Source organism: Flavobacterium plantiphilum (assembly GCF_046000495.1).
Classification (GTDB): Bacteria; Bacteroidota; Bacteroidia; order Flavobacteriales; family Flavobacteriaceae; genus Flavobacterium; species Flavobacterium plantiphilum.
Genome location: NZ_JBELQA010000003.1, coordinates 332,211 through 389,881 on the forward strand (window position 1 = coordinate 332,211; position 57,671 = coordinate 389,881).

Below are 57,671 nucleotides of genomic sequence, written 5' to 3' on the forward strand. Positions count from 1 at the left end.
TGGTAGTTCCAAGGCCTAATTCAGCTACTATTTCTGCTGATAAAATGAATGTAGTATATAGAGGGGTTTCTAATCCAATCTCTATTTCGTTTGCAGGTATTTCAGATAAAGATGTGAATGCTTCAGCTCCGGGTTTGTCTAAAGTTGGAAACGGAAAATACGTGATGAATCCGCAAGGAGGAAACGAAGTGGTAATTAACGTTTCTGGTAAAATGTCAGACGGAAAAGTGGCTTCTGACAAAAAAGTATTCAGAATCAAAGGAATCCCTGGTCCAACAGGTACCATCAGAGGAGAAACAGGTGTGGTAAAAGGGCCTAAATCGAATCTTGAAATTGCTACTATTGGAGCTAAATTAGAAGATTTTGATTTTGATGTAAATCTGGATGTTGTTGGATTTAATTTAAAAATTACCGGTCAGCCTACAGTGGTTGTTCAGGGTAATAAATTAAATGCGCAATGCAAAGCAGTTCTCTCTAAAGCGGGAAGAGGCGATCAGGTTACTATTTCTGAAATAAAAACAAAACTGGTAGGTGCAGGTAATTATTTATTGCCAAGAACAGCTCCGGTTATTTTTGAAATTCAATAAACGTTTTACCAATAGCGGTACGCGTCAATTCTTATTAATGACACTATGATGAATATGAGAAATTTTTTGATAATTGCAATCTCTTTGTTGGGAGGAATAGCTACTTATGCTCAGTCTAATTTACTGAATGCTAAGATTCCGGAGGAAATTGGTCTTAAGACTCCTGCACAACTTATTTCAGATAATGATAAGCCTCTGACTTATGGTTATGTTCATGATAGAGATGTATTAATGGGTAAAATGGTATGGGAAATTATTGATTTGAGTGAGAAAATTAATTTCCCTCTTTATTTCCCTGTGGATACCGCTAATATTGGTTCAAACAGACGTTCGCTATATGATGTTTTAACGCGGGCAATTAAAGAAGAAATGATAACTGAAGTGTATTCTGATAGTTATTTTAATACAAAAAAGACCTATAAAGATATTCAGGCTTCATTAAGCAGAATAGATACTACGGATGCCGGTCGGGAACAAATAAATGCCGGTCAGACTGTTTCTGAAGAATATGTTTTGAGATCTGATTTAACAGCTCAGGATGTAACGCAATACAAGATTAAAGGATTCTGGTATTTCGACAAGCGTCAAAGCGAATTAAAATACCGCTTACTTGCTATTTGCCCGGTTACTCCGGATGTGTACACGATGAATAGTGACGAGAAGGATTATATTGAATTGTTCTGGATTTTTTATCCTGATGCCAGAGAGGTTTTGCATGAAGCTAAAGCTTTTAATAATAAAAACTCGGCCATGCCTATTTCTTTTGACCAAATATTAAATTCAAGACGTTTTAATAGTGTAATTTACAAAGAAGAAAACGTTTATGGCGATAGAGAAATTAAAGAGTATATGAAAGATAATGCTCAAAACCAATTGCTGGAAGCTGAACGTGTGAAAGAAAAAATCCGTGATTTTGAATCGGATATGTGGAATTATTAATTTCAATGATATTTTTACAAAAACTCTTACCTGATGGTAAGAGTTTTTTGTTTTCTGTATTTTTGCGTTTTATTTAAAAAGTATGGTTGATTATTTAATTGTAGGATGTGGATTAGCCGGAATTTCATTTTCTGAAATGGCATTAGCAAATGCTAAAAGTATTTTGGTAGTGGACAATGATTCTCAAAATTCTTCTAAAATTGCAGGAGGTTTGTACAATCCGGTTATTTTAAAGCGCTTCAGCGAAGTCTGGCAGGCACGGGAACAACTGCTTGTGATGAATCAGTTTTATGCTGATTTAGAGCAAAAACTTCAGATTAAGGTTGATTTTAAAAAGCCTATATTACGTAAATTCTTTTCTGTCGAAGAACAGAATAATTGGTTTGCTGCTTCAGATAAACCTGCTTTGGCTCCTTTTTTATCTACTTCAATTGTTACAAAAAAATATTCAGGAATAGATTCTCCGTTCCATTATGGTGAGGTTTTGCATACGGGTTATGTAGATACTGCAGCCTTATTAGAAAATTATAAAAAATATCTTTTACAGGAATCACTGATGCTGCTGGAATCGTTTGATTATGAAGCTCTGGAAGTTTTATCAGATAGTATTCGTTATAAAAATATTGAAGCAAAACACATTATTTTTGCTGAAGGTTTTGGGATGCATGCTAATCCTTATTTCAGTCATTTGCCTTTGGATGGAACTAAAGGTGAACTTTTTATTATCAAAGCTCCTAATCTGGATTTAGATGTCATTATAAATACCTCTGTGTTTATTCTTCCGCTGGGTGATGGATTATTTAAAGTGGGTGCTACTTACAATTGGAAAGACAAAACCGATTTGCCTACTGAAGAAGGAAAACAGGAATTAGTAGATCGGATAAAGGAAATTATCAATTGCGAATTCGAAATTATTTCTCATTTTGCTGGCGTTCGTCCAACAGTAAAAGACAGAAGACCATTAGTGGGAACACATACTGATTATGAATCCATTCATCTTTTAAACGGTTTAGGAACTCGTGGTGTAATGCTCGGACCGGCAATGGCCAAAGCATTATTCGAAAATATTGAATATGGAATTCCTTTGGAAAAAGAAATCAATATAAACCGATTTGAAAAACGTAAAAGATAATTTCAGGCTTTAAAATTCGGATCGTAATGTACAAACATATTGATGTATATATTTCTTGACCATCTTAATACCAGCGGTCCCAGAATAATAAGGGTTGCTAGGATGGCAATAAATGATGTTTTTAAGCTGGTATTAAAAAATAAATAAGAAACAATGAAAGCTGCAATTCCTATGGCTACATTCACACCATAACTTACATACATAGCTCCATAAAAGAAGGAAGGTTCAATTTGATACGTCAGACCGCAATGTGAACATTTGGTATTCATTTTTAAAACATTAGCCAAATGAAACGGATTTTTATCTACATACATGCTCTCATTTTGACATTTAGGACAAGTTCCTGTTAAAATACTATTTAGTTTGGATCCTTTTTTTAACATTTGCAAAAATTTTTATCAAAGGTACATTTTTATAGAAAGTACCCATGTAACATTAGTCACAATATATGCTTAATATACACAATTTATCGGTTTCGTTTGGAGGTACTTATTTGTTTGAAGAAGTAACTTTCCGATTGGGAGCCGGAGACAGAGTTGGTTTAGTCGGAAAAAATGGTGCAGGAAAATCAACCATGCTAAAAATGTTAGCTGGTGATTTCAAGCCTGATTCAGGTGTGATTTCTCAGGAAAAAGACATCCGAATGGGATTCCTGCGTCAGGATATTGATTTTGAAAGAGGAAGAACAGTGCTTGAAGAAGCCTACGAAGCTTTTACAGAAATTAAAATTGTAGAGAAAAAGCTGGATGAAATCAATCATCAGTTGGTTACCCGAACCGATTATGAAAGTGAGGAATATACTAAAATAATCGAAGACTTATCTGATTATACGCATCGCTTTGAATTGCTAGGCGGTTATAATTATGTAGGGGATACCGAAAAAATTCTGTTAGGTTTAGGTTTCAAGAGAGAGGTTTTTGACAATCAAACGGAAACTTTTTCGGGAGGATGGCGAATGCGTATTGAATTGGCCAAATTATTATTGCAAAATAATGATGTGTTGTTGCTGGATGAGCCTACCAACCACCTGGATATTGAAAGTATTATCTGGTTAGAAAATTTCCTTCGCAATTATCCCGGAGTAGTGGTGATTGTTTCGCATGACAAAATGTTCTTGGATAATGTAACCAACAGAACCATTGAAATTTCCTTAGGCAAGGCTTATGACTTCAATAAACCTTACTCGCAATATTTAGAATTGCGTCAGGAACTTCGTGAAAAGCAATTGGCTACTCAAAAAAATCAGGCTAAAAAAATTGAAGAAACTCAAAAACTGATTGACAGATTCCGTTATAGTGCGACCAAATCTTCGATGGCACAATCCTTAATTAAAAAATTGGATAAGGTTGAGCGTATCGAAGTCGATGAAGACGATAATTCAGTGATGAATATTTCGTTTCCGGTTTCTAAAGAGCCCGGAAAAGTTGTTATTGAAGCTGAAAACGTGACTAAAGCTTACGGTGACAAAACGATTTTAAAAGACATTTCTTTACTGGTAGAACGAGGCAGTAAAATTGCTTTTGTGGGGCAAAATGGTCAGGGAAAATCTACTTTTATCAAAGCATTGGTGAATGAATTTGAATACGATGGAACAATCAAATTAGGGCACAATGTTCAGTTGGGGTATTTTGCTCAAAATCAAGCCGAATATTTAGATGGCGAAATTACATTGTTGCAAACGATGGAAGATGCTGCATTGGATACGAATCGTTCAAAAGTGCGCGATATGTTAGGTTCGTTTCTGTTTCGTGGAGACGATGTAGAGAAAAAGGTAAAAGTACTTTCAGGAGGGGAGAGAAACCGTTTGGCTTTGTGTAAACTGTTGTTGCAGCCTATCAATGTGTTGCTAATGGATGAGCCTACCAACCACTTGGATATTAAGTCTAAAAACGTGTTGAAAGCGGCTTTACAAAAGTTTGGAGGAACTTTATTATTGGTTTCTCACGACAGGGATTTTCTTCAGGGCATGTCTAATATTGTTTACGAATTCAAAGACCAAAAAATAAAAGAATATTTAGGCGATATCAACTTTTTCCTGGAACAGCGTAATATGGAAAATATGCGTGAAGTAGAGAAAAAAGAAGTGGTTAAAACGGCCGCTCCTAAAGAAAATAAAAAAGTCTCCTACGAAGATCAGAAAAAAGGGAAGACCTTGCAAAACCGTTTGAGTAAAATTGAAAGCCAAATTAGTCATTTAGAAAAAGACATTCAGCACGATGATAAAATGCTGGCTTCCAATTATGATAAACATATTGAAGACGCTGCCTTTTTTAAAGCATACAATAAAAAGAAAGCCGATTTAGATCAATTATTATTAGATTGGGAAATCGTTCAGGAAGAGATTGATAATTTGTAGTAGGATTTATTTCCTAAGCTCCGCAGGGTTTGTAACTTTATGACTGTAATTTTAGGTTTTAACCGACTAATTTTTCTGTGACAGAATAGATTAAAATATTTTTAAAGTTGGAGATTTTGCGGAGCTATATGGTTTTAAAATTTTACTGGATCAATCCTATTCTTTTAGAATGCGCAATCGCTTCTTTACTTTTCTTAAAATAACAAACTTCTACTTTAAGACTTTCGAGATTTTTAAGCGTATTAATCACTTTTTGTTTTTTGCGTTTGCTTGTTTGTCTAATGTAGATTGCCTGAATCGTTAAAGGGAAAATCTTGGCAATAGCTTCATACAAAAAAGGATCTTCCTGAGAATCATCACCTATAAGAACATATTTTAAATTAGGGTAAAATTCCAAAATATGTTTGATTTTTTCAAATTTATGATTGTGACCGCCTCTGCCGGTCCAGAAAAATTGTGACAAACTGGTTTTAATGTCTTTTAATAATAAAACAGCTTTGGGTAAATTATGGATTTCAGTGAATTTTACAATGAAACGGTACAAATTCCATTCACTGCTGGAAACATAAAAGAAAGTATTTAATTCTCCATTTTGCTTTCTGCCCGCCTCACTTAATGCCTGATAGTGCGCCGTTACATCTTCAAAAATTTTACGTCTGTTGATATTATGAAATAATAAGTTATATAATTTTTTTAGAGGATTCATGGTATAAGAAACTAAAAAAGTATCATCAATATCAGATATGATTCCTAGATGGTCGATTTTGGGACGAATATAGCTGTCTTTTGCGGTAATTGTTTCTTTTTTATAATTAAGACTTACCTGATATTTAACCCATCCATATTCATCTTCGGCAAGCGGAATACAGAATTTAAAATAACCGTCACCTAGTGTCTTGGTATGAATAACGGTATTATTATGTGTTAAATAAATATCGGCATTAGACCAGGTTTTCATTCGATACATTCCTATAATAGAACTTGCATTTTTAAAATGTTTATCCTGAAAGTCATAATCTTCGCCTTTTGTGGGCAGGAATACATGTCCCATTACAATTAATTCCTGATCATTGGCATAACCGCGATATAATTTTAAAATGGGTTTCATTTATAGTGTTTCTTTTGTATTGTACTCCAAATTACTTATTTTTAAGCATAAAATAAAGCAAAATGTCAAAAAAAAATGTGATAATGGTTGTTAATCCCATTTCGGGAGGTGTTAATAAAGCTGGCCTTATTGATCAGGTATCGCATTATGCAAAATATCTGAATATCAATTTGTATTGTTTTGAAACGACCGGAATTGATGATTTGGAAAAATTGAGAGACTATTATCAGCAATTTCATCCGGAACGGGTCATTATAGCCGGAGGGGACGGAACCATAAAGCTGGTAGCCGAAGCGTTAGAACAATACGATGTGATTTTTGGAATTTTACCGGTAGGATCTGCAAACGGTTTAGCAACGGATTTGGGACTGACAAAAACTCAGGAAGAGAATATAGCGATAGCCTTTGAAGATAGTTTTGTAGAGATAGATTACATCATGATTAATGATAAAATGTGTATCCATTTGAGTGATTTAGGACTAAATGCTGATTTAATTAAAAATTATGAAAAAAGTGCTGTCAGAGGGAAAGTAGGTTATGCGCTGCAAATATTTAAAACCTTGATGAATGCCGGAAAATCTTTTCACGTAAGTATAAAAAATGATGAACAATTGATTGAAACTAAAGCCCAAATGATTGTTATTGCTAATTCCCAGAAATACGGAACAGGGGTTGTCATCAATCCTATAGGAATTATGAGTGATGGAAAGTTTGAATTAATTATTTTAAGGAAGATTACTTTTAGTGTTTTTTTTAAAATAGTTATGGGTAAAATACCCATCTCATCCGGACATGTAACCGTTATTTCTACTGATAAAGCAATGATTTCTATTAATAAGCCAACAAGTTTTCAAATAGACGGAGAATACTGTAACAAAGAAACACAATTGAAGATTGCTATTTCAACTAAAAAACTGAAAGTGGCTATTTTAAAAACCGCAGTTACTTGAAAGGATTTCGTTCCTGCCATTCTATCTTTGGCTCAAAATAACTAAAACTTTTAGAAACAAACAGATTAAGAATAGGGTTATTATGTCTGATAAGTCCATACATGGGAACCGCTTTGGCACCCACAGAACTTTTTATCTCTAATGCTGTTCTGGCAAAAATAATCCGACTGTATTTTTTATTGACAGAGTATCCTATCATATCATAAAGCATGTTTAAATACAGCATTTTTTCTTTTTGGCATGTGTCATCATATCCTAGAAAATAAGTATCTATATCGTCACCATTTTTAATTAGGGTGTTGAAACCTATTAATTTGTCATCACTAAAATATCCGTAAAATAAAAACTTGTCTTTTAAGTTTTTTTTGAAGGTTTCAAAATGATGTTCACCCAGATAAAAAGTATTAAAAGCAGCTTTTTGAGCCACATTCAGATAGAGTTGATGGATGCGTCGGTTATGATGAATAATGTCATTAAGACTCATTTTTTGTTTGGTAATATCAGATGATTTTTTCTGAGCTCTCTTATATTGATCCCGGTATTTTTTGCTTAAATCTGCAATATAATTATCAAAAGAATGCCAGGAGTCCTTAATGTTAAAGATCATGTTAGGTTGCGTGGAGAACCTGTAAAAAGAACGAAAGACAGGAATATTAAAATCTTTAATTTCAGTTTCTGAAAAATCTTTAAAAATAGTAAGATGCGGTTTATTACCCTGCCTGATAAAGTATTTTTCTAAAGAATCCGTGGCTTGTTTTAATAGAGTTATGACCGTAGTTAAATCTGTTTCTTTATCAAATGCAATTCCGTTTTGTCCGGTCAGCATATTATTACCTATAATAAGTACTTTTGAGCCCACTCTTTTAAAAACAAAATTTCTGATTTTTGTTCTCAGGCAACTATCTCGGTCTCCAAAAGAAGGGATTTTGCTTAAGTCTAAAAATTGAGAAATCGCAATTCCAATATTCTTTTCATTATGGAATAGAGCGATAAAATGACAAGTCATGTTCTCCGGAGCAGCAGTTTCTAAAGTCTTTAAATAATCTCTGCTAAGGAAAATGTTTTTCGCTGCCAAAAGATCCCATTGCGTGCTGAGTGCATCAACAGTATTGTATATTTTAAATGAAAAATCTGATTTCAAATGCTGCGGAATTAATAGCGTCGAAGATACTATTTTAAGTGAAAGAGTTAGTCTAAAACCTCAAAATTAACTAAGTTTATAATAAAAAAACAGGCGTATGAAAATTTATGATAAAATAACAGCACAATCTTTTCTGTCGGAACTAAAGGACTGGATTTTTGAGAATGACGGAATCGAAAAGAAATTTGAGTTCAAAAATTTTAACCAGGCATTAGCTTTTATCGTTCAGGTGGGAGTGCTGGCAGAAACTAAAAATCATCATCCTGAATTATTTAATGTATATAATAAAGTTAATATCCGATTGTCAACTCATGATGCTAAAGGGGTTACAGAGAAAGATTTTGATTTGGCTAAAGCCATAGAAAAATTATTTTAAAGCAAAAAAACTTCTCTGCTGCTAACACAGAGAAGTTTTTTGTTTTTTATTGCCAGGCACAAATAATCCCACCCATAATTATGAAACAGATAATCCAATAACCACCATTTATAAAAGTATATTTCCAGCTTTTTCGTTCAAATAAGGCATTGGTTGCAATCATAGGGAAAGCAAGAAACAAACCAGTCAGGAAACCATGTAAGGCTCCGTGTTTAAAAGTACGGAATGCAGTGCCATAATCATTCATGAAAGCAGCGTATGAAGGTTTAATGTCTGCGGCAGCTCCACCGCCAATCATACCAAAAGCACCCCATTGATGAATGGTTAAAAATTGTAAAACCATTGCAATCAGAAATGCAAAAAAAACTGCCATGATAAAAATTAAAGGCATATTGGCTCCTTTCATTTTTTCTTCTGTCAAACCGGATTCCTTCATCCACAGGGTTCCAAATACTTTTGGATTATACCAGATAAACCCAACGACTAGTGTTGATAAAGCAGCTACAAATAGTGCTAAGAAATTAATTTCCATATAATTGTTTGTTTTGATTAGTTATTTCAAATATAAATAAAAATTCTTTTCCTTAATAAAGGAGTGTATTTGTAAGTTTAATACCTTTTTATTTTGTTTTTATATGCATTTCGTCGATTATTTTAGTGCTTTAATCGTTTTTTGTGTTATATTTAATCTCGATATCAAAAGCAGGAAATATGAAAAATATCTTTACTTTAATCTTAGCCTTTTTTGCTTCATTTTCTCTGATGGCTAATGTGTCACTTTCAGACAAAGAAATTCTAATAAAATTGTATGAGGCTACAAATGGTAGTCAATGGAAAATAAAATGGGATTTATCTCAGGATGTTACTGCCTGGTCAGGTGTTAAAGTGATAAATGACAAAGTAATTGCTTTAGATTTACAGGATAATAACTTAGTAGGATTCATTCCGGCAGAGTTAGGGAATTTGCAAAGTCTGGAAGAATTAAATCTGCATAAAAATAAGCTTTCAGGAAGTATTCCTAATAGTCTTGGAAATTTAAAGAAATTGAAAGTTTTAGATTTATCTTTTAATAATTTATCAGAAGCTATTCCGTCTTCAATATGTAATTTAAACCAATTAAGAAAATTAGAATTGTACATGAATCGGCTATCAGGCGATTTACCTTCTAATTTAGGCGATTTACAAAATCTGGAAACTTTAGCTGTTTTTAATAATGAAATTGAAGGTGTTATTCCGTCTTCTTTTTACCAAATGAAATCACTAAAAGTAGCGTTGCTGAACAGTAATAAATTAACCGGAACTTTAAGTCCGGATGTTGCTAATCTGACTCAGTTAGCAAATTTTAGTTTATTCGAGAATAATCTTCAGGGACAAGTGCCTCTGTCGATAGAAAAATTAGATAATTTAAAAGAAATGAATATTTCTTATAATAAATTCAATGGTCTGGTGACAAAAAAGTTAGCCATGTTGGATACGCTTAATATGACTATGATTAATGATAGTGGTGTGGCGTATCTTATGAATGTTGCTGTTGAAATGGATAAAAGACCTATCGTGTCTGAAGAATAAAATAATTTTTTTGGTTATGAAATTGTTTTTTTTATTAAGTTAGTTTTAAAATAAGTTTAGTGTTTAGGAGAACCTGTGAAATTATTTTCACAGGTTTTTTTATATCTGAAAGCAGTTTTAAATTATAATTTTATTGAGAATCATTTACATTCTAATTATATCGAAAGTGTCATTGTAAAATAATAATACCGATATAGTATATTATTTTAAAAGCTGTGCAAATTATCTAAATTCACACAGCTTTCGTAAAAACTAAATGGAGTATTATTTTAAAATTTCCATCTTACAAAGGCTTCCATTGCGGCATAATTTGATAAACCAAGCTGATCATATAATTCAGCAGTTTCTTTATTTCGGTCTTCAGCTCTTTGCCAAAATTCTCTGGAATCTGTACCTTGGAATACCACACCATCTTTTTGAGATTGATGTTTAAAAATTCCGTGTCTTTTTGCCAACACCTGATCAGGGCTCATTGGTACAGCCATTTCTATTTCGTCAATTCCCCATTCCTGCCAGGCACCACGATAAAGCCAAAGCCAACAATCTTTCATAAAATCTTTAGACTTAAGATTTTTTACAGCTTCCAGAATGGCATCTAAGCAAACTTTATGTGTTCCGTGCGGATCGGCCAGATCACCGGCAGCAAAAATCTGATGTGGTTTTATTTTTTCAATAAGATCCATTGTTAGTTGGATATCAGCTTCTCCTAAAGGTTTCTTTTCAATAGTTCCGGTTTCATAAAAAGGTAAGTCCATAAAGTGGATTTGATCGTCAGTTAAACCCACGAAATGAGCTGTAGCGCGAGCTTCTCCTTTTCGAATAAGCCCTTTAAGATGTCTTACTTCAGAAATGTCTTTTTGACTTGTTTTTTTATGGATAAGAAACTCATGCGCCTTACGGTAAATGGTAGCTGCTTCCGGACTGCTTATATTGAATTTTTCATTATAATCGCATACAAAACGGGCAAATCTCTCGGCTTCGCTATCGGCTACAGCGATGTTTCCGGAAGTCTGATAAGCTACATGCACTTCGTGACCCTGCTCCTGCAAACGCATAAAAGTTCCTCCCATGCTAATAATATCATCATCTGGATGCGGACTAAAAATAAGCACCCTTTTTCGGGCCGGTTCCGCACGTTCCGGTCTGTTGCTGTCATCGGCATTGGGTTTTCCTCCGGGCCATCCGGTAATGGTATGCTGTAATTTATTGAAAATATTGATGTTAATGTTGTAAGCAGGACCTGAATCAGCTAATAAATCACTCATTCCGTTTTCGATATAATCGGCATCGGTAAGTCTTAGAATGGGTTTTTTAAGATCCAGAGCCATTCGTAAAACAGCTTTCCGGGTTAATTGATCGGTCCAGACAATTTTCTCAACTAGCCACGGAGTATTGATTCGGGTTAATTTAGAAGCGGCTTCCTGATCTAAAACAAAAACAGCGTTATCATGTTCCTGCAAGAAAGAAGCCGGAATCTGATTGGTCACTGTACCTTCAGCAGAGGCTTTTACAATATTTGATTTTCCTTCACCCCAAGCCATTAAAATCACCTGTTTAGCTTCCATTATTTTTTTTACTCCCAGAGTTATAGCAGTTCTTGGTGTATTAGTTAATCCGGAGAAATCTTTACTTGCAGCTACTCTTGTAATATGATCTAAGGCAACTAATCTTGTTTTTGAATTTTGTAAAGAACCCGACTCGTTAAAACCAATATGTCCATTTCCGCCGATTCCCAGAATTTGCAAATCGATTCCGCCCAAAGCTTCTATTTTTTCTTCATACTGAGCACAATAATCCTGTATTTTTTCTTTAGACAAAGTACCATCCGGGATATTATAGTTTTCAGGTAAAATATCTACCTGATCTAATAATAATTCCTTCATAAAGCGTACATAGCTATTGATGGAATCCGGTTCCATGGGATAGTATTCATCCAGATTGAAGGTAATTACATTGCTGAAACTAAGACCTTCTTCTTTGTGCATTCTTACCAGTTCAGCATATAAACCCTTTGGAGATGATCCGGTTGCAAGTCCCAGAACACAAGATTTATTTTGCTGTTGTTTCAATCGGATTAATGCTGCAATTTCTTGTGCAACGGCTACAGAAGCTGTTTTCGAATTTTCAAAAACTACCGTGTTGATGTTTTCAAATCGTTTTTCAAATCCTGTAGCTTTATCAATATTGCTTTTTATCATGGTAATGTTTTTTCGTGTTTTGAAAATGAATTAAATCTATTATGACAGTAAAATATAAATCAGGATAGTCAGGAACACTAAAATGCTTCCTGCAATATTTATTCCTGACCAGGATTTCTCGTAATTATTAGCTAAATTTTCTTCGTATTCTGTGTTTGATTTTGAAGTTGCATACATTTTTGAAAATACAAACATAATGATGAAGTTTAAAACAAATTCAATTCCCCATAAATGGACAAAATGAATATCTATTTTGAATACAAATGAGGTTAAGATATAGAAAACAAAACCAAAAAATAATCCGGCTTTAGCACCCACAGCATTGATTTGCTTAAAAAATAAACCGGCTACGAGGATTGAAGAAATCGGAATAAAAAAGATTCCGTTCAGCTCCTGTAATAAAAAATACAATCCCGAAGGAGCATAAGCCACTAATGGTGCTACAGAAATAGATAAAACAGCAAGCACCACCGATGAAATCTTCCCGTAATACACCAGTTTTTTGTCTGATATGTTTTTGTTAAAACTTTTTTTGTAAATATCCATACAAAAAATAGTACTTGCAGAATTTAATACGCTGTTAAAAGTACTTAGTACTGCTCCTAAAATTACAGCTGCAAATAATCCATACAGGTAGGTAGGTAAAACTTTTTTAACTAAAAGTGGGTAAATTAAATCAGGTTTGTCATAATGTTGTTCCTGAAAATAATAATAACCTATTAGTCCGGGAAGTACAATAATCAGCGGCATAAATAATTTGAAAACACCGGTGTATATCAATCCTTTTTGTGCTTCCACTAAATTTTTAGCACCAAAAGCTCTTTGAATAATGGTTTGATTCATGCCCCAAAAATAAATCTGGTTGATCATAAGTCCTGTAAAAAGTGTTGAAAAAGGCAATACTGAATCTTCGCTTCCTATAATGTCGAATTTTTTTGGAGCAAAGTTATAAATGGTACTTACACCTTCAAAAACATTCCCATTTCCAATTTGGTACAAAGCAATCGCGGGAACTAATAAACCGCCGAGCATTAAGCCAACTCCGTTAAGGGTGTCAGAAAACGCTACAGCTTTCAATCCTCCAAAAATAGCATAAGCTGAACCAATGATACCAATTACTAAAACCGTGTAAACCAAAGATTGTTCTTTTGAAATTGAAAATATCGCAGAGAAATCAAAAATGCTTTCAATATTAATAGCTCCTGAATAAAGAACAATAGGCAATAAGGTAACTACAAAAGAACTCATTAATAAAAAAGCTACGATAGAGCGAATTTGAGAATCAAATCTTTTTTCCAGAAACTCAGGAATAGTGGTAAGTTTCATTTTCATAAACCGCGGAATTATAAAAATAGCAGCTATAACTAAAGCTATTGCAGAGGTAACTTCCCAGGCAATAACGATAATTCCGTTTTTGTATGAACTCCCATTCATTCCAATTAAATGTTCGGTAGAAATATTTGTCAGTATCATCGAACCGGCAATGATAGGAGCAGTTAAACTTTTTCCAGCCAGAAAATAGCCGTTTGAAGTGTCAAGATTATCTTTTCGGAGTTTGTAACTGGTGTAAATTATGACTAGGAGCGTGAATCCAAAAAAGCCTAAATAGGTGTATAACATTTCAAAAGGATATTAAGTTTACAGGATAAAAAATTAGAATTTCAGTTTGGCAGGTAAATATTTAGCCACTAATTCTTCGTAATAAGGACGTAAAGCTTTTGAATCCGGTTTGACAGGTGCTTTGGTGTATAAATCGTAAGGATTAAACTTTTTTACCCATTCAAACATTTCTATGTCATGTTCTGTCATCAAATGAGCATAGGCATTTTCTCTGTGTTGGGAATAAAATGAATGATAACGAATCATGTACAATGCCGGTTCCGGTAAATAATCTTTCATGATTTGGTATAAATATTCGTCATGTCCCCAGCTCATTTTTACATGATCCAGTCCGCAATTAGGAGTATAAACACCGTATTTTGTATTGTATTTTTCATTAGTACTGTCAGGATTGGCTGCAAAAAATTCTGGATATACAATCTTGTCTGAGAATTGACAGCCTACCGGGAATGTATCTCCCACAACAGCCCACTGAGGTTCTCCAAAAAGGCACAGCACTTTCCCAATATCATGTAAAAATCCGGTAAGTACAAACCAATCCGGATGACCATCGGCACGAATGGCTTCTGATGTTTGCAGTAAATGCTGGAATTGGTCCAAATCAATATCCGGATCACTATCATCGACTAAAGTATTCAGGAAATCTACGGCTTCCCAAAGTGACATTTCTTTTCTGTCAAATTTTAAGAACTCTTTTTCTTTCTCACATACAAAATCATAAGTTTGATAGGTATGATTAATTCGATAAAACTCTTTTACCGTTTCTACTCTTTCTGAATCCACGTAATTACGGAATTCCTCTTTTTCTTTTGTAGCTTCAGCTGGATCCGGATAACGTTCGATTAGATTTTCTTCCCAATCGTCAATTTGATGCATTGGGTTATTGAATTTGTCTGAGTTATTGATTTTTTCCATTTTGGGTTTGTTTTTAAATAATGGTAAATAGTTGTAAGAGAAGATGTTCTTCTGAATTAATGAATATCAAAATTAAACAGATGTCCGTTTCTTAAAATGGATAAATGATTCAAAAACATGGATAAATTTTTCATAGTGATAATTTTTGGCTTAATAAATTACATAATGTTTATTTAGAAGGAAGATTTGTTTTTATGGATTTAAGAAACAATTGAGATGATTTATTAAGTAATGATGTTGTGAAGTAAGAATTTAGGTTGTTTTTAGGTTTTTTAAATGTTAAAAACGTTTAGAAAATCTACTTCATATTTATAATAAAGCTAAGGGTTGTTAAAATGAATAAATCTTCTTAATTAGGAGTGTTTATTGGTTATAATTAAAAAAATACTGCTATAAAAAGTGTAAAATATATTTTAAAAGCTTTTTTGTTGTGCTTTTTTGACTGTATTTTATATGTTTTTGACGAATTTATCCATTCCGAAGATTCACAATACTGTTAATTTTACCATAATATTATTAACTAATACTAATTAAAATGAAAAAAACCAATTTCAAATTATTGACGTTATTTTTCTTAATAGCGTTTTCAATTAATTCGTGGGCGCAAAAAACACAGGTGTCCGGTAAGGTGGTAGACGATCAGAATCTGCCTTTACCCGGTGCAAATGTTTTAGAAAGCGGAACGAAAAATGGTGTGGTAACAGATTTAGATGGAAAATTTAGACTGGAAGTTTCTAATCCAAATGCTGGAATAGTGGTTTCTTATGTTGGTTTTGCTGATCAAAGTGTTAAATTAAGTGGGGCAAAAACGAATCTGACCATTAAATTACTTTCAGGAGCTAATAATTTAGAGCAGGTAGTGGTTGTAGGTTACGGTAAAGGATCCCGAAAAAATTTAACTACCTCTGTAACTTCTGTTAAAGCAGAAGATATGAATAAAGGAGCGATTAGTGATGTGGGACAATTGCTTCAGGGTAAAGTTGCCGGTTTAAATATTTCATCCAGTGGTGATCCTACAAGAGCTGCTTCGGTGGTGATGCGAGGTGTTTCTACTTTAAACAGTTCTCAGGGACCATTTTATGTTGTAGACGGAATTCCGGGTGTAGATATTTCGATGATTTCACCGGATGATATTGCAACTATTGATGTACTTAAAGATGCTGCTGCGACTGCAATTTATGGGAACAGAGCGGCAAATGGAGTTATCATGGTCACTACTAAAAAAGGAAGTAAGGAAAGAACTCAGATTGCTTACAACAGTTATTTTGGTATTGAAAATGTTTCTAATCAATTGGATATGATGAATGCTGCTCAATTAAGAGAGTTTACAACCAAAAATAATTTGAATTTTACACCTGAAAATGATAAAGGAGCAAACACAAACTGGCAAGATGAGATTCTAAGATCAGGAGCACTGTCCAGTAGCCATAATTTATCTATAAGTGGCGGAGGTGAAAAAAGTAGCTATTCTGCCAGTCTTACTTCTATTAAAAGAGAAGGTATTCTTAAGAAAAATGATTTTGGACGTGTAATTGCCCGTTTATCTGTTGAACAATATGCATTTGATGATAAAGTAAAATTTGGATTAAATGTTACTAATTCTGTTAGTGAATACGTAAATGTTCCTCAACGTAATACGGTTCTTTTACAATCGATAAATCATCTTCCGGTTTCTCCGGTAAGAAATGAAGATGGCAGTTTTTTTGAAAATTTTACCAGTACAGGATATTTCAATCCGGTAGCTTTAATTGAGCACGGGACTGATGAAACTAAGACAAATAATCTTATTGGAAATTTTACTACAGAAGTAAAACTTCCATTTGGATTTACATATAATTTAAATATTGCTCATCAAAAACTAAGTACTTCTCACGGAGAGTTTTATGACAGCTATTATTCACAATATAATAGTGCTAACTTTTACAACAATCCAGATCCACCTTTGACAAAAACTTTAGTAAATTTTGGTGTAAATGGTTCAGCATTAAGAAATTACTACGAAAACACCAATAATATTATAGAGAGTTTCTTGAATTGGGATAAAGAATTAGGAGATCATAAAATTAAAGCTGTCTTAGGATACTCATGGCAGGAGAATACTTTAGGTAATGGTTTTCAGGCTACTACAACTAATTTTCCGGTAGATAATGTGGGCTATAATAATTTAGCTTTAAGTAATTATACTTCAGTAGGAGGTTATGTGGTGAATTTTGGAGACAGTCAGGCATATCAAAAGACACGTTTGATTTCTCAATTTGCGCGTGTAAATTATAACTACAATGACAAATATCTTTTGCAGGGAACAGTAAGAAGAGATGGAGGTTCTGTATTTGGAGCAAATAACCGTTGGGGATATTTTCCTTCTGTGGGTGGTGCCTGGAGAATTGATAAAGAAAACTTCATGCAAAACCAGAATGTTATCAGCGATTTAAAATTGCGCGCCAGTTATGGTGTTACCGGTAATTCTTCCGGATTTAATGCATACACTGCTCAATTTATCTCAGGAAGTGCCGGAACATTCTATTATAACGGTCAACAAATAGGAGCTTATGGTCCAATACAGGCTGCTAACCCGGATTTGAAATGGGAAAAGACAGCAACAACTAACCTGGGACTTGATGTTTCGTTATTACAAGGTACAATTACAGCTTCGGTTGATGTTTACGACAAGAAAACTACTGACATGATTTTTAACTATCAGGTGAACCCGGTATTAGTTCCTGTAGGATCAATTGTGGCCAATGGAGGTATTATGTCTAATAAAGGTATCGAAATTGCTTTAGGTGCTACACCGGTTAAGACGGCTAATTTTACCTGGTCTACTAATTTAAATATTGCGAGTAACAAAAATAAAATAGTAAAATTAACAAATCCATTCTTTATCGGAGGAGATTCTATCCGAAGAGTACAACCTGACGGAGGAGGGCAAACGGGAGCTACTTTGCAAATTTTCAAAGAAGGCAAACCTCTTGGGCAATTTTTTACTCTTGATTATGCCGGAAAGAATGCTGATGGTGTTTCTCAGTATTACGATAAAGACCGTAACCTGACCACAAGTCCATTAAATGGTGTTGATTATCATTATGTAGGGAATGCACAACCAAAAGTGCTATTAGGATGGTCCAATAATTTCCAATACAAGAATTTTGACTTAAGTGTTTTCTTCAGAGGAGTATTTGGTAATAAAATTTTCAATGCTACCCGCGCCGATTTATTCAGACCTTCTACAGCAATGACTACAAATATTTTGGTAGATGCGCAAAATGAATCTCCGGAAGATTTTAATTCATATCGCTATTCTTCCCGTTTTATAGAAGATGGCAGTTATATCAGATTAGATAATGCAACACTTGGATACAACTTTAAAAACATCAACAAGTTCGTTAAAAGTTTACGTATGTACACCACTGTAAATAATTTATTTGTGATTACAAAATACAGCGGTATTGATCCTGAGGTAGAACAGGGTGGTACGGCACCAGGGGTAGATTCAAATAATTTTTATCCAAAAACCAGATCATTCTTATTAGGTTTTAACGTGGTATTCTAAGAAAATAATAATTGTAATAATTGTAAATATTATGAAAAAAATAATAAAATATTTTGGGCTTCCAATACTGGCTATTGGTTTATTCGGGTCCTGCGAAAATTTAGATGTGCCAATTACGACACAACTGACACCGGAGGTTTTTCCTCAAAATTCAACACAGTTTATTCAGACTACAGGACCTGTTTATGTAGCTTTTCGAGGCGATTTTTCATTCTCCTGGTGGTGGTCACAATCACTAACTACCGATGAAGCAATTTTGCCTGCAAGAGGAGGAAACTGGTTTGACAACAGAAACTACATTGCGATGCATTTCCATGATTGGACAATAGATAATGGTATCGTAGGAAGTTTATGGAACTGGTCTTCCGGAGTTATAGGAAGAAGTAATCAGGCTATTTCGATTTTAGAAGAAGCTATGCCTGCCGGTGCAGAAAAAGCTACTTTGATTTCTGAATTAAAAACCATGCGTGCGATTTCTTATTTTATAATGATGGATAATTTTGGAGCAGTACCATTGGATACTGTTTATGGTGACTTTTCTTCTCGTGCTAAATCAAGCAGAATAGAAGTTTTTAATTTTGTTGAAAAAGAATTGAAAAAAGCAATTCCTAATTTGAATCCGGCATCCGGAGTAGCAACTTATGGCCGACCAAATAAACAGACAGCTAATGCTTTGTTAGCTAAAATGTATTTGAACGCACAGGTTTATACAGGGACACAACGCAATAACGAATGTATTGCTGCTTGCGATGAAGTAATTAAATCAGGTCTTTATACTATTGAAGGCAGAAATACTTATTTACAAATGTTCTATCCAAATAATGGTCCTCAGATGAAGGAATTTATTTTTGCAGTTCCTTATGACCCGGCTGTTGGTGGTGGCGGATTGATGTATCATGCCCGTTATGATGTGCCTCGTTCTTTAAGAACCAGATTTGGACTTCCGTTTACTCCTAGTGCACCAAGAAGTACATTGCCGGAATTCTATGCTCATTTTGAAAATGATGCAAATGATATTCGTAACAGACAATGGTTGACAGGAAAACAATTTTTAGCTGATGGAGTTACCCCTGTAACAGTTACTACAACTAAAAAAGGTTATGACGAATATTATACAGGTGCAGATGGTGGAGCTTCATTTACTTACCAGGTAGAATTAAGCAAAGAAATCACCTATAGAGGAAGTCAGGCAAATGTAAAAGGCCTTGATTTAGGTAATGATGAAATAGCCTGGAATATCGGGTATAGAAATATTAAATTTTATCCGGATGCTACTTCAACAAGTAGAAATCAGAATAATGATGTAGCATTTTTACGCTACTCAGATATTCTTTTAATGAAAGCGGAAGCTATTCTTCGTGGGGGAACGGCTACTTTGGGCGACACACCACTTTCGTTAGTAAATACTATACGTTCTAATCGTACCACTTCTGCTCCATGGACTGCTGTAACGTTAGAAGACCTTTACAAAGAAAGGTCCCGTGAATTTGCCTGGGAAGCATGGCATAGAAACGATATGATTCGATTTGGAAAATTTGAAGGACAATGGGGTTTCAAAACAGATACAGATGTAAAACGTCGTCTTTTTCCAATTCCAACAAATGCATTGGTACTTAACCCTGCTTTAGTTCAAAATCCGGATTATATTAATGATTAAGTTATTTATTGTTGATTGGTTAATTTAAGTTGGTGATTTATTTAACCCTGAAAAAGAGAAGAAGTTAGTTCTTCTTCTCTTTTCTTTTTCTAAATAATAATTCGGTTATCATAGACTAGTCGTCACAGAATCAGTTTTGTTTTGATCAGATACAGAGTATTAGCTTATTTCAATAGTTTAATTTTTTTATTAAAAGAAATTCAACTGTTTTAAAAGAAAAAAACTTTACCGGATTAATCCCTTCAATTGGTTTGACAGAATTCTGTTTTTTCCGAATACAATTTTTTTACATGCAGTCAATAGTAAAAAGCCCCGAATATAAATTTATTTCTGTTGAACAGGTCTCAGAGTCTTATAAAACAATTGGCCTTCAGCAAAAAGCAAACCGATAAACATGGATTTACACCGTTTATTAAAATATAAATTAACAGCAATAATCGTTTTATTAGTCCTGTTGTCCTGTTCCGTTAAACGGACAGAGAGCAAGTATGTAGATTTTGTTAATCCGTTAATTGGTACGGCACCTTCTACTACAATTAGTGCTTTACAGCATGGAGAAGATGAAAAAGAGAACAATGCTCAGGTGGTGCCTTATGTTACCGTTCCTTTTGGAATGACGAACTGGACAGCACAAACTAAAGCAACGGAAACCAAATGTGTAGCGCCTTATTATTATACAGATACTAAGATTTCGGGTTTTAGAGGAAGCCACTGGCTCAGTGGTTCCTGTGTTCAGGATTATGGAAGTATGACGATTATGCCTGTTACAGGAAAATTGAAATGTCAGGCTGACGAAAGAGCTTCTAAATTTTTTCATGATACTGAAGAAACAACTCCATACAGTTACAGAGTCAATCTTGCGGATTATAAAATTGATGTGAATATGACAGCTACTAAGCGTTGTGGATTGTTTCGTTTTACTTTTGAGAATTCAGGTGAAGCACACATCATTGTGAATCCAAACAGCGACGAAGGAGAAGGATTTATCCAGATTAATGCTGATAAAAATGAAATTTCAGGATATAATCCGGTGCATAAAATCTATCAGGGTTCGGGGGAAAGAGCGGGTTTTAGCGGATATTTTGTGGTAAAATTGAGTAAAAATTCGGAAAACTTTGGTGTTTATCAGGATAAAAAAATACTTAATGGACACACACAAATTGCTAATCAGGAAAACATAGGAGCTTATATTTCTTTTGTGGTGGAAAAAGGAGAAACTATAGAAGCTAAAATTGGAACTTCATTTACCAGTATCGAACAAGCCCGAAAAAATTTAGAAACCGAAACCAGAATAGTGGATTTTGACGAAGCAAAAGAAAATCTGAAAGATATTTGGGAAAATCTGCTTTCAAAAGTAAAGGTAGAAGGAACAAATAAAGACGATAAAGTAAAGTTTTATACAGCCATGTATCACAGTTATTTGCATCCCAGAACCTTTAATGATGCTGATGGAACTTATTTAAGTTTTAATGGAGGAAAAGAGGTAATGAATAGTGGTAACGAAAATTATTTTACTGATTTTTCGATGTGGGATATCTACAGATCGTCGCTGCCGTTGTTTAATATGCTAACGCCTAAAACAAACGGACAAATGATGAAAAGTCTTTTTGCTATGGCAGAACAAGGTGAATGGATGCCCATTTTTCCATGCTGGAATAGTTACACTTCGGCGATGATAGGAGATCATGCGATAGCTGCAATAGCGGATGCTTATATGAAAGATAACATTGAAATTTCAGATAAAGAATATGGTTATTTATTGAAAAATGCTTTTAAAACTCCAGCAAATCATGCGGATTATGTAAATGGAAAAGGACGTCGCGGTTTGACTTCTTATTTGAAATATGGTTATGTTCCATTGGAAGATGAGGTAAAAGAATCCTTTCATAAAGGAGAACAGGTTTCCAGAACTTTAGAATATGCCTTTGATGATTTTGCGCTTTCTCAAATTGCAGCTAAAAGAGTAGATACGTTACATGCCGGACTCTTGAAAAAAAGAGCCTTGAATTATCAAAATGTCTATAGCGTAACCGATTCCTGCGTAAGAGGTCGTTATGCTGACGGAACTTTTACCCAAGATTTTGACAAGTTTATAAGAAAATCATACATAACCGAAGGCACGCCTTATCAATACACCTGGTATGTGCCTCAGGATATTAAAGGGTTAATGAATTTAATGGGAGGAGAAGATGGGTTCAATACCAACCTGGATCGTTTCCATGCCGCCAACCAATACTGGCATGGAAATGAACCGGGACACCAGATACCGTTTTTATATAATTATTCTGGTCAGCCTTGGAAAACTCAGGAATTAGTTAGCCAGATTATGAAGACTGAATACAGCAATGCAGTCGGTGGATTGAGTGGAAATGATGATGCCGGGCAAATGTCGGCATGGTATGTTTTTTCAGCTTTAGGATTTTATCCGGTAGCACCATCCGTACCGCAATATGTGATTTCAGGACCTCATTTTGATAAAATTACACTGAGTTTAGAAAAAGGAAAAAAATTAATTATTAATGCTAAAGGCGCTTCATCTGGGGCCAATTATATTCAAAAAATGAGCTTTAACGGAGAGGCTTATGATAAAACCTACTTGGATCATTTTTCAATTATGAAAGGTGGAACATTAGATTTTGAAATGGGTAACAAACCGAATAAATCCTGGGGAACTGCTAAAGAAAGCAGACCTTTTTCTTTGTCTAACTAATAAAAAAAGAGTATGAATCCAATCAGTCGTGGCAAATTTTTAAAACTAGGGAGTCTATCCTTGCTTGGAGCTTTGGTTAGCGATGCTGTTTTGGCAAATGATCATTTTTTGAGTGCCCCGGAAACTAAAAAAGATGCTCTTTTAATGAAAAAATTACTCTTACATAATGATGAAATGGCAGAACAGTTTCTTCAAAAAGAATGGGTTGATTCCGCTGTTCGTTTGAGTAGTTACCGTTCTTTGGCAGGCACTATCGCAATATTTGTTGCTTCGGTTTCTCATAGGGAATCTAAATTTTATAAGTCAGAGACTGTAGCCGAGCGTTTGAATCAATCGGCTGATGTATTATTAAAAGGGCAATACAGTGACGGAACTGTTGATGCCGGAGGAAACCGGCAATCGCCACCGGATACTGCTTTTGTTTTAGAATCTATTTGTTCCGCAGCTACCGTTTTAAAAAACAATAAAAATAAGGATTTAGATGGGGTTAGAAGCAAACTTAAAAAGTTTATTCAAAATGCCGGAGAAGCTATGATAACAGGTGGTGTGCATACTCCTAATCACCGATGGGTGGTTTGTGCGGCTTTGGCTCATATCAATTCGCTTTATCCTGATGTTCGTTACATCAATAGAATCAATCAATGGTTAGCTGAAGGGATTTATCTCAATGAGGACGGACATTATTCGGAACGAAGTGGAGTGTATTCGGCTGTAATTGACAAAGCTCTGATAACTATAGCCAGATTACTAAATAAACCGGAATTGCTGGATATTGTTCAAAAAAACCTGATCACGTATTATTATTACACAGAACCGAATGGTGATTTGGTTACCGTAGATTCTAAAAGACAGGATCAGTTTATGAATTTAACGGTGTCCAAGTTTTATTTGCAATACCGTTTTATGGCTATCCATACAGCGAATCCTAAGTTTATCGATATGGTCAATTTGATTGAAAAGAGCGCTGATTTTATTCATTCTGTTTTATCGCATGCTTTGATTGATTTTATGGAAAACCCGGTGTTGCAGCAGCAAATTCCTGTGCAAGCAAATAGTGAAAATGACTTTGAACAGTTTTTCGCTGTCTCAAACCTGGCTCGAATCCGACGCGGAAAAATTTCGATAACTTTATTTGGAGGAAATGATAAACCTGTTATGATAGTTTCCGGAAGATCATCCAATCCTAATTTTTTAATGTATCGAAAAGGAGATGCAGTTTTAAAGTACATGCGATTGTCTTCTTCATTTTTCAGGATGGGGTATTTCAGCAGTGATGGTATTGAAAAAACAGGGAATAAATATATTTTGAAAGAAACCAAAGAAGCGGATTATTATCAGCCATTAGCTCCGGAATTTCTTAAATCAGATGGCGATTATCAATTGTCAGAATCTCAGGATGGACGATTTTGGAACAAAATGGATTTTGAACATAGAGTTGCAAGTAATGTGAAAACACAAAATACAGTAATTGCAGTAGAAGAAAATAATGGAGAACTCAGTCTGGATTTTAAAGTAGATGGTCCTCCAAATGTGGAAATAACTATTGAAATGTGTTTTAAAGAAGGAACTGAAATTGCAGGTGCAACATTGGACGAAAAAGGAAATTATTTCCTGAAATCAGGATTTGCGAAAGCAAATATGGGTAATGATAGCATAGCATTAGGTCCGGGATTAGTGGAACATCAAAACCTAAATAATTTAGATAGTGAAGCATATACCTATCATCAGGGGACTTTACATACAAATGGTGTACACGTTTACATCACTGGTTTTACGCCTTTCCATCATAAAATGAAAATTTCTTAATTATAAAGGAAAATTTCGGGCATTGTAGAAAGTTTACTTATTTTTACGAAAATTAAGTTTAATCTATAAAATCGAAATTATGAAATTATCATTTATGGCTGCTTTGCTGTTGGGAGGTATTTGTTTTGGGCAAAATAATACAGATGCAAGTTTGTATATGAAAGCCGATAAAATAAGTTACCTGACAGATATTGGTTCTGAATCAGGGGATTTATACAGTACAATTGGACATCACGGACCGGCAGTTGAAAACGAATGGATGGCATTGCGAATCTATTTTAGTGATAAAGTAGCGATTGATGTTTACAATAAAGCAAAAAAAGGTCTGGAGTTGAAAGCAGCACATTGGTATCCTACGGCTGAACAACAAAAAGAAGGATGGGGAGCTGATTATTATAAAGTAGCTGCGACTGTTGGTTTAGGAGGTGTACGCCTTTGGGATGGAGAAAAAGTAGTGCCGTTGAATCCGGTAACGAATCGTTTGGCTCATGTAGGTAAGACAGAAAATACTTCTTATATGGAAATGATATCCAGAGGAGTGCCTTACAAAGGGAAAAAAGTAGATATCAAAGTTCGGGTAACTGTTTTTTCAGGAAAGAGAGAGGCTAAAGTGGAAGCTTTTAGTTTAAACGGAGAGAAAGTGCAGTTTGTAACGGGAGTAAATTATTTTAAAGGTTTTGAAACTAAAAAAGGAAAAAACTATATCGCAGTTTGGGGAACGCATCCTGAGGATGTAGCAGCTGAGGTAGTTGGAATTGGAGCAGCAATAAAATACAATCCAAAGGATTATGTGAAAAACACCGATGACGGAACACAGTATTTATTAATCTCTAAACCGGCTAAATATTTAACAACTGAAATTGTTTCGGCCAGTGCCAAAGAAAAAGAGATCAATGACTTAGATAAGTTAGAAGCTTACATAAAATAAAGCATACATACGGCGCTTGTTTTTTGTAAGATTTAAAATTTTGAAACACAAAAAAGAAGTGCACAGATGATTCATCCGTGTCATCTGTGCACTTTTTTTGTTCTTTTTTTTGAAAAAAGAGTGTGGTTTATTAAAAATAATTATCTAAACAGAATAATTAAAATAGTAATTATGACAAAGAGCCGGAATGTAATTTTTATTTGTTTAGCATTATTGACAGTCAGTCAGTCGCATACTCAAAACCATCAGTTTGTTGATCCAATGATTGGTTCGGAAGGTCTTGGAAATGTTTTCATCGGACCATCATGTCCTTACGGGATGATCAAACCGGGACCGGATAACGACTTGAATGCCAATAGTGGTTTTACGACCGATATGACGAAACCAATTTACGGTTTTAGTCAGGTGCATGTAAGCGGAACCGGTGGCGGAGCTAAATATGGAAATGTTTCTATTATGCCTATTTCGGGGGATTTTGAAACCATCAAACAGGAATCACTTCGTGAAAACGAAAAAGTTGCTTTAGGATATTACAGTGCTTTATTGAAAAAATGGAATATTCAAACAGAAATCACGACTTCAGACAGAGCTGCTTTTTACAAATTTGTTTTCGATTCGAATGCAAAAAATGCCGTTAAAATTGATTTAGGCAGGTATCTGGACGAATCGATTATTCCTGATGGGAGAGAAGCACAGCAGTTTGTAGGTTCTCAGGTAGAAGTAATTTCAGATACCGAAGTTCGCGGTCATACTAAAGTTCGTGGTGGTTGGAACAACGGGGGAACTTATACCGTTTATTTTTCAGCAGTTTTCGATCAGCCATTTACTTCTTTCTCAACCTGGAAAGGCTCAACGTTTTTTCCTAATGAAAAAAATCAGGTGGATAACGGCAAGAAAACCGGAGCGATGTTATTTTTCGAAAGTTTAGCTAATAAAACGCTGAATATGAAAATTGGAATTTCGTTTATCAGCAGTTTAAAAGCCAGAGAAAATATCGATAAAGAAATTCCGCATTGGGATTTTAATCAAGAGCTTGCCGAAACCCAACAAAAATGGGATAATTTATTGCAAAGAGTGGAGGTCGAAAAAGAAGCTTCGACAGAAAAGAAAACCATGTTTTACACCGGTTTGTATCATACCATGTTGATGCCGGTAGATCGTACAGGAGAAAATCCGTTATGGGAAAATGATTCTCCTTACTATGATGATTTTTATGCTATTTGGGACACTTATCGTTCTTCAAGCCCGCTAATTACACTTTTAGATCCTAAACGGGAAATTGATATTGTCAATGCGATGTTGCAAATCTACAAACGCGATGGTTATTTGCCGGAAGCCCGAAGCGGAAATTCGAATGGACGTACTCAGGGAGGTTCGAATGCTGAGGTGGTTATTGCAGATGCCTTTGTAAAAGGATTGGAAGGAATTAATTATAAGTTGGCATTGGAAGCGATGATGAAAGATGCGCTATTTCCTCCGGGCGGAAATGAAGAAAAAGAAGGTCGTGGCGGATTAGTAGATTACAATAGATTAGGCTATGTTTCTACCGATTATGTGCGTTCCGGTAACCGGACTTTAGAATATTCGTATAATGATTATTGTTTGGCAATTGTAGCCAAAGGAACGAAACGCAAAGGAGAATACTGGCGTTTTATCAAGCAATCAGACAACTGGCAAAACCTATGGAGAGATATTGAAGACAATGGTTCCCGTGGATTTATCATGCCGAAAGATTCCAATAAAAAATGGGTGGACAGTATTCAGTGTGCTGCTACCAACGGAAAAATTTCTTATGTTCCCTACACGCCTTTGGCACAGGATTGGCCTAATTGTGTTTGCTGGTGGTGTGGTGTTTTCTACGAAGCCAGTTCTTGGGAATACTCCCTTTCCGTTCCTCATGATGTGGCGATGTTGATTAAAAAAACAGGTGGGAATGAAGCTTTCAAAAAACGTTTAAATACACTTTTTGACAAAGGATTTTATAATGTTGCCAATGAGCCTTCGTTTTTGAGTCCAAATTTATACCACTGGATTGGTCGTCCTGATTTGAGTAACGACCGCATTCATCAAATTATTGATAAAAATTACAACAGTTCCAGAAACGGAATTCCAGGAAATGACGATTCAGGGGCCATGTCTTCGTGGCTGGCTTTTCACATGATGGGCTTGTATCCTAATGCGGGTCAATCCTATTATTTAATCAATTCGCCTTATTTCAAACAAACGGTGATTCATCAGGAAAACGGAAAAGATTTTACGATTAAAGCCAAGAATCTTTCGGATAAAAACAAATACATCAAATCAGTAACTCTAAATGGTGTAGCATTCGAAAATGCCTTTATTGAACACAGTGATATTATTGCAGGTGGTGTATTAGAATTTGAAATGGCAGCAACGCCATCTAAAACCTGGGGAACAAAACAAGTTCCGCCTTCAAAATCAGACGAAGTAATTGAAGAATAGTAATTTTTATTGATGATTAAAATAAGTAGTAATGAAGAATTTTAAACCGGGCATTTTTATTTTGCTGATGAGTATGTTGTTGATTTCTTGTAAGCAAGCAGCGAAGAAGGAAGAACTAAAGCATAAATTAAAAATAGTAAATCCTATTATAGAGGGCTATTTTGCAGATCCCTGCATTGTAAAAGAAGGGGATACTTTTTTTATTTATGCCACAATTGATCCTTGGGGTGGTGATGAACTGGCGGTATTTTCAACAAAGGATTTCTTGAAATTCGAACGCCATCATTTAAACTGGCCAACCAAAAAAGCCTGTACAAGCCCGAATTCTAAAGATTCAATGGTCTGGGCACCTTCGGTTAAAAAAGCAGCTAACGGAAAATATTATATGTATGTTTCTGTTGGAAGCGAAATTTGGGTTGGTGTAAGCGATGCTCCGTTAGGGCCTTGGAAAAATGCTAAGGAAAATCAATCTCCTTTAATTTCGTCTAAAGATTATCCTGCTGTACATAATATCGATGCCGATTGTTTTATTGATGAGGATGGTCAGGCTTATTTATATTGGGGTTCCGGATTTAATTGGATAAATGGTGTTTGTATGGCGACTAAGTTAAATCCAGATATGATTTCATTTGATGGAAAACCTAAAGCAGTTACTCCTAAAGATTATTTTGAAGCACCATACATGATTAAGCGTTTTGGGAAATACTATTTAATGTTTTCGTCAGGAAAAGCAATAGATGCGACTTACAAAGTAGGATATGCGGTAGGGAATTCTCCGTTGGGTCCATTTGAAACAGCTAAAAACAGTCCTATTTTGGAAACTGCTGCGGATAGTACAACTTATGGACCGGGACATCATTCGGTGTTTAGAGAAAAAGGGCAGGATTATATTTTATACCATCGCATTTTTCCGCAAAAGGAAGAATATGTTTTACGCCAAATTTGTATTGATAGTTTGAATTTTGATGCAAATAGCAACATCCTAAAAATAAAACCAACTGGTATTTCCAGTTTCTGATTTTCTATAATATAATCTTAAAATAGATGAAAACCAATCTAAAATTAATCCTATTGTTTGTTGTTTTTGTTTTTGAAGCAGGAAACTGTCAATCGACAAAACCGGAAACAGAAATAGCTACTACTGCCAGCCAGCTCATTGCTCGTATTGTACCAAATCATGCTTCACAATTTAGTGTCGAAATTGATGCTTCAGCAAAAGAAGACTGGTTCGAAATTGTGTCTAAAGGAGATAAAATTCTCTTACGAGGAAACAATGGGGTTTCGGTAGCATCGGCTTTGTATTATTATCTAAATAATTTTACCAACAGCCAAATCACATGGAATGGGACCAATTTAAATTTGCCTAAAAAATTACCAGCAGTTCCCAAATTGATTCATAAAAAAACGCCTTACGAGTACCGCTATTATTTGAACTATTGTACGTTTAATTACAGCATGAGCTGGTGGGACTGGAACCGTTGGGAAAAAGAAATCGACTGGATGGCTTTGCACGGAATCAATATGCCGCTGGCTATTACAGGAGAAGAATACATCTGGGATGAAGTCTATAAAGCCTATGGTTTTTCAGATGAAGATTTAAGTACTTTTTTCAGTGGACCAGCTTATTTCTCTTGGTTTTGGATGGGGAATTTAGATGGTTGGGGAGGTCCGTTGTCTAAAAACTGGAAAGATACACACCGTGATTTGCAAATTAAAATCTTAAAAAGAGAACGCGAATTGGGAATGAAAACAGTTTTGCCTGCTTTTACAGGACACGTTCCAGCTTCTTTCAAAAAGTTTTTTCCGAATGCCAAATTAAAGCAAACCAACTGGGGTAATGATTTTGAGGATACGTACATCTTAGATTCTGATGATCCGTTATTTGCCGAAATTGGCAAGAAATTTTTAGAAAAACAATCTGAAGTTTACGGAACGGATCATTTGTATTCAGCAGATACTTTTAACGAAAATACACCACCGTCTAATGATCCTGCTTATCTTTCTGAATTGAGTAAGAAGATTTTCGAAGGCATGAAATCAGCCGATAAAGATGCGGTTTGGGTAATGCAGGGTTGGCTTTTTTACAGCCACAGAGAATTTTGGGAAGCGCCACAAATCAAAGGAATGCTGGATGCAGTTCCTGATGATCGTATGATTATTCTGGATTTGGCTACAGAAATTGAACCCGTTTGGAAACGTACCGAAGCTTTTTATGCTAAACAATGGATTTGGAATATGCTGCACAATTTTGGTGGAAATATTTCGATGTTTGGTCGAATAGAAACCGTAGCCAATGAGCCTGCAAAAGCTTTGAAAGATCCTAAATCAGGAAAATTAAAAGGAATTGGATTAACGATGGAAGCCATCGAACAAAATCCGGTTTTGTATGAGTTGATGACTGATAATACCTGGCGGGACACCCCAATAGAATTGAATTCCTGGTTGGATAAATATACTTTAAACCGCTACGGAAAATCAAATGCTGATATTTCAAAAGCCTGGGATATTTTGGTAAAAACAGTTTATAACGGACAAGTAATTCGTGATGGTGCGGAATCGATTATTGTTTCCCGTCCTACTTTTGAAGGCTATCGTCGTTGGGCGAGAACTAAATTAAATTATGAACCAAAAGATTTACTTCCGGCCTGGGATCTTTTTATAAAAGCCATTCCTGTTGCTCAAAAATCAGATGGTTTTCAATATGATTTGGTGGATGTGAGCAGACAAGTTTTGGCGAATTATGCTTTGCCTTTGCAGCAAGAAATAACAAAGGCGTATCAAAATAACGATAAAGTAGCATTTGATAAATACAGCAAGGAATTTTTAGAATTGATTGATGATATGGATTTGTTATTAGCCACACGTCAGGATTTCCTTTTAGGACCTTGGATTGCCGATGCAAGAAGTTGGGGAATTGATGAAAAAGAAAAAGCATTGTACGAGCAAAATGCTCGTGATTTGATTACGCTTTGGGGTGGAGCTGATAACAGATTGCACGAATACAGCAACCGTCAGTGGAGCGGACTGTTTACTGATTTTTACAAACCGCGTTGGCAACAATTTTTTACAGATGTAAAAGCCAATTGGGGAAAATTCAATCAGGATAATTTTGACGAAAAAATAAAAGAATGGGAGTGGAAATGGGTAACGGAGATAAAAGATTTTCCTGTAAAAGCTAAAGGAAATCCAAATGAGATTGCCAAAGCATTACATAAAAAATACCGATCCCGCATTATTCCCGTAACGGAACGAATGGCACCAATTAAATACGATTACTAAACATGAATGCAATTTCTAACCCAAATTCCAATCGTTTTTTGTCCCTTGATATGTTCAGGGGACTCACGATTTGTTTAATGATTGTGGTCAATACTCCGGGTACGGGAGCTCATTTCTATGACTATTTGACTCATGCGGAATGGTTCGGATTTACCTTAGCTGATTTGGTATTTCCTTCCTTTCTTTTTGCAATGGGAAATGCCATGAGTTTTTCGATGGGAAAAATGAAAGAAGCACCAGCAAATTTGTTTTGGAAAAAAGTAATTAAACGTAGCGTTATCATTTTTCTGTTGGGATTTTTAATGTACTGGTTTCCATTTTTCAGACAGGGTGTTGATGGTGTTTTGGAATTAAAACCATTTGCCGAAACCCGTATTATGGGGGTTTTACAACGTATTGCTTTGTGTTATTTTGTTACTGCAGTTATTTTTTACTATTTATCACAGAGAACAGCAATAATTTTATCGGCATTTTTTTTACTGGGATACTGGGCTATTTTATATTTATTTGGACAACCGGGAGCCGAATTAGAAATGGCTACCAATGCCGTAACTCGTTTTGATTTGTTTGTTTTAGGAGAAGGGCATATTTACAAGCGCGATAGCATTCCGTTTGATCCCGAAGGAATTTTAAGCACTTTGCCATCCATTGTCAATGTAGTAGCCGGTTTTATAGCCGGAACATTTATTCAACGAATTGGTAAAACATTTGAAGGGATAGCCAAATTATTAATTGTTGGTTTTCTTTTAATGGCTTTAGCCCGTTGGTGGGATTTGGTTTTGCCTATTTCTAAAAAATTGTGGACGGGTTCTTTTGTGTTGTATACTGTTGGAATTGATTTATCCATTATGGCTATTTTAATTTATTTTATCGAATTGAAACAGAAGCATTTTGGAGTAGAATTCACAACTATTTTTGGTAAAAATCCTTTGTTTATATACTTATTTTCAGAGTTGTTTTTTATCACTTTACGTCTCATTCCGGTAAATTCGGAGATGGATGTTTTCGAATGGGTGAGCGAACGTATTTTTCAGATGATATTTCCGGGAAGTTTTGGTGCTTTTGTCACTGCTATTGTATTTATGTTAGTTTGCTGGTCTTTAGGTTGGTGGTTGAATAAAAAACGCATTTACATTAAAATTTAATGAGGCTATTTCGATAGAGATAGTTCTGAAAGAATTAAAATATATAATTATGTTCAAAAATAAGTGTAATACCATTTTTCTGGTTTTGATTGTTCTTTTTGCCAACGCAATAAAGGCGCAAAATAGCAATTTTACTATTGTTTCAGGAAATCAAAAAGCGAGCATTTCAGTTGAAGATAAAGAACCAAAAGTAGTTCATATTGCTGCTAAAATATTGGCTGATGATGTTTTTTCGATTACCAATCAGCGATTGAATGTTTCGAAAAATAATACTCAAATAGCTATTATGGCGGGAACTATTGGACAAAGTAAATGGATTGATGCTTTAGTTTCGAAGCAAAAAATTACTATTACTGACGTAAAAGGAAAATTGGAAACTTATAAAATTCAAGTAGTCGAAAATCCAACTTTAGCAATAAAAAAAGCATTGGTAATTGTAGGGTCTGACAGAAGAGCAACTGCTTACGGCTTACTGGAAATTTCCAGAATGATGGGTGTTTCACCATGGGAATGGTGGGCTGATGTAACGCCTGATAAAAAAACGGATTTAGTTTTAAATATTGAAACTAAAGTTTATGGTTCGCCATCGGTAAAATACAGAGGGATTTTTCTAAACGATGAAGATTGGGGATTACAACCTTGGGCAGCTAAAACTTTCGAACCGGAAACAGGTGATATCGGACCTAAAACTTATGCGAAAGTTTTTGAATTATTGTTGCGTTTGAGAGCCAATACCATTTGGCCAGCCATGCACAAAAGCACCAAGGCTTTTTATTCGTTTCCAAAAAATAAAGAAGTTGCTGATGATTATGCTATTGTGGTAGGAACTTCGCATGCAGAACCGATGTTGAGTAACATTAATGCGGAGTGGAATCACAACACAATGGGGGAATATCGTTATGATACGAACTCAGGGGTAATCAAAGATTTTTTTAGAAAAAGAGCCAAAGAAACCGCTCCTTTTGAAAATATTTATACCGTAGGAATGCGTGGCGAACATGATTCACCGATGATTGTTGGTGAAGATGATTCAGATTCTCAGGTTAAATTACTGGAACAGCTAATTACCGACCAAAGAGCGATTTTGAAAAAAGCGACTGGAAAAGATGCTACTAAAATTCCGCAGACATTTATTCCGTACAAAGAAGTATTGGATTATTACCAAAAAGGATTGCAATTACCGGATGATGTACAATTGGTTTGGACCGATGATAATTACGGTTACATCCGTCAATTGAGTAACCCTAAAGAACAAAAACGCATTGGTGGTGCCGGAATTTATTACCATACTTCGTATTGGGGACGTCCGCATGATTATTTATGGCTGAATTCTACAAATCCGGTTTTGATGTGGGAAGAAATGTCAAAAGCATTCGAATTTCAATCCCGTGATTTATGGATTTTGAACTGTGGCGATATCAAACCACATGAATATAATATCGAATTGTTTCTGGATATGGCTTGGGATATGAACCCTTTTGATAAAAGCCAAAGCGTAAAAACGCACATGCAAAATTGGGCTTCGAGAGAATTTGGAACTCAAAATGCTATTAAAATAACTGATTTGTTTTTCGAATATTATCGTTTGGCGTTTGAACGTCGTCCTGAGTTTATGGCTTGGAATCAGGTAGAACCGGAAACCAAATCTAAACCAACAGCGTTGACTCAAATTCATTATGGTGATGAGGTTTCGAAAAGAATTGACGAATACCAAAAATTGATGGATAAGGTCGAAGAATTAAAAAACAGCATTCCTGAAAACAGAAAAAATGCGTTTTATGAATTGGTTGAATATCCGGTTATTGGTGCAGCAAGTCTCAATCATAAATGGTTGTATTCGTATAAAAATAAATTTGTAGCTGAACAGGGAAGAGGAAGTGCAGCATTTTTTGCAAAAAAATCAGCAGAAGCTTTTGAACGAATTCAAAAAGAAACCAATTATTTTAATAATGAATTGGCCGGTGGAAAATGGAAAAATATCATGAGTATGGCTCCGCGATATTTGCCAGTTTTTGATCAGACAACTGCCGTAACTGCCGTTTCAGGAACAAAGCCTGAGTTTAAATTGGCATTAGAGAGTTATGAAATGGAAGTCAATCACAGAACGGAGAATTCGTATGCCGATGTGTTGCCTGTTTTTAACGCTTACATAAAAAATCAATATTATATTGATGTGTTTATGAAAGGTGCTGGCGAAGTTTCGTGGGAAGCAAAACCAAAAGCCGATTGGATCAAAATTTCCGAAAAGAAAGGTGTTTTGGATAATAATAAAAACAGTCAGCAACGCATTTGGGTAAGTATCGACTGGACAAAAGTGCCAAAAGGAGAAAACCAAAAAGAAGCACCACTAGGGCATGATTACCAGTTGATTCCGCCCAGTTATAAAGTCAATTCGGCAATTGATTTTGTAAGCAAGGATACAATAATTACTATTGGGGTTTCGGTATTTAATCCTAAATATGAAGCTTTAGAAAACTTTAGAGGTTTTGTGGAAGACAAAGGATATGTATCTATTGACGCAGCAAATTATTCGAATAAAAAAGCAGGAAATGAAGCTCAATGGGAAACTTTTGAAGGTATTGGTTATGCTGGAAAAGTGAGTGTGGCTTTGCCAAGAACGGCTAATTCTGAAGTGGATTTAAAAAATATAAAAAATAACAGTCCGGTAATGGAATATGATTTTTATAGTTTTAATTTTGGTCAGGCCAATGTGAGAGTTCAGGCGATTCCAACTCATGCTTTTTATGAAGGAAAAGGAGTGCGATGTGCGGTTGCTATTGACGATGCGGAACCAGTGATTTTAGATTTTCAGACTTTTGGGAGAAGTGACGAATGGTTGCAAAATGTACTGAAAAATGCAGCTGTAAAATCAGCATCCCAAATTATCAATAAAGCAGGAAAGCATACCTTGAGAATCTGGATGGTGGATCCGGGAGTGATGATTGACCGCGTTTTAATTGATTTAGGTGGCTGGAAAGATTCCTATGCTTTTCCACCGGAAACGAAGATGTAAATTTGAAAATAATTTTAAGAATGAACTATTTTAAAAAAGGATTTGTTTGCGTAACTGCTGTTTTAGCTTTTGTTTCCTGCTCCTCAATTAAAAATGATAAAGTAAAACACACACAAATTGCCTTTTTATCCGATGTTCATTTATTGGATATTTATGGGACATTTTCCGATTCGGATTATAAAGGAATTCGAAATCCGGCAGATGGGAAATATACGTTATTACGTACGATGAAATCCCAGTTAGAATCGACACGCTTATTTAATGAAAATTACTTTGCGTTTATAGCTGCGCTGGATGATGTAGTCAGAAGAAATATTAAAACCGTCGCTCTTCCGGGAGATTTCAGCGATGACGGACAGCCGATAAACATTCGGGGATTAAAAAAGATTCTGAATGAATATTCGAATAAATATGGAATCCATTTTATAATCACTACCGGAAATCATGATGTAGCAAAGCCTTTTTTGACTGATGCCGGAAAAAAGGATTTTTTAGGTGAAGGAGGAAAAGAACAAGTGATTATGAGCAAAGCAGGAATGTATGTTCCAAAAAATGCTGATGAACTTCCTGTAGTAATTACAAAAGATATTGGGACAATGGGTTACGCCGAAGTTTTAGAAGAACTGGGTGATTTAGGTTTTTACCCGCAACAAAGTAATTTGTATTGGGAAACGCCTTTTACTTCCTATAATCCTGAGAATTATACATTCGAAAAAGCATTGGGACAATCCACAATCGAGAAGAGAAATTATGCTATTCCGCCTTACAATTCGCAAATTCCTGATTTGAGTTATTTGGTGGAAACGCAAAAAGACGTTTGGCTTTTAGCTATTGATGGGAATGTATATATTCCAAAAGAAGCGGCAAGAAATAATCCGGAAAATCCGGTTAATTATAATAGTCCCGGAGTAGGATACAATCAGGTTTTAACGCATAAAAAACATCTGATTGCCTGGGTTACTAAAGTAGTTCAGGAGGCTAAAAAGAGAGGGAAAACCTTAATCGCTTTTAGTCATTATCCGATGGTGGATTTTAATGATGATGCCACACCGATGATGAAAAAATTGTTTGGAGAAGACAAAATGCAATTGTATCGGGTGCCAAGTAATGAAGTGAGTGAACTTTTTGCGGAAGCGGGAGTACAACTTCATTTTGCTGGACATATGCACATTAATGACACGGGAGTTAGAAAATATAAAAACGGAAAAGGTATATTCAATATTCAGATTCCGTCATTAGCAGCTTATATTCCGGGTTATAAAATACTGACTATTCGCAATAGAAATAAGATGCAAATTGAGACCGTCGTGATTGATTCTGTTTCCGGTTTTAAAACCTTATTTCCTTTATACGAACAGGAATATGCATACTTGCAGCGTAATAAAAATTCTGAAATTTGGAATAAAGAAATCCTGAAATCTAAAAATTATCAGGAATTTGCCAATTGGCATCTTAAAGAATTAGTAAGAACACGTTTTCTGGATAAAGATTGGCCTGTAGCTTTTAAAAATTTTATGCTAAAGGCATCTGTTGATGATTTACTGGCTTTCGCCAAAGTGTCTCATTCGAAAAAAGAAAAGTACAGCTATGAAAAATGGACTGGTTTTGATATGATTTTTGATTATCATCGATTGCGTTCAGCTGATGAATTAGCAATAAAGGACATAGGAGAACAGAGAATTCGTCAGTATAAAATTATTATCGATTCGTTTATTGAGAATTATAACAGATTGTCAAATCCGTCAGCGAATGAAACTTCTTTTTTTGAGTTCTGTTCTATTTTTAAAAGTTCTTTAAATGGTGCGCCATCAGATAAATTTATTATAAATTTGAGGAGAAATACCATCCACAATTAAAAGTTGTCCAAAACAAACTCTTTTATGAAACTTAAATTATTTATAGTTTTCATTCTCTTTACCTGCCTGCCTGTTTTGGGACAGAACATAAAATTTGAACATTATAATGAAAATAATGGTCTTTCGTATAACTCGGTTCGGCATATTGTTCAGGATGAGCATGGTTTTATGTGGCTGGGTACTTTTTTTGGGCTGAATCGTTTTGACGGTTACCAGTTTAAAACCTACATGAGTTCGGAATTTGGTAAAAACAAAATATACAATGATGATATTACCGCATTAGAACTGGACAAAGACGCTAACAATTTATGGATTGGAACCAGAAAAGGACTGACGCTTTATCAGATGGATAAAAATGTTTTCAGAACTTTTTTTAATGAAAAAAATAATTTTAACAGTTTGCCTGAAGATGAAATCCGTTCAGTACTGGTAGATAAATTTAAAAAAGTCTGGGTGGGTACGATGAATCAGGGTCTTGCTATTTATTATCCCAATACGCAACGTTTTTCCAGAGTTAATCTTAAAGGTTTTAATTATATTAAAGAAATTTTTGAAGACAAAAAAGGAAATATCTGGGTTGGGAGTTTTGGAACAGGCTCGGTAGCAAAAATTATCTTAGGAGCAAAAGGGGAGATCATAAAAACCACTGCATATACGTTGTCAATTCCTAATTCGAATCAAAAAAATCCTTACATCAATTTTATATATGAAGATGATAAGTCGGATATTTTTGTGGGTACCAGAGAAGGACTTTATAAGCTGAATAAATCCAAAAACACATTTGAAAATTTATATATAAATGATGCCATTTTAAGAAATAAATTAGGACCTTATTTTATTGCAATTGCTCAGGCTCCTGATGGTAAATACTGGCTGGGTACTTTAGGAGGGTTGTTGGTCTGTAACCAGTTAGAAGACGTAGCGACAGGGAAATTTCAGCGTTATTTTTCTAAACTTACTGATGAGAATTCATTAGTTGGCAATATAGTAAATTCTCTGTATTTTGATAAATCAGGTGTTTTATGGGTTGGTACCGAAGATGGTCTGGATAAATACAATCCTTATGGTAACCAGTTTAAGATTAACAAGGATATTTCATTGTATAATGACAATCAAAAACCTAATCTGAGAGGATTTGCAAAAACTTATGATGGAAATGTCATTGCTGCTACAAGATATAATGGGCTTTTTATTTCCAGAGATAAGTCGTTTGCCCCTTTGCATAATAGTAAAAATGATATTGCCAGCGTTTATTCAGCAGATGGAAAAATTGTATATTGTGGTTTATGGAATGGAAAAGTACTGGTTTATAATTATGTGTCGAATAGTTCTAAAATAATCGATGTTGGTATTAAAAATTCCCCGATAATCTCTTTTTTAGTAGTTGATGAAAATTCGCTGGTTGTAGGATCTTTTGGTGAAGGAGCTGTGATTTTAGATTCAGAAACATTAGAAATTAAAGTTCCAAAAGGTGTACTGTTGCCGGATTTTCAAATTAATAAAATAAAGGAAGACCGTTTTGGCCATTTATGGTTTGCAACAGAAACGGGAGTTGTAAAGTATAATTTGAAAACCAAAGCAGTCAAAGTTTATCTGAAAGGTGATGATGAAAAAATAGGTCTCCCTGCTAATCACGTCAGTGATATTTTGATTGATACAAATGGAGATATTTGGGTAGCAACCGTAAAAGGAATAGGAATTTATGATGCTGAAAAAGATAATTTTATTCCCATTTTAGAACCCAGAGAACTTTATGGTAAGTGGATTACTGATTTAGAAATGGATAATGACGGCTATTTGTGGCTAAATATTAATAATAACAGTGTAGCCAGATATAAAAGAAAATCTAAAAAAATAAACATTTATTATGTAGACAGTGGCAACAGATTAGATGTTTTCAGTTCCAAAGGATTTTATAGTTTAAATCATTCGACGATCTATCTGGGAGGAAAAAATGGCATTATTTATTTTTCTACCGATAATATAAAAGAAAATAAAATTTCACCACCACCGGTTATTACGGAGTTTAAGGTTCAGAATGAAGAGGTGTTTCCGGGAGTAGAAATCAACGGGCAAATTCCTTTTTCCAAAGATATCAATACCGATAAAAAGATTGAACTTAATTACAACAACCGAAATTTTTCAGTTCAGTTTTCGGCTCCTTCTTATACTAATGAGAGGCTTAATAAATTTCAGTATATTCTGGAAGGTTTTGATAAAGAATGGATTACTACTTCCAGTGATGCAAGAACCATTCAGTATACAAACTTAAACCCGGCAGAATATGTATTTAAAATCCGTGCACAAAACAGTGACGGAATCTGGAGTAAAACCACAGCCTATAATATTACTATCTTACCTCCTTTCTGGACGAACACTAAGATTTTTCTTTTAGTGATTATGATACTGTCCGTTTCTTCATATTATATCAGAAAAGAAATCAAATCCCGGATTAAGCTAAGACAAGCGCTGTTGTTAGAAAGAGTAAAGAGGGATAGTGATGAACGTTTATCAAACGAAAAATTAGAATTTTTTACCAATATTTCGCATGAATTAAGAACACCTTTAACCTTAATATTAGGACCTGCCAAACAATTATTAGAACAAAAGGAAGCTTCGGATTACGATAAAACCAAACTTTATCTGATTTATCAAAATGCCGCCAGACTGTTGTTATTAGTGAATCAGATTTTAGATTTCAGAAAAGCACAATCAGGAGAATTGAAATTAAAGGTTTCTAAAACTGAAATTGTAGCCAATACTCAAACTGTATTTGATTCTTTTACACAATTAGCTCAGGAAAAAGATATTAATTTTCATTTTAATTGTGAAAATGAAAGTCTTGAAGGTTGGGTTGATATTGATAAATACCATAAAATTTTATACAATTTGCTTTCTAATGCTTTGAAGTTTACAAATAACTACGGTAATGTCGATTTGTATATTGGTAGCAAAGAAGAAAATGGAATCACCCAATTAATTATTGAGGTAAGCGATGATGGAGTAGGAATTCCGGTAGAAAGTCAGGAAAAAATATTCTCCAGATTTTATCAGGTTAAAACGAGTAAAAAAAATAATACAGGTTCAGGAATTGGTTTGTCGCTGGTAATTTCTCTGATTGAAGTGCACCGAGGACAATTGAGACTGAAAAGTGCTCCTGCTAAAGGGAGTGTTTTTACAGTGGAATTACCAATAGACAAAAGCAGTTATAAAAAATCGGAAGTTTTTGATATCGAGTACAAAGAGCCTGAAATAACGTATACTGCAATTGATAAAACAAAAAAAACAAATCAAAGTGCAGAGCTCAGGCAGCCTATTTTGATTATTGAAGACAATGCAGAACTTCGTTATTTTATATCTGATTACCTATCTGAATTTTATAAGGTATATCAGGCTGAAAATGGTGATGAAGGATTGAATCTTTGCAGAAAAATCAAACCGGCACTTTGTGTAGTTGATGCAATGATGCCTGTCATGGGAGGCTTTCAATTTGTAGAAGCTTTAAAAAGCGATGAAAACATTAGCCATACGGCACTTATAATGTTAACTGCTTTATCTGAAAATGAAGATAAAATGAAAGGATACAGCCTGGGGGTAGACGGATATATGGTAAAACCTTTTGATCCGTCTTTATTAAAAACCCGGATTGACAACATTATAAAGACCCGTAGTGAGTTAAAGCAAAAATTCTCGGGAGAGATTGAAACGGATGTTTCGACATTGACTCATTCTCAATTAGATATTGATCTGATTTCAAAAATTACCGGTTTAATTGAACAAAATATCAGTGATACAGAACTTACAACGAACTTTTTGTGCTCTGAATTAGGGATGAGTTCTTCTAAATTATATCGAAAAATTAAACAATTAACAGATTTGTCCCCTAATGAGTTTATAAGAACCGTTCGCTTAAAAAAAGCGGCTCAGTTATTAAAATTAAAAACCCATAATGTTTCTGAAGTTGCTGATCAGGTGGGGTTTAATGATCCTTTATACTTTAGTCGCTGCTTCAAAAAGCAATTTGGCTATTCTCCAAGCCGATTGATTAAGTAGTATTTTTAATTATTTTCAAAGCATTTGTCTGTTGCCTTTAAATTTTTATTGGTACATTTTCACTTTTAACAAATATTCAATAAAAATCAGACTTTGGTATAATTTTGCCCTTTTTCGTTGGCTTATTTTATTATTTAATACATATATTAGCAAATATTTAAATTAAGAATCTTTTTTTTATAAAAAGTATTTAAATTTGTTAGTTTTTTGAAATTTAGTACAAATTTTTTGTGGTTACCTTATTAAGAATTATATTTGTGTAATCGATTACATTTATTTTGTGTTGATTACTATTTAATGTGTTGATATTTAGTGGTTTACGGTTGTTTAAAGCGTTTTGGAAATGTTTTTTTATAAACCAAATATCACTTTGAAAATTTAAGAATATTTAACTTTAACTTTATTTATAAACATTTTAATTATGAACCAAACGAACAAAGCTGTTGGAAACTATCGCTGGACAATATGTTCTTTACTGTTTTTCGCAACAACTATAAATTATTTAGACAGACAGGTTCTTTCTTTAACATGGAGTGATTTTATAGCTCCTGAATTTCACTGGACAAATAATGATTATGGGAATATTACTGCTTTATTTTCCATTTTCTATGCAGTGTCATTATTGTTTGCAGGAAAGTTTGTGGACTGGATGGATACTAAAAAAGGATTTCTTTGGGCAATTGGAGTTTGGTCAGTAGGTGCTTGTTTGCATGCTTTTGCCGGAATTGCAACCTCAGGAATTATTACCGGAAACTGGTTTGTTGGATTTGAAGGAGCTAAAGACATTATTGAAACTGTAGATGATACGGCTTTGGTAATTAATGTAAGTGTTACGTTGTTTATTTTTGCCCGCTTTGTTTTGGCATTAGGGGAAGCTGGAAATTTTCCTGCAGCTATTAAAACTACTGCCGAATATTTCCCTAAAAAGGACAGAGCTTTTTCTACCAGTATTTTTAATGCTGGAGCTACTGTTGGAGCTTTAGCGGCGCCAATCACCATTCCTTTTATCGCCGAAGCTTATGGTTGGGAAATGTCATTTATCATCATCGGAGCTTTAGGTTTTATCTGGATGGGCTTTTGGGTATTTATGTATGAAAAACCGGAAAAACATCCAAGAGTAAGTCCGGCAGAATTAGAGTATATTCAGCAGGATATTATTGCAGATAGTAAGATAGCAGGTTATGTTCCTGAGACGACAACAAGAGTTACCTTTAAAGATTGTTTCAAATACAAACAAACCTGGGCATTTGCTTTTGGAAAATTCATGACTGATGGTGTTTGGTGGTTTTTCTTATTCTGGACGCCTGCTTATTTGAGTTCAGTTTACGGAATGGATTCTACTGAAGCTGCGTTTCCTCTGTTTGTATTATATATGATAACATTGTTGTCTATTATTGGAGGTTGGCTGCCAACTTATTTTGTAGATAAAAAAGGGATGAATCCATATGAAGGAAGAATGAAAGCCATGTTGATTTTTGCATTTTTCCCTTTATTAGCCTTGGTAGCTCAGCCATTAGGACATATTAGTTACTGGTTGCCGGTAATTATTATAGGTATTGCAGGTGCAGCTCATCAGGCGTGGTCCGCAAATATTTTTACAACAGTTGGAGATATGTTTCCTAAAAAAGCCATTGCTACCATTACCGGTATTGGTGGTTTAGCAGGAGGAATTGGTTCTACAGTTATTAATAAAGGCTCGGGAGTTTTGTTTGATTATAGTAAGAACAGTGAAATGGATTTTATGGGTTTCCATGGAATTGAAGCGGGTTATTTTATCATCTTCTCCATTTGTGCAGTTTGTTATTTAATAGGCTGGACGGTTATGAAATCCTTAGTACCTAAATATGCACCAATAACAGATTTATAAAAAAAAATGTAAGCTCTCCTGTGTAATGCCGGAGGGCTTTTTTCTTTTTTTTTTTAACTTTTTATGAAAAACTTGTTTTCATAAAAGCATACAATAAAATAAATTAAATTAAATTAATACCTTTGTAATCGATTACATTAAAATAAATACTATTATGACAAAATACAGTTCAAGATATGCATCAAGTCCTGATGCCGTTAAGAAATATGATACCAAACAATTAAGAGATGAATTCTTAATTGATAATTTAATGGAAGAAAATGAGATTGTATTAACCTATTCTCATTATGACCGTTACATTGCAGGTTCAGCTGTGCCAGTTAAAGATTTAGTTTTAGAAACTATTGACCCTCTTAAATCAGATTATTTTCTGGAAAGAAGAGAAATAGGGATTATTAATGTAGGAGGAAACGGTTCAGTAGTTGTTGAAGGGACTTCTTATGAATTAGGTTTTAAAGACGCTTTATACATCGGAAGCGGAAATAAAGAAGTGATTTTTAAAAGTGCAGATGCTAAAAACCCGGCTAAATTTTATATTAATTCTGCTCCGGCTCACACAACATATCCAACAGTTAAAGTGAGTTTAGCGGAAGCAAATAAATTGGAATTAGGATCTATGGAAACGGCTAATCACCGTACAGTTAACCAAATGATTATTGGAAGTGTGGTTACTACCTGCCAATTGCAGATGGGAATGACTGAATTGCGTCCGGGAAGTGTTTGGAATACCATGCCTGCACACGTTCATGATCGTCGTATGGAAGTATATTTCTACTTAGATATTCCTGAAAATCAGGCGGTATGTCATTTTATGGGACAGCCACAGGAAACAAGACATATCTGGATGAACAATCATCAGGCAGTAATTTCTCCGCCTTGGTCTATTCACTCTGGTTCCGGAACTTCAAATTATACTTTTATTTGGGGTATGGCAGGTGAAAATTTAGACTATGGCGATATGGATGTATGTAAAATCACAGATTTAAGATAATAGACAATGAATTTATTTGATATAAAAGGAAAAGTTGCCCTTATTACAGGAAGTACACACGGACTTGGAATGGCAATGGCAAAAGGTTTAGGGGAAGCAGGAGCAACAATTGTTGTAAATGGAAATTCTTCACAACAAAAAATTGATGATGCTGTAGCGGCACTTAAAAGTGAAGGCATTAATGCGGTAGGTTATAAATTTAATGTAACCGATGAGCAGGAAGTAAAAACTGCAGTTGCTAAAATTGAAAGTGAAGTTGGTGCTATTGATATCTTAATCAACAATGCCGGAATCATCAAAAGAATTCCATTAATTGATATGGAAGTAGCTGATTTCAGGGAAGTTGTAGATATTGATTTAGTAAGCCCGTTTATTGTTTCGAAGCATGTTGCTAAGGGAATGATTGAAAGAAGAGCTGGTAAAATCATCAATATTTGCTCTATGATGAGTGAATTAGGCCGTAATACAGTTTCGGCTTATGCTGCAGCCAAAGGTGGTTTGAAAATGCTGACTAAAAATATGGCGACCGAATGGGCGAAATATAACGTTCAAATCAACGGAATTGGACCTGGGTATTTTGCTACAGAACAAACAAAACCAATTCGCGTTGACGGACACCCGTTTAACGATTTTATCATTAGCAGAACACCGGCGGCAAAATGGGGTGATCCATCTGATTTAGCCGGAGCAGCTATCTTTTTGTCCTCTAAAGCAAGTGATTTTGTAAACGGACATATTCTATATGTTGATGGTGGAATTTTGGCTACCATTGGGAAACCATCAAATGAAGATTAATATTTTAAGTAAATTATAATGAGCACTTTTATAAACGATAACTTTTTATTAGAAAATAAATTCGCAGAAGAATTATACCATAATTATTCTAAAAACCAACCGATTATTGATTACCATAACCACCTGAATCCTCAGTTTATTGCCGAAGATAAAATCTTTAACAATATCACTGATGTGTGGATTAAAGGAGATCACTACAAATGGCGTGCAATGCGTACATTAGGGATTAATGAGCAATTTGTTACAGGAAATGGTTCTGATAAAGATAAGTTTTTGAACTGGGCAAAAACAGTTCCTTATACCATGCGTAATCCTTTGTATCACTGGACACACCTGGAATTAGCTCGTTATTTTGATATTACTGATTTATTAAACGAAAAATCAGCGGAAAGAATTTATGACGAAACTTCGGCTAAAGTAAATTCTGCTGAATATAGTACAAGAAACTTGTTGCGTAAAGTAAATGCTGAATTAGTTTGTACAACTGAAGATCCGATTGATAGTCTGGATTTTCACGAGCAATTAGCTAAAAGTGATTTTAAAACTACTGTAAGTACAGCTTTCAGACCTGATAAAGCGATTTTGATTGCTAATGATGGTTACAACGAATATTTGAATGTTTTAGGACAAAAAGCATCTATTGAAATCAATACTTATGCTGATTTACAAGCGGCATTGAGAAACAGAATTGAATATTTTAATGCGAATGGTTGCCAGCTTTGTGACCACGGATTAGATCAAATTTATTTTGAAAATTATACAGAGACTGAAGTAGCCGCTATTTTCAAAAAGAAAAGAGAAAACCAAGCTATCAGTAATGAAGAAGCATTGAAGTTTCAAAGTGCTATCTTAGTGTTTTTATGTGAAACTTACCATGAATTTGGATGGGTTCAACAATTTCACTTAGGAGCTTTAAGAAATAACAATGCCCGTATGCACCGTATCTTAGGTCCTGACACCGGATGGGATTCTATTGGTGATTATCCGCAAGCTCAAAAACTATCTGCGTTCTTGAATGCATTGGATAGTAAAGATAAATTGACTAAAACAATTATCTATAATCTTAACCCTGCTGACAACGAAGTGATGGCTACTATGATTGGTAACTTTAACGACGGAAGTGTCAGAGGTAAAGTGCAATTTGGTTCTGGATGGTGGTTTTTAGATCAAAAAGACGGAATGACAAAACAATTGAACGCATTGTCTAACATGAGTTTGATTAGCTGTTTTGTGGGGATGTTGACGGATTCCAGAAGTTTCTTGTCTTTCCCAAGACACGAATATTTCAGACGTATTCTTTGTAATCTTTTAGGAGATGAAATCAAAAGAGGTGAATTGCCTGCTTCTGAAATGGAATGGATTGGAAAAATGGTTTCAGACATTAGCTACGGTAATGCTAAGGAATATTTTAAATTTCCGGTAAAAGGCTAAAAAAATAATAACGTATAATTTATAAAAATTGTTCACTTGAAAAAAGTAGTCACTTTTGGAGAAATTCTACTGCGTTTATCTACTGAAAGGCATTTGAGATTTGCTCAGGCCGATTCGTATAAAGCAACCTATGGAGGAGGAGAATTTAATGTTGCTGTTTCGCTTGTAAATTACGGGATGAAAGCAGAATTTGTTACTAAAGTACCTAATAATGAATTAGGGAATTGTGCTGTTCACGAAATGCGCAAACTGGATGTAGATTGTCAGAACGTAATGAAAGGTGGAGATCGTTTAGGGATTTATTTCCTTGAAACAGGAACCAGTACCCGTGCCAGTAATGTAATTTATGACAGAGCGAACAGTTCGATGTCTACTTTGAAAAAAGGAGAATTTGACTGGAAGGAAATCCTGAAAGATGCAACCTGGTTTCACTGGAGCGGGATTACTCCTGCACTTTCTGAAACGGCTGCCGAAGCTTGTTTTGAAGCTATAAAAGTGGCACACGAATTAGGTTTGACTATTTCTACGGATTTAAACTATCGTTCCAAACTCTGGAATTATGGCAAACAACCGAAAGACGTAATGCCGGAAATGTTGAAGTATAGCAATATTATCTTAGGGGATATTGATACAGCTAACTTCATGCTAGGTTTGGATAAAGTAGATCCTGATTATCAAAAGCCAGAAACTTTACCAGCTGTATATGATACTGTTTTCAAATTGTGTCCTGAATTAAAATTCATGGCAACTACTTTGCGTTATTCAGTAAGTGCTTCTCACCAACGCATTGGAGGAATCCTTTATGATGGAAAAGAAATTTTCAAAGCTGCTGTTCAGGATGTAACTCCTGTTGTGGATAGAGTAGGTAGTGGAGATGCTTTCATGGGTGGTTTAATTTACGGATTGAACGAAGAACCTTTGGATAAAGAAAGAGCATTAAACTTTGCAGTTGCTGCTTGTTGTTTAAAACACACAATTTTCGGAGATTATAATTTAATTACTAAAAATGAAATTGAAAAATTACTGGATGGTGATTTCACAGGTAAGGTTTCAAGATAAAAGAAAATAAAATGGCTCAATTTACAAGAATAGAAGTTGCAACAGCAATGAAAGAAACAGGGATGATTCCTTTGTTTTTTAATAATGATATTGAAGTAAGTAAAAATGTTTTGAAAGCTTGTTATGATGGTGGCGCCCGTTTGATGGAATTTACAGCAAGAGGAGATTTCGCTCACGAAGTTTTTGCTGAATTGACTAAATATGCTATCAAAGAATTACCGGGAATGATCATGGGAGTAGGTTCAGTAACAGATGCTGCAGCTGCTTCATTGTACATGCAAATAGGTGCTAATTTTATTGTAACTCCTGTTTTTAGAGAAGATATTGCTATTGCCTGTAACCGTAGAAAAGTATTATGGTCTCCGGGTTGTGGTACTTTATCTGAGATTGCAAGAGCTGAAGAATTAGGTTGTGAAATTGTAAAATTGTTCCCGGGAGAAATCTACGGACCACAATTTATAAAAGGGGTAAAAGGACCATGTCCTTGGACTAATATCATGCCTACTGGTGGTGTTTCAACTGAAAGAGATAACCTGAAATCATGGTTTGATGCTGGTGCAACTTGTGTGGGGATTGGATCTCAATTAATTTCTGCTTCTGTTTTACAAAGCAAAGATTATGCTGGTTTAGCTCAGAAAGTGAAAGAAACGTTAGCAATTATTGCTGATTTACGCAAAAAATAACATTAAGTACAATAAGATTTTAGAAGAGATAATGGAAAAATTAAATAGAAAAAACAGAGGGTTAGAAAAATTAAACCCAATAAAAGTAGTTCAGTTTGGTGAAGGTAACTTCTTAAGAGCTTTTGTGGATTACGCTTTTCAAAGATTAAACAATGAAGTTGATTTCAATGCCGGTATTGCAATGGTTCAGCCTTTGGCAGCTGGTATGGTAGACATGATTAACGATCAGGATGGATTGTATACCTTGTTCATGAATGGAATCAAAAAAGGAGAGAAAATTCAAGATATTCAGCTAATTAATAATGTGGTAAAAGCTATAAATCCTTATAGTAATTTTGCAGATTTTTTAGCTTTAGCAAAAGAAGAAGAATTACAATTTATTGTTTCTAATACTACTGAAGCCGGAATTGAATTCGTTGCAACTGATACTCCGGATATGCAGCCACCAGCTTCATTTCCTGCAAAGTTAACTGTTTTATTACACGAAAGATTCAAACATTTTAACGGAGATGCTTCTAAGGCAGTAACTATTATTCCTTGTGAATTAATTGATTACAATTCTGAAGCCTTGAAAAAATGTATCTTACAATATTGTGATTTATGGAAATTAGAGGAAACATTTGTGAAATGGGTTTCAGAAGACTGTACATATCACAGTACTTTGGTTGACCGAATTGTTCCGGGTTATCCAAGAGCTGAAATTGAAGAATACAACAACAAATTGGATTACCAGGATAATTTAATTGTTGCTGCTGAGCCATTTTTCCTTTGGGCTATTGAAGGTGGTGAGGATTTAAAAGCAAAATTACCATTCCACAAAACAGATTTGAATGTGAAGATTGTTGATGATATTCGTCCTTTTAAAATGATCAAAGTGCGTATTTTAAATGGTGCACATACAGCTATGGTTCCTGTTTCACTTTTATTTGGTAACAAATTAGTTATGGAAACGGTTAATGGTGATTTTACCGGACCGTTTGTTGATAACGTAATCAGTGAAATCAGCGAAACACTTCCGATGGATAAAAACGAAATTACGGCTTATGCTGAAGAAGTAATGGACCGTTTTAAAAATCCGTTTATCAAGCATGCTTTAGCTGATATTGCTTTAAATTCTATTTCAAAATTCAAAGTAAGAGTATTGCCAAGTTTATTAGGGTATTATAATGCTAAAAAAGAACTTCCAACTAGTTTGACTTTTTCATTAGCTTGTTTAATCCAATTTTATAAAGGAAATTGGAATAATGAGGCTCTGCCGGTAAAAGATACTCCGGAATTAGTGGAAGCATTCAAAAAAGCTTGGGAATTAGGAAATTTAGAATCAGTGGTAACTACAGTTTTAGCGAATACTGATTTCTGGGATGAAGATTTAAACAAAGTAGATGGATTATCACAAGCTTTAGTGCTTGCTTTAAACGAAATTGAAGCCAATGGGATTGAACAAGGCTATATCAATTTTTCTCAAAAAAAATAAGACAAAAAACAAAAAAAAATCAAGTAAAGTAAGATGCAAAAGAAATTAATAAAAGTAGATCCTTCGGATAATGTGGCTGTAGCTCTGGTTGACCTGGTTGCTGGAGAAACTATTTCATTTGAAGGAGAAGATGTTTTAGTATTATCAGATACTAAAATGAAGCATAAAATTGCGATGAAAGATTTTGAATCTGGAGACAAAATTTATATGTACGGTGTTATCGTAGGGAAAGCTAATCAGAAAATTGCAAAAGGAGATGTGATTACGACTCTTAATGTGAAACACGAAAGTGCTAAGGTTACTGGTAAAACAGAAACTATTGGTTGGGAAGTTCCTAATGTGGATAAATGGAAAGATAAAACTTTCATGGGGTATCATCGTGCAGATGGTCAGGTAGGTACTGAAAATGTTTGGTTGTTTTTTCCTTTGGTTTTTTGTGAAAACAGAAATATCGAAATCTTAAAAGATATTTTTGAAAAAGAATTAATGAAGCCAAAAGAAAACGATTATCAATTGTTACTGCGTTCTTTAGTGAAATCAGAAACAGGAGGAGCTGGTAATGAAGCCGCTTCAAATGATGCTGAATTATTCAATAATATAGAAGTAAAATTTATCACACATCAGGGTGGTTGTGGAGGAATTCGTCAGGATGCTCACAGTTTAGCTAAATTGCTTGCTGGTTATGTAAACAATCCTAACGTTGCCGGAGCTACTGTATTGAGTTTAGGTTGTCAAAACCTGCAAATCTCAATTTTTAAAGAGGCTTTAGAAGCAATTAATCCTAATAACCAAAAACCGGTTTTAATCTACGATCAACAATCTATCGGTACTATCGAAGCGATGTTGAACAGTGTAGTGAAAGATTCGTTTGAGGCTATCAAAAAAGCGAATGAAATTAAGAGAACTCCGGCTCCATTATCTAAATTAAGAATTGGATTAGAGTGTGGTGGTTCAGATGGATTCTCTGGAATTTCTGCTAACCCAACATTAGGAGTATTATCAGATAAATTAGTAGCTCTTGGAGGAACAACTATTCTTTCTGAGTTTCCGGAATTATGTGGTGTGGAGCAGGAATTAGTAAACCGTTGTATCGATGATAAAGACGGACAACGTTTCTTAGACCTGATGAAATGGTACGAAAAAACTGTTGTTGATGCAGGTTCCGGATTTGACATGAATCCTTCTCCGGGTAATATCAAAGACGGTTTGATTACGGATGCGATGAAATCAGCCGGTGCTTCTAAAAAAGGAGGTACTTCTCCAATTGTAGGAGTATATGATTACGGTGAATACATCAATGAACCAGGATTTACATTATTATGTACTCCGGGTAATGATGTAGAATGTACTACAGCAATGGTTGGATCAGGTGCTAATATGGTATTGTTTACAACAGGTTTAGGAACTCCGACAGGAAATCCAATTGCTCCGGTTGTAAAAGTATCGTCTAACACACAATTGGCTCAAAAAATGTCAGATATTATCGATTTCAATACCGGTGGAATTATCACTGGAGACAAATCGATTGAAGAAACAGCTGACGAAATGTTAGAATATATTATAAAAGTAGCTAGTGGTGAAGTGAAAACTAAGGCTGCAATATTAAATCAAAATGACTTTATTCCTTGGAAACGTGGAGTATCGCTATAAAGACTGTTTTTAGATTTTGTTTTTAGTTAAAAAGGGAGGTGTTTTTTATAATGCCTCCCTTTTTTTATTCTCTTATTCTGGTAGATGATTGCCTGACGAATAATTTAGGCATTAAAACGACAGTTTTCCCTGTTTTTTTTATTTCTACACTGTTTATTTTGTCTAAAAAGACCTGGGCGGTTATTTTTCCCATTTCCAGAGGTGCCTGGTCAACTGTAGAAATTGTTAATTCCATAAATTTAGTAAAAGGTTCGTTTCCAAAACCGAAAACGCAAAAATCTTCCGGAATTTTTATATTACGTTCCTTTAGTTTCTGAATGGCGCCTAGTGCAGCAAAATCACTCGTAGAGTAGATAGCATTTGGAGGATTTTCTAACGCTAATAATTTATCTACTGCGTCGCGGCCTTCAACAACGTTACTTTTTATCGGAATAATATAAGCTTCATTTATTTCAATATTATGGTCAGTTAATGCCTGTTGGTAACCCCGAAACCGGTCTTCGTAAATTTCTAAAGTACGATCACCCGATAAAAACGCAATTTTATCGCAACCCTGTTCAATAAGATGCCGGGTGATTTGATACGATGCCTGATAATCATCTATAATCACGGAACTCACATTGTCCATTTCTTTTTTTCTGTCAAAAAAGATCAGAGGAATGTTTTTTTGAATTATACGTTCCAGATAATGGTTGTTTTCTTTTGGGAGATTGGAAATTGACATCAAAATGCCGTCAACCTGAGCGTTTAATAGAGTGTTAATGTTTTCAATTTCTCTGGTTTTGTCTTCATGACTCTGACATATAATTACCTGATATCCTTCAGGATGCAGGGCTTCTTCAATACCTCTGATTACTGAAGCAAAAAAATTGGTATTAATACGCGGTACAATTACGCCCACATTATTGCTCTTGCCACTTCGTAATGCTAAAGCTAATTTATTTTGCTTGTAATTCATTTTATTAGCCGTTTCAAGGACTAATGTTCGAGTGCTTTGACTTATTTTCGGGTTATTATTTAATGCTCTCGATACAGTTGCTGCTGTTATATTCAGCTCTTTAGCAATGTCATAAATTGTTGTTTTTTCACTCATTATAATTAGTCTGTCTCGGTAAAAATAATATATTTTTTAATATATTATTTTTCTCTTTGGTATGTATATTGATAAGGTTTTGAAAATTAATTGATTTTTTTAATACAAAGATGGTTTTTTTAGATTTTTTTACTAATAAAAGCATTCTTTTTTTATTAAATAAAAATAAATATTCTTTTTTTGTGTAAATCTGTTTTTTTTGTGGAATTTTATAGTTTAATATGAAAAATTGCTATAGCTTTGTGTAATCGATTACATAAAATAGTCGGTTTCAAACAGTAATTGTTTTCCGGATTTTTAATCTTCTTTAATTTTTTATCAATGAAAAATAAAATTTATAATTCTCTTTTCTGTTTTTCAACCGCTTTGGTGTCAGCTTTTTTTGTTAATTGTTCTGCACAAAAAGCTACAGATGTTTTGGCAAACCCATGGAAAGTAAAAGAACAAATAGAAAAATCAGTTGTAGTTCCGGTCTTTGCTAATAAGACCTATAATATTGTTGATTATGGCGCTAAAAGTGGTGGCACATACAATAGTTCTGAAGCTTTCAAAAAAGCTATTGAAGCCTGTACAAAAAATGGAGGTGGTAAAGTTGTAGTTCCTGCAGGTAAATTTTTGACTGGTCCAATTCATTTAGATAATAATGTAAATCTTCACTTAGAGGACGGAGCGGAAATTTTGTTCAGTACTAAATCTTCAGATTACCCATTAGTGAAAACTACATTTGAAGGAACAGAATGTATGAACCATTCGCCATTAGTTTATGCTTACAATAAAAAGAATATAGCTATTACGGGTAAAGGAATTTTAAATGGTCAGGCAGATAACGAACACTGGTGGTATTGGTGTGGTGCTAAAAAATACGGCTGGACAGAAGGTAAAGGAAATCAGAATGATCCCCAAAATCGTGTCCGCTTAATTGAATCAGGAGAACAAAATGTTCCTGTAGATGAAAGAATTTATGGCGAAGGATCTTATTTAAGACCTAGTTTTGTAGAGTTTTTTGAATGTACAGATGCTTTAATTAAAGATATAAAAATTATAAATGCTCCATTTTGGGTTATTCATCCAATGAAATCTGTGAATGTAACTGTAGATGGTGTTACTGTTGAAAGTCATGGACCTAATAATGATGGTTGTGATCCGGAATATTCTAAAAACGTAATTATTAAAAATTGTACTTTTAATACCGGAGATGACTGTATTGCTATAAAAGCAGGAAAAGATGGTGACGGTAGACGCGTAGCAATGAAAAGCGAAAATATAATTGTAAAAAATTGTAAGATGCTTGACGGACACGGAGGTGTAGTGATGGGAAGCGAAATGACCGGAGGAATCAGAAACGTATTTGTTGAAAATTGTGAAATGGATAGTCCTAATCTAGACCGGGCTATTCGTATCAAATCAAATTCCAGAAGAGGTGGTATTGTAGAAAATGTTTTTGTCAGAAATATTGAGGTAGGACAGGTTAAAGAAGCTGTTTTGAGAATTAACATGTTCTATAATGTGTATGGAAATCAAACAGGTAACTTTATACCTCAGGTAAAAAACGTGTTGCTGGAAAACATTACTGTTAAAGATGGTGGTAAATATGGAGTATTAGCAAAAGGATATGCAGAATTGCCTATTGAAAATGTCACTTTAAAAAATGTCACTATAGAGAGAGTCAAAGAAGCATTTTCAATAGAAAACATAAAAAACATTCAATTTGTCAATACTTATATTAATGGGAAAAAAGCAGAAAGTCCTCAGTAATATTTTACTTTTAAAAAAATTAAAACATAATCAATTTAAAAATAAAACAGAATGAAATTAATGAAAAGAAATCAGTTTATTTTCGCATTTATTTTAATGGCTGCGTTTGGTTTTACAAGCTGTAAGTCACAGTCAAATGCTACTTCGGCTCCAAAACAGTTAGGTGCTCCGAATTTAAAATGGTCAGAAAAAATGGCCTTAACTTTAATGAAGCGTCACCCTAATGCTTATGAAATTGATGACAGAACTACTCCTAAATGGGATTATGTTCACGGTTTAGTAGCGAGTTCTATTCAGGAGCTTTACAAAAAAACTGGGGATGAAAGATATTATGATTATGCAAAAGGATATGCTGATGCTTTAATTGATGAAAACGGTAAAATTGCTACTTATGATATGGATAAGTACAATATTGATATGGTAGTAGCAGCAAATATCTTATTTGATATTTATGACAGGACAAAAGAAAAAAAATATTTAATTGCTATGCAAACCATCAGAAAGCAATTAGATGATCAGCCTAGAACTCCAAGCGGGGGATTCTGGCATAAACAAATTTATCCTAACCAGATGTGGTTAGACGGATTGTATATGGGACAACCTTTCTATACGCAATACACCACCACTTTTGAAAATGGAAAAAAACTGGATGATGTTGCAAAACAATTTGAATTACTGGAAAAAAACGACAAAGATCCTAAAACAGGCTTGTTATATCATGCCTGGGATGAAAGCAGAAAAATGCCGTGGGCGGATAAAGTAACCGGTAAATCGCCTAATTTCTGGTCACGTGCGTTAGGCTGGTATGCAATGGCTTTAGTTGATGTATTGGATAATTTCCCTAAAGATCATCCAAAACAAAAAGAATTAGTAGGTTATTTAAATGAATTAGCTGTTGCTTTAGAAAAAGTACAGGATCCTAAAACCGGATTATGGTATCAGGTTACTGATATGGCAGGAAAAGAAGGAAACTATCTGGAAGCTTCCGGTTCTTCAATGTTTGCTTATGCTTTGGCAAAAGGAGTAAACAAAGGATATTTGCCTGCTAAATTTAAAAAAGTAGCGAATCACGCTTTTGACGGATTAACAACTAAATTAATCAGAACTGATGCCGATGGCGGAATTACCTTGACGCAATGTTGTCAGGTAGCAGGTTTAGGAGGAAATCCATACCGAGATGGTTCTTATGAATATTATGTAAATGAGAAAAAGAAAGACAATGATCCTAAAGCAACAGGGCCTTTTATCTTAGCCGCTATCGAATTAAACCGATAAACAATTTCTGTTACAAATATATTAACCAACCACTTTTTTACTGTTATGAAGTTTATAAATAATGCTGTAGCAATAGGATTAGTTGTGATTTCCAGCCAAGTAATCGTAGCGCAAAAAACAACCGAATATTCTAAAGTCTGGGTTGCTGATAATGGCGACGGAACTTATAAAAATCCAATTATACATGCTGATTATTCTGATCCGGATGCCATTAGAGTCGGTGACGATTATTATATGACTGCTTCTTCATTTAACTGTATTCCGGGATTGCCTGTTTTACATTCTAAGGATATGGTCAATTGGGAATTAGTAAATTATGCGCTTCAAAAACAACCTCCTTTTGATGTTTTTGATAAACCACAACACGGAAACGGAGTCTGGGCACCTTGCATTCGCTTTCACAATGAGGAGTTTTATATTTATTATCCGGATCCTGATTACGGAATTTATATGGTTAAAACCAAAGATCCAAAAGGACTTTGGTCAGAACCCGTATTAGTAAAAGCCGGAGTAGGATTGATTGATCCGGCTCCTTTATGGGATGATGACGGCAAGGCTTATTTAGGATTTGCTTTTGCAGGAAGCCGTGCCGGAGCCAAAAGTTTATTAGCTGTTTGTTCTATGAATCCTGAAGGAACTGTGGCTAATGATGACGCTGTAATGGTTCTTGACGGTCATCTTGATGAAGCCACTGTAGAAGGACCAAAATTCTATAAACGTAACGGATATTATTACATATTTGCTCCGGCAGGAGGTGTTCCTACTGGCTGGCAAACGGTTTTACGTTCTAAAAACGTTTTTGGACCGTATGAAAAACGAAAAGTTTTAGAGCAGGGAAAAACAGCTATTAATGGGCCTCATCAGGGAGCCTGGGTACAGGCACAAACTGGTGAAGACTGGTTTTTTCACTTTCAGGATAAAGGTGCTTATGGAAGAATTGTCCATTTACAGCCTATGAAATGGATTAATGACTGGCCTGTTATCGGGATGGATAAAGACAAAGACGGAACAGGAGAACCAGTGGCTTTTTATAAAAAACCGAATGTTGGAAAAACGTTTCCAATAATGACGCCGCCGGATTCAGATGAGTTTAATACACAAAAATTAGGACTCCAATGGCAATGGCATGCCAATGCGCAGGTGTACTGGGGAATGCCAACATCCATGGGGTATTATAATTTATTTTGTCGCCCAATGCCTGAAAAAGCAGTAAACTTATTTGATGTTCCTAATATTTTAGCTCAAAAATTCCCCGCTAATGAGTTTAAGGCTACTGCCAAAATGACTTTCAATTCTCGTTTTGACGGTGAGAGCGTAAGTCTGGTAATTATGGGGCTGGATTATAGTCATCTAAAAGTGAAACAACAAAATGGCGAATTGTTTATCTCTCAGGCAACTTGTAAAAATGCCGATAAAAAAGGAGTGGAGACAGAAAGTAAAGCTGTGAAATTAGGAAGCAAATCATTTTATCTTCAGGTACAAGTGAAAGAAGGAGGAATTTGTAGTTTCTCCTACAGTTTAGATGGTAAAAAGTTTCAATCCATAGGCGAAGATTTTAAATCCCGTGAAGGAAAATGGATTGGTGCAAAAGTTGGATTTACGGCCCTTAGGGAAGGAAAAATTAATGATGCAGGAAGTGTAGCGATTGACTGGTTCAGATTTAATAAAATATAGTATGACTTTTTTAAGGAAAATTAGAATAGCTCTTTTTCTTTGTTTTACTTTCGTAATGAGTGTTCAGGCACAAATTCTGGATAAATCATGGAAGAGTATTACCGAAATGGATAATGATGCCTGGTTTGTCTCAGCAGAAGCTAAAGCTGTTGCGGAGAATGTCTTATTGTACCAAAGAAATATTGGTGGCTGGAATAAAAATATCCAAATGCAGAAACCGCTTTCGAATGCTGAAAAAAAAGAACTTCTGGCTTTGAAGAATGATCCTGATCATTGTACAACCGATAATGGTGCAACGAGTCAGGAAATGCTTTTTCTTTCCAAAATTTATGAGCAGCAGCCGGATGAAAGGTATAAAAAAGCATTTCTTTCAGGGGTAGATTATTTGCTTAAAGCACAATATGACAATGGCGGATGGCCGCAGTTTTATCCATTAAGAAAAGGATATTATACACATATTACTTATAATGACGATTCGATGGTGAGAATTCTTAGTATTCTAAAAGAGATTAAGGATAAAACGGGGTATTACTCCATAGAACCATCTGAAGCTATTGTTGAAAAATGTAAGAT

The 57,671-nt window shown here is 34.8% G+C and carries 39 protein-coding genes (2 of these 39 cut by a window edge); 31 read left to right on the plus strand and 8 right to left on the minus strand.

The genetic code is table 11. From position 1 onward, the window contains the following. From porM to ABS764_RS06885, 3 genes are all read left to right on the plus strand, one after another. Window positions 1-587, plus strand: the final stretch of a protein-coding gene (gene porM / locus ABS764_RS06875) for a type IX secretion system motor protein PorM/GldM (protein WP_408081055.1). It extends 949 nt beyond the left edge of the window; only the last 587 of its 1,536 coding nucleotides appear in the window; its start codon lies beyond the left edge, outside the window; its stop codon occupies window positions 585-587. 48 nt (window positions 588-635) lie between these two features. Further along, the gene (gene porN / locus ABS764_RS06880) at window positions 636-1,526 is read left to right on the plus strand and encodes a type IX secretion system ring subunit PorN/GldN (RefSeq protein WP_408081056.1); all 891 of its coding nucleotides are present in this window, start codon (window positions 636-638) and stop codon (window positions 1,524-1,526) included. Between the two features lie 82 nt (window positions 1,527-1,608). Beyond that, the gene (locus tag ABS764_RS06885) at window positions 1,609-2,658 is read left to right on the plus strand and encodes an NAD(P)/FAD-dependent oxidoreductase (protein WP_408081057.1); all 1,050 of its coding nucleotides are present in this window, start codon (window positions 1,609-1,611) and stop codon (window positions 2,656-2,658) included. A gap of 2 nt (window positions 2,659-2,660) precedes the next feature. Here ABS764_RS06885 and ABS764_RS06890 read toward each other — a convergent pair whose 3' ends face one another. After that, window positions 2,661-3,041, minus strand: coding sequence for a DUF983 domain-containing protein (locus tag ABS764_RS06890; protein ID WP_408081058.1), 381 nt, complete (start codon window positions 3,039-3,041; stop codon window positions 2,661-2,663). A gap of 65 nt (window positions 3,042-3,106) precedes the next feature. Between ABS764_RS06890 and ABS764_RS06895 the strand changes: the two genes are divergently transcribed. Further along, window positions 3,107-5,014: an ABC-F family ATP-binding cassette domain-containing protein gene (locus ABS764_RS06895; protein ID WP_408081059.1), complete on the plus strand. Its 1,908-nt coding sequence runs from the start codon at window positions 3,107-3,109 to the stop codon at window positions 5,012-5,014. A 142-nt stretch (window positions 5,015-5,156) separates the two neighbouring features. On the opposite strand, the gene ABS764_RS06900 is transcribed toward ABS764_RS06895, so the two are convergent. Next, window positions 5,157-6,122, minus strand: coding sequence for an App1 family protein (locus ABS764_RS06900; RefSeq protein WP_408081060.1), 966 nt, complete (start codon window positions 6,120-6,122; stop codon window positions 5,157-5,159). Window positions 6,123-6,184: 62 nt separating this feature from the next. On the opposite strand from ABS764_RS06900, the gene ABS764_RS06905 reads away from it, so the two are divergent. After that, on the plus strand, window positions 6,185-7,072 hold the full coding sequence (locus ABS764_RS06905) for a diacylglycerol/lipid kinase family protein (protein WP_408081061.1): 888 nt from the start codon (window positions 6,185-6,187) through the stop codon (window positions 7,070-7,072). On the opposite strand, the gene ABS764_RS06910 is transcribed toward ABS764_RS06905, so the two are convergent. Then, complete coding sequence (locus ABS764_RS06910; RefSeq protein WP_408081062.1) at window positions 7,065-8,213, minus strand: 8-amino-7-oxononanoate synthase; 1,149 nt, start codon at window positions 8,211-8,213, stop codon at window positions 7,065-7,067. The genes ABS764_RS06905 and ABS764_RS06910 overlap by 8 nt on opposite strands. A 97-nt stretch (window positions 8,214-8,310) precedes the next feature. On the opposite strand from ABS764_RS06910, the gene ABS764_RS06915 reads away from it, so the two are divergent. Next, a complete protein-coding gene (locus tag ABS764_RS06915; RefSeq protein WP_408081063.1) occupies window positions 8,311-8,589 on the plus strand; it encodes a 4a-hydroxytetrahydrobiopterin dehydratase in 279 nt (92 codons plus the stop codon). Between the two features lie 46 nt (window positions 8,590-8,635). Here ABS764_RS06915 and ABS764_RS06920 read toward each other — a convergent pair whose 3' ends face one another. Beyond that, the gene (locus tag ABS764_RS06920; RefSeq protein ID WP_408081064.1) at window positions 8,636-9,121 is read right to left on the minus strand and encodes a DUF1761 domain-containing protein; all 486 of its coding nucleotides are present in this window, start codon (window positions 9,119-9,121) and stop codon (window positions 8,636-8,638) included. Between the two features lie 179 nt (window positions 9,122-9,300). Between ABS764_RS06920 and ABS764_RS06925 the strand changes: the two genes are divergently transcribed. Further along, on the plus strand, window positions 9,301-10,158 hold the full coding sequence (locus ABS764_RS06925) for a leucine-rich repeat domain-containing protein (protein ID WP_408081065.1): 858 nt from the start codon (window positions 9,301-9,303) through the stop codon (window positions 10,156-10,158). A 269-nt stretch (window positions 10,159-10,427) separates the two neighbouring features. Here ABS764_RS06925 and nagB read toward each other — a convergent pair whose 3' ends face one another. From nagB to ABS764_RS06940, 3 genes are read right to left on the minus strand one after another with little or no spacing between them, the layout of a single operon-like run. Then, a complete protein-coding gene (nagB, locus tag ABS764_RS06930) occupies window positions 10,428-12,356 on the minus strand; it encodes a glucosamine-6-phosphate deaminase (RefSeq protein ID WP_408081066.1) in 1,929 nt (642 codons plus the stop codon). A gap of 39 nt (window positions 12,357-12,395) precedes the next feature. Continuing rightward, on the minus strand, window positions 12,396-13,976 hold the full coding sequence (locus ABS764_RS06935) for a solute:sodium symporter family transporter (protein WP_408081067.1): 1,581 nt from the start codon (window positions 13,974-13,976) through the stop codon (window positions 12,396-12,398). 33 nt (window positions 13,977-14,009) lie between these two features. Next, a complete protein-coding gene (locus tag ABS764_RS06940) occupies window positions 14,010-14,891 on the minus strand; it encodes an inositol oxygenase family protein (protein WP_408081068.1) in 882 nt (293 codons plus the stop codon). Between the two features lie 535 nt (window positions 14,892-15,426). Between ABS764_RS06940 and ABS764_RS06945 the strand changes: the two genes are divergently transcribed. The 20 genes from ABS764_RS06945 (at window position 15,427) to ABS764_RS07040 (ending at window position 51,301) form a co-directional block, all read left to right on the plus strand. Further along, a complete protein-coding gene (locus ABS764_RS06945) occupies window positions 15,427-18,441 on the plus strand; it encodes a SusC/RagA family TonB-linked outer membrane protein (RefSeq protein ID WP_408081069.1) in 3,015 nt (1,004 codons plus the stop codon). A 31-nt stretch (window positions 18,442-18,472) separates the two neighbouring features. Further along, entirely contained in the window at window positions 18,473-20,098 is a 1,626-nt protein-coding gene (locus tag ABS764_RS06950; protein ID WP_408081070.1) for a RagB/SusD family nutrient uptake outer membrane protein, read from the plus strand. A 394-nt stretch (window positions 20,099-20,492) separates the two neighbouring features. Continuing rightward, entirely contained in the window at window positions 20,493-22,808 is a 2,316-nt protein-coding gene (locus ABS764_RS06955) for a GH92 family glycosyl hydrolase (protein ID WP_408081071.1), read from the plus strand. A gap of 12 nt (window positions 22,809-22,820) precedes the next feature. Beyond that, complete coding sequence (locus ABS764_RS06960; RefSeq protein WP_408081072.1) at window positions 22,821-24,614, plus strand: hypothetical protein; 1,794 nt, start codon at window positions 22,821-22,823, stop codon at window positions 24,612-24,614. Window positions 24,615-24,693: 79 nt separating this feature from the next. Beyond that, the gene (locus ABS764_RS06965) at window positions 24,694-25,542 is read left to right on the plus strand and encodes a DUF4861 family protein (RefSeq protein WP_408081073.1); all 849 of its coding nucleotides are present in this window, start codon (window positions 24,694-24,696) and stop codon (window positions 25,540-25,542) included. A gap of 171 nt (window positions 25,543-25,713) precedes the next feature. Continuing rightward, window positions 25,714-28,005 (plus strand): GH92 family glycosyl hydrolase, encoded by a 2,292-nt coding sequence (locus ABS764_RS06970; protein WP_408081074.1) that lies wholly within the window; start codon window positions 25,714-25,716, stop codon window positions 28,003-28,005. 31 nt (window positions 28,006-28,036) lie between these two features. Then, on the plus strand, window positions 28,037-29,023 hold the full coding sequence (locus ABS764_RS06975; RefSeq protein ID WP_408081075.1) for a family 43 glycosylhydrolase: 987 nt from the start codon (window positions 28,037-28,039) through the stop codon (window positions 29,021-29,023). 26 nt (window positions 29,024-29,049) lie between these two features. Continuing rightward, window positions 29,050-31,284, plus strand: a complete 2,235-nt coding sequence (locus ABS764_RS06980) for an alpha-N-acetylglucosaminidase (RefSeq protein WP_408081076.1) — start codon at window positions 29,050-29,052, stop codon at window positions 31,282-31,284. 2 nt (window positions 31,285-31,286) lie between these two features. Then, window positions 31,287-32,429 (plus strand): acyltransferase family protein, encoded by a 1,143-nt coding sequence (locus ABS764_RS06985; RefSeq protein WP_408081077.1) that lies wholly within the window; start codon window positions 31,287-31,289, stop codon window positions 32,427-32,429. Between the two features lie 49 nt (window positions 32,430-32,478). Then, window positions 32,479-35,442, plus strand: coding sequence for a glycosyl hydrolase 115 family protein (locus ABS764_RS06990; RefSeq protein ID WP_408081078.1), 2,964 nt, complete (start codon window positions 32,479-32,481; stop codon window positions 35,440-35,442). 20 nt (window positions 35,443-35,462) lie between these two features. Next, complete coding sequence (locus ABS764_RS06995) at window positions 35,463-37,298, plus strand: metallophosphoesterase family protein (RefSeq protein WP_408081079.1); 1,836 nt, start codon at window positions 35,463-35,465, stop codon at window positions 37,296-37,298. A 24-nt stretch (window positions 37,299-37,322) separates the two neighbouring features. After that, entirely contained in the window at window positions 37,323-41,351 is a 4,029-nt protein-coding gene (locus tag ABS764_RS07000) for a hybrid sensor histidine kinase/response regulator transcription factor (RefSeq protein WP_408081080.1), read from the plus strand. A 421-nt stretch (window positions 41,352-41,772) separates the two neighbouring features. After that, entirely contained in the window at window positions 41,773-43,218 is a 1,446-nt protein-coding gene (locus tag ABS764_RS07005; protein ID WP_408081081.1) for an MFS transporter, read from the plus strand. A gap of 154 nt (window positions 43,219-43,372) precedes the next feature. Next, complete coding sequence (gene kduI / locus ABS764_RS07010; RefSeq protein ID WP_408081082.1) at window positions 43,373-44,209, plus strand: 5-dehydro-4-deoxy-D-glucuronate isomerase; 837 nt, start codon at window positions 43,373-43,375, stop codon at window positions 44,207-44,209. A gap of 6 nt (window positions 44,210-44,215) precedes the next feature. Then, window positions 44,216-45,004: a gluconate 5-dehydrogenase gene (locus tag ABS764_RS07015; RefSeq protein ID WP_408081083.1), complete on the plus strand. Its 789-nt coding sequence runs from the start codon at window positions 44,216-44,218 to the stop codon at window positions 45,002-45,004. Window positions 45,005-45,022: 18 nt separating this feature from the next. Then, window positions 45,023-46,435, plus strand: coding sequence for a glucuronate isomerase (gene uxaC / locus ABS764_RS07020; RefSeq protein WP_408081084.1), 1,413 nt, complete (start codon window positions 45,023-45,025; stop codon window positions 46,433-46,435). 36 nt (window positions 46,436-46,471) lie between these two features. Beyond that, window positions 46,472-47,494 (plus strand): PfkB family carbohydrate kinase, encoded by a 1,023-nt coding sequence (locus ABS764_RS07025; RefSeq protein WP_408081085.1) that lies wholly within the window; start codon window positions 46,472-46,474, stop codon window positions 47,492-47,494. An 11-nt stretch (window positions 47,495-47,505) separates the two neighbouring features. Then, window positions 47,506-48,177, plus strand: a complete 672-nt coding sequence (locus ABS764_RS07030; protein WP_408081086.1) for a bifunctional 4-hydroxy-2-oxoglutarate aldolase/2-dehydro-3-deoxy-phosphogluconate aldolase — start codon at window positions 47,506-47,508, stop codon at window positions 48,175-48,177. A 31-nt stretch (window positions 48,178-48,208) separates the two neighbouring features. After that, a complete protein-coding gene (locus tag ABS764_RS07035; RefSeq protein ID WP_408081087.1) occupies window positions 48,209-49,651 on the plus strand; it encodes a tagaturonate reductase in 1,443 nt (480 codons plus the stop codon). Between the two features lie 33 nt (window positions 49,652-49,684). Continuing rightward, window positions 49,685-51,301, plus strand: a complete 1,617-nt coding sequence (locus ABS764_RS07040; RefSeq protein WP_408081088.1) for a UxaA family hydrolase — start codon at window positions 49,685-49,687, stop codon at window positions 51,299-51,301. A gap of 64 nt (window positions 51,302-51,365) precedes the next feature. Here the strand turns inward: ABS764_RS07040 and ABS764_RS07045 are convergent, their stop codons facing one another. Continuing rightward, a complete protein-coding gene (locus ABS764_RS07045) occupies window positions 51,366-52,394 on the minus strand; it encodes a LacI family DNA-binding transcriptional regulator (RefSeq protein ID WP_408081089.1) in 1,029 nt (342 codons plus the stop codon). Between the two features lie 321 nt (window positions 52,395-52,715). Here ABS764_RS07045 and ABS764_RS07050 point away from each other — a divergent pair, with 321 nt between their 5' ends. The 4 genes in view from ABS764_RS07050 to pelA are tightly spaced (at most 60 nt apart) and all read left to right on the plus strand, a layout consistent with a single transcriptional unit that may run on beyond the window. Further along, window positions 52,716-54,149, plus strand: a complete 1,434-nt coding sequence (locus ABS764_RS07050) for a glycoside hydrolase family 28 protein (protein ID WP_408081090.1) — start codon at window positions 52,716-52,718, stop codon at window positions 54,147-54,149. Window positions 54,150-54,209: 60 nt separating this feature from the next. Beyond that, the gene (locus ABS764_RS07055; protein WP_408081192.1) at window positions 54,210-55,424 is read left to right on the plus strand and encodes a glycoside hydrolase family 88/105 protein; all 1,215 of its coding nucleotides are present in this window, start codon (window positions 54,210-54,212) and stop codon (window positions 55,422-55,424) included. A gap of 45 nt (window positions 55,425-55,469) precedes the next feature. Then, the gene (locus tag ABS764_RS07060; protein WP_408081091.1) at window positions 55,470-57,098 is read left to right on the plus strand and encodes a glycoside hydrolase family 43 protein; all 1,629 of its coding nucleotides are present in this window, start codon (window positions 55,470-55,472) and stop codon (window positions 57,096-57,098) included. 1 nt (window position 57,099) lies between these two features. After that, window positions 57,100-57,671: the 5' end (the start) of a pectate lyase gene (gene pelA / locus ABS764_RS07065; protein WP_408081092.1), read on the plus strand. The gene runs 1,450 nt beyond the window's last position; only the first 572 of its 2,022 coding nucleotides appear in the window; it begins with the start codon at window positions 57,100-57,102; its stop codon lies off the right edge, out of view.

Excerpts from the sequence above, each read along its gene's own strand:
- porN (WP_408081056.1), top strand. The coding sequence starts at position 636 with ATGAATATGAGAAATTTTTTGATAATTGCAATCTCTTTGTTGGGAGGA.
- ABS764_RS06885 (WP_408081057.1), top strand. The coding sequence starts at position 1,609 with ATGGTTGATTATTTAATTGTAGGATGTGGATTAGCCGGAATTTCATTT.
- ABS764_RS06890 (WP_408081058.1), bottom strand. The coding sequence starts at position 3,041 with ATGTTAAAAAAAGGATCCAAACTAAATAGTATTTTAACAGGAACTTGT.
- ABS764_RS06895 (WP_408081059.1), top strand. The coding sequence starts at position 3,107 with ATGCTTAATATACACAATTTATCGGTTTCGTTTGGAGGTACTTATTTG.
- ABS764_RS06900 (WP_408081060.1), bottom strand. The coding sequence starts at position 6,122 with ATGAAACCCATTTTAAAATTATATCGCGGTTATGCCAATGATCAGGAA.
- ABS764_RS06905 (WP_408081061.1), top strand. The coding sequence starts at position 6,185 with ATGTCAAAAAAAAATGTGATAATGGTTGTTAATCCCATTTCGGGAGGT.
- ABS764_RS06915 (WP_408081063.1), top strand. The coding sequence starts at position 8,311 with ATGAAAATTTATGATAAAATAACAGCACAATCTTTTCTGTCGGAACTA.
- ABS764_RS06920 (WP_408081064.1), bottom strand. The coding sequence starts at position 9,121 with ATGGAAATTAATTTCTTAGCACTATTTGTAGCTGCTTTATCAACACTA.
- ABS764_RS06925 (WP_408081065.1), top strand. The coding sequence starts at position 9,301 with ATGAAAAATATCTTTACTTTAATCTTAGCCTTTTTTGCTTCATTTTCT.
- nagB (WP_408081066.1), bottom strand. The coding sequence starts at position 12,356 with ATGATAAAAAGCAATATTGATAAAGCTACAGGATTTGAAAAACGATTT.
- ABS764_RS06935 (WP_408081067.1), bottom strand. The coding sequence starts at position 13,976 with ATGTTATACACCTATTTAGGCTTTTTTGGATTCACGCTCCTAGTCATA.
- ABS764_RS06940 (WP_408081068.1), bottom strand. The coding sequence starts at position 14,891 with ATGGAAAAAATCAATAACTCAGACAAATTCAATAACCCAATGCATCAA.
- ABS764_RS06945 (WP_408081069.1), top strand. The coding sequence starts at position 15,427 with ATGAAAAAAACCAATTTCAAATTATTGACGTTATTTTTCTTAATAGCG.
- ABS764_RS06950 (WP_408081070.1), top strand. The coding sequence starts at position 18,473 with ATGAAAAAAATAATAAAATATTTTGGGCTTCCAATACTGGCTATTGGT.
- ABS764_RS06955 (WP_408081071.1), top strand. The coding sequence starts at position 20,493 with ATGGATTTACACCGTTTATTAAAATATAAATTAACAGCAATAATCGTT.
- ABS764_RS06960 (WP_408081072.1), top strand. The coding sequence starts at position 22,821 with ATGAATCCAATCAGTCGTGGCAAATTTTTAAAACTAGGGAGTCTATCC.
- ABS764_RS06965 (WP_408081073.1), top strand. The coding sequence starts at position 24,694 with ATGAAATTATCATTTATGGCTGCTTTGCTGTTGGGAGGTATTTGTTTT.
- ABS764_RS06970 (WP_408081074.1), top strand. The coding sequence starts at position 25,714 with ATGACAAAGAGCCGGAATGTAATTTTTATTTGTTTAGCATTATTGACA.
- ABS764_RS06975 (WP_408081075.1), top strand. The coding sequence starts at position 28,037 with ATGAAGAATTTTAAACCGGGCATTTTTATTTTGCTGATGAGTATGTTG.
- ABS764_RS06980 (WP_408081076.1), top strand. The coding sequence starts at position 29,050 with ATGAAAACCAATCTAAAATTAATCCTATTGTTTGTTGTTTTTGTTTTT.
- ABS764_RS06985 (WP_408081077.1), top strand. The coding sequence starts at position 31,287 with ATGAATGCAATTTCTAACCCAAATTCCAATCGTTTTTTGTCCCTTGAT.
- ABS764_RS06990 (WP_408081078.1), top strand. The coding sequence starts at position 32,479 with ATGTTCAAAAATAAGTGTAATACCATTTTTCTGGTTTTGATTGTTCTT.
- ABS764_RS06995 (WP_408081079.1), top strand. The coding sequence starts at position 35,463 with ATGAACTATTTTAAAAAAGGATTTGTTTGCGTAACTGCTGTTTTAGCT.
- ABS764_RS07000 (WP_408081080.1), top strand. The coding sequence starts at position 37,323 with ATGAAACTTAAATTATTTATAGTTTTCATTCTCTTTACCTGCCTGCCT.
- ABS764_RS07005 (WP_408081081.1), top strand. The coding sequence starts at position 41,773 with ATGAACCAAACGAACAAAGCTGTTGGAAACTATCGCTGGACAATATGT.
- kduI (WP_408081082.1), top strand. The coding sequence starts at position 43,373 with ATGACAAAATACAGTTCAAGATATGCATCAAGTCCTGATGCCGTTAAG.
- ABS764_RS07015 (WP_408081083.1), top strand. The coding sequence starts at position 44,216 with ATGAATTTATTTGATATAAAAGGAAAAGTTGCCCTTATTACAGGAAGT.
- uxaC (WP_408081084.1), top strand. The coding sequence starts at position 45,023 with ATGAGCACTTTTATAAACGATAACTTTTTATTAGAAAATAAATTCGCA.
- ABS764_RS07030 (WP_408081086.1), top strand. The coding sequence starts at position 47,506 with ATGGCTCAATTTACAAGAATAGAAGTTGCAACAGCAATGAAAGAAACA.
- ABS764_RS07035 (WP_408081087.1), top strand. The coding sequence starts at position 48,209 with ATGGAAAAATTAAATAGAAAAAACAGAGGGTTAGAAAAATTAAACCCA.
- ABS764_RS07040 (WP_408081088.1), top strand. The coding sequence starts at position 49,685 with ATGCAAAAGAAATTAATAAAAGTAGATCCTTCGGATAATGTGGCTGTA.
- ABS764_RS07045 (WP_408081089.1), bottom strand. The coding sequence starts at position 52,394 with ATGAGTGAAAAAACAACAATTTATGACATTGCTAAAGAGCTGAATATA.
- ABS764_RS07050 (WP_408081090.1), top strand. The coding sequence starts at position 52,716 with ATGAAAAATAAAATTTATAATTCTCTTTTCTGTTTTTCAACCGCTTTG.
- ABS764_RS07055 (WP_408081192.1), top strand. The coding sequence starts at position 54,210 with ATGAAAAGAAATCAGTTTATTTTCGCATTTATTTTAATGGCTGCGTTT.
- ABS764_RS07060 (WP_408081091.1), top strand. The coding sequence starts at position 55,470 with ATGAAGTTTATAAATAATGCTGTAGCAATAGGATTAGTTGTGATTTCC.